The sequence below is a fragment of the Streptomyces sp. NPDC002490 genome, assembly GCF_040296045.1.
Lineage (GTDB): Bacteria > Actinomycetota > Actinomycetes > Streptomycetales > Streptomycetaceae > Streptomyces.
This window is the reverse complement of the sequence record NZ_JBEOWM010000017.1, coordinates 57,672-115,342: the sequence shown is the minus strand read 5'-3', so window position 1 is coordinate 115,342 and position 57,671 is coordinate 57,672. Positions and strand designations below refer to the sequence as shown.

At 72.1% G+C, this 57,671-nt stretch carries 47 protein-coding genes, 1 tRNA gene and 1 pseudogene (1 of these 49 only partly in view); 28 read left to right on the top strand and 21 right to left on the bottom strand.

Going from position 1 to position 57,671, the window contains the following annotated elements; all coding sequences use genetic code 11:
• Nucleotides 1–1,077: 1,077 nt before the first annotated feature.
• From ABT092_RS13735 to ABT092_RS13725, 3 genes are all read right to left on the bottom strand, one after another.
• Entirely contained in the window at nt 1,078–1,311 is a 234-nt protein-coding gene (locus tag ABT092_RS13735; RefSeq protein WP_351243272.1) for a heavy-metal-associated domain-containing protein, read from the bottom strand.
• A gap of 147 nt (nt 1,312–1,458) precedes the next feature.
• Nucleotides 1,459–1,680: a MarR family transcriptional regulator gene (locus ABT092_RS13730; RefSeq protein WP_351243270.1), complete on the bottom strand. Its 222-nt coding sequence runs from the start codon at nt 1,678–1,680 to the stop codon at nt 1,459–1,461.
• A gap of 188 nt (nt 1,681–1,868) precedes the next feature.
• Nucleotides 1,869–2,792: a sugar phosphate isomerase/epimerase family protein gene (locus tag ABT092_RS13725; protein ID WP_351243268.1), complete on the bottom strand. Its 924-nt coding sequence runs from the start codon at nt 2,790–2,792 to the stop codon at nt 1,869–1,871.
• A gap of 178 nt (nt 2,793–2,970) precedes the next feature.
• On the opposite strand from ABT092_RS13725, the gene iolC reads away from it, so the two are divergent.
• The 6 genes from iolC to ABT092_RS13695 all read left to right on the top strand — a co-directional run bounded on the left by iolC (nt 2,971) and on the right by ABT092_RS13695 (nt 12,153).
• On the top strand, nt 2,971–3,984 hold the full coding sequence (iolC, locus tag ABT092_RS13720; RefSeq protein ID WP_351243266.1) for a 5-dehydro-2-deoxygluconokinase: 1,014 nt from the start codon (nt 2,971–2,973) through the stop codon (nt 3,982–3,984).
• A gap of 109 nt (nt 3,985–4,093) precedes the next feature.
• Nucleotides 4,094–4,915: a 5-deoxy-glucuronate isomerase gene (gene iolB, locus ABT092_RS13715; protein ID WP_351243264.1), complete on the top strand. Its 822-nt coding sequence runs from the start codon at nt 4,094–4,096 to the stop codon at nt 4,913–4,915.
• A 32-nt stretch (nt 4,916–4,947) separates the two neighbouring features.
• Nucleotides 4,948–6,840: a 3D-(3,5/4)-trihydroxycyclohexane-1,2-dione acylhydrolase (decyclizing) gene (gene iolD / locus ABT092_RS13710; protein ID WP_351243262.1), complete on the top strand. Its 1,893-nt coding sequence runs from the start codon at nt 4,948–4,950 to the stop codon at nt 6,838–6,840.
• Nucleotides 6,841–6,945: 105 nt separating this feature from the next.
• Complete coding sequence (locus ABT092_RS13705; RefSeq protein WP_351243260.1) at nt 6,946–8,448, top strand: CoA-acylating methylmalonate-semialdehyde dehydrogenase; 1,503 nt, start codon at nt 6,946–6,948, stop codon at nt 8,446–8,448.
• A 127-nt stretch (nt 8,449–8,575) separates the two neighbouring features.
• Nucleotides 8,576–11,242, top strand: coding sequence for an alpha/beta fold hydrolase (locus tag ABT092_RS13700; RefSeq protein ID WP_351243258.1), 2,667 nt, complete (start codon nt 8,576–8,578; stop codon nt 11,240–11,242).
• Entirely contained in the window at nt 11,239–12,153 is a 915-nt protein-coding gene (locus tag ABT092_RS13695) for an ABC transporter permease (RefSeq protein ID WP_445401148.1), read from the top strand. The genes ABT092_RS13700 and ABT092_RS13695 overlap by 4 nt, the downstream gene beginning before the upstream one ends.
• Before the next feature lie 62 nt (nt 12,154–12,215).
• On the opposite strand, the gene aroQ is transcribed toward ABT092_RS13695, so the two are convergent.
• The 4 genes from aroQ to ABT092_RS13675 form a co-directional block, all read right to left on the bottom strand.
• Nucleotides 12,216–12,881, bottom strand: a complete 666-nt coding sequence (aroQ, locus tag ABT092_RS13690; protein ID WP_351243256.1) for a gamma subclass chorismate mutase AroQ — start codon at nt 12,879–12,881, stop codon at nt 12,216–12,218.
• Nucleotides 12,882–13,016: 135 nt separating this feature from the next.
• The gene (locus tag ABT092_RS13685; RefSeq protein ID WP_351243254.1) at nt 13,017–13,589 is read right to left on the bottom strand and encodes an HD domain-containing protein; all 573 of its coding nucleotides are present in this window, start codon (nt 13,587–13,589) and stop codon (nt 13,017–13,019) included.
• Between the two features lie 19 nt (nt 13,590–13,608).
• Nucleotides 13,609–14,742: a helix-turn-helix domain-containing protein gene (locus ABT092_RS13680; protein ID WP_351243252.1), complete on the bottom strand. Its 1,134-nt coding sequence runs from the start codon at nt 14,740–14,742 to the stop codon at nt 13,609–13,611.
• Nucleotides 14,743–15,503: 761 nt separating this feature from the next.
• On the bottom strand, nt 15,504–15,692 hold the full coding sequence (locus tag ABT092_RS13675; protein ID WP_351243250.1) for a hypothetical protein: 189 nt from the start codon (nt 15,690–15,692) through the stop codon (nt 15,504–15,506).
• Between the two features lie 506 nt (nt 15,693–16,198).
• On the opposite strand from ABT092_RS13675, the pseudogene ABT092_RS13670 reads away from it, so the two are divergent.
• The 4 genes and pseudogenes from ABT092_RS13670 to ABT092_RS13655 all read left to right on the top strand — a co-directional run.
• Nucleotides 16,199–16,306, top strand: a pseudogene (locus ABT092_RS13670) (DNA-binding response regulator); the annotation flags it as partial.
• A 102-nt stretch (nt 16,307–16,408) separates the two neighbouring features.
• Nucleotides 16,409–17,134, top strand: coding sequence for a nucleoside/nucleotide kinase family protein (locus ABT092_RS13665; protein ID WP_351243248.1), 726 nt, complete (start codon nt 16,409–16,411; stop codon nt 17,132–17,134).
• Nucleotides 17,135–17,255: 121 nt separating this feature from the next.
• Nucleotides 17,256–17,648 (top strand): BlaI/MecI/CopY family transcriptional regulator, encoded by a 393-nt coding sequence (locus tag ABT092_RS13660; RefSeq protein ID WP_351243246.1) that lies wholly within the window; start codon nt 17,256–17,258, stop codon nt 17,646–17,648.
• A 4-nt stretch (nt 17,649–17,652) separates the two neighbouring features.
• Nucleotides 17,653–18,624, top strand: a complete 972-nt coding sequence (locus tag ABT092_RS13655; protein WP_351243244.1) for a M56 family metallopeptidase — start codon at nt 17,653–17,655, stop codon at nt 18,622–18,624.
• 12 nt (nt 18,625–18,636) lie between these two features.
• On the opposite strand, the gene ABT092_RS13650 is transcribed toward ABT092_RS13655, so the two are convergent.
• Complete coding sequence (locus ABT092_RS13650) at nt 18,637–19,656, bottom strand: sporulation protein (RefSeq protein ID WP_351243242.1); 1,020 nt, start codon at nt 19,654–19,656, stop codon at nt 18,637–18,639.
• Nucleotides 19,657–20,080: 424 nt separating this feature from the next.
• On the opposite strand from ABT092_RS13650, the gene ABT092_RS13645 reads away from it, so the two are divergent.
• On the top strand, nt 20,081–20,302 hold the full coding sequence (locus ABT092_RS13645; protein ID WP_351243240.1) for a hypothetical protein: 222 nt from the start codon (nt 20,081–20,083) through the stop codon (nt 20,300–20,302).
• A gap of 68 nt (nt 20,303–20,370) precedes the next feature.
• Here the strand turns inward: ABT092_RS13645 and ABT092_RS13640 are convergent, their stop codons facing one another.
• Entirely contained in the window at nt 20,371–23,118 is a 2,748-nt protein-coding gene (locus tag ABT092_RS13640; RefSeq protein WP_351243238.1) for a SpoIIE family protein phosphatase, read from the bottom strand.
• A 66-nt stretch (nt 23,119–23,184) separates the two neighbouring features.
• The gene (locus ABT092_RS13635; RefSeq protein ID WP_351243236.1) at nt 23,185–26,403 is read right to left on the bottom strand and encodes a hypothetical protein; all 3,219 of its coding nucleotides are present in this window, start codon (nt 26,401–26,403) and stop codon (nt 23,185–23,187) included.
• 163 nt (nt 26,404–26,566) lie between these two features.
• Between ABT092_RS13635 and ABT092_RS13630 the strand changes: the two genes are divergently transcribed.
• Nucleotides 26,567–26,746, top strand: coding sequence for a hypothetical protein (locus ABT092_RS13630; protein ID WP_351243234.1), 180 nt, complete (start codon nt 26,567–26,569; stop codon nt 26,744–26,746).
• A gap of 36 nt (nt 26,747–26,782) precedes the next feature.
• On the opposite strand, the gene ABT092_RS13625 is transcribed toward ABT092_RS13630, so the two are convergent.
• Complete coding sequence (locus ABT092_RS13625) at nt 26,783–27,676, bottom strand: IS982 family transposase (protein WP_351243232.1); 894 nt, start codon at nt 27,674–27,676, stop codon at nt 26,783–26,785.
• An 864-nt stretch (nt 27,677–28,540) separates the two neighbouring features.
• Between ABT092_RS13625 and ABT092_RS13620 the strand changes: the two genes are divergently transcribed.
• The 6 genes from ABT092_RS13620 to ABT092_RS13595 all read left to right on the top strand — a co-directional run bounded on the left by ABT092_RS13620 (nt 28,541) and on the right by ABT092_RS13595 (nt 35,341).
• Nucleotides 28,541–30,061, top strand: coding sequence for a type I-E CRISPR-associated protein Cse1/CasA (locus ABT092_RS13620; RefSeq protein ID WP_351243230.1), 1,521 nt, complete (start codon nt 28,541–28,543; stop codon nt 30,059–30,061).
• On the top strand, nt 30,058–30,624 hold the full coding sequence (gene casB, locus ABT092_RS13615; RefSeq protein ID WP_351243228.1) for a type I-E CRISPR-associated protein Cse2/CasB: 567 nt from the start codon (nt 30,058–30,060) through the stop codon (nt 30,622–30,624). Before ABT092_RS13620 ends, casB begins: the two co-directional genes overlap by 4 nt.
• Nucleotides 30,621–31,955 carry a type I-E CRISPR-associated protein Cas7/Cse4/CasC gene (locus ABT092_RS13610; RefSeq protein ID WP_351243227.1) on the top strand — a complete coding sequence of 445 codons (1,335 nt, stop codon included), beginning with the start codon at nt 30,621–30,623 and terminating at the stop codon, nt 31,953–31,955. Before casB ends, ABT092_RS13610 begins: the two co-directional genes overlap by 4 nt.
• Complete coding sequence (gene cas5e / locus ABT092_RS13605; RefSeq protein ID WP_351243225.1) at nt 31,952–32,836, top strand: type I-E CRISPR-associated protein Cas5/CasD; 885 nt, start codon at nt 31,952–31,954, stop codon at nt 32,834–32,836. The genes ABT092_RS13610 and cas5e overlap by 4 nt, the downstream gene beginning before the upstream one ends.
• The gene (locus tag ABT092_RS13600; protein ID WP_351243223.1) at nt 32,833–33,555 is read left to right on the top strand and encodes a type I-E CRISPR-associated protein Cas6/Cse3/CasE; all 723 of its coding nucleotides are present in this window, start codon (nt 32,833–32,835) and stop codon (nt 33,553–33,555) included. The genes cas5e and ABT092_RS13600 overlap by 4 nt, the downstream gene beginning before the upstream one ends.
• Nucleotides 33,556–33,814: 259 nt before the next feature.
• Nucleotides 33,815–35,341: an RICIN domain-containing protein gene (locus tag ABT092_RS13595; RefSeq protein WP_351243221.1), complete on the top strand. Its 1,527-nt coding sequence runs from the start codon at nt 33,815–33,817 to the stop codon at nt 35,339–35,341.
• 52 nt (nt 35,342–35,393) lie between these two features.
• On the opposite strand, the gene ABT092_RS13590 is transcribed toward ABT092_RS13595, so the two are convergent.
• A complete protein-coding gene (locus ABT092_RS13590; protein ID WP_351243219.1) occupies nt 35,394–35,888 on the bottom strand; it encodes a hypothetical protein in 495 nt (164 codons plus the stop codon).
• Nucleotides 35,889–35,934: 46 nt separating this feature from the next.
• Nucleotides 35,935–37,032 (bottom strand): hypothetical protein, encoded by a 1,098-nt coding sequence (locus ABT092_RS13585; RefSeq protein ID WP_351243217.1) that lies wholly within the window; start codon nt 37,030–37,032, stop codon nt 35,935–35,937.
• Nucleotides 37,033–37,433: 401 nt separating this feature from the next.
• Between ABT092_RS13585 and ABT092_RS13580 the strand changes: the two genes are divergently transcribed.
• The 4 genes from ABT092_RS13580 to ABT092_RS13565 all read left to right on the top strand — a co-directional run bounded on the left by ABT092_RS13580 (nt 37,434) and on the right by ABT092_RS13565 (nt 43,080).
• Complete coding sequence (locus tag ABT092_RS13580; protein WP_351243215.1) at nt 37,434–38,153, top strand: hypothetical protein; 720 nt, start codon at nt 37,434–37,436, stop codon at nt 38,151–38,153.
• A 53-nt stretch (nt 38,154–38,206) separates the two neighbouring features.
• Complete coding sequence (locus ABT092_RS13575) at nt 38,207–40,063, top strand: FG-GAP-like repeat-containing protein (RefSeq protein ID WP_351243213.1); 1,857 nt, start codon at nt 38,207–38,209, stop codon at nt 40,061–40,063.
• A 474-nt stretch (nt 40,064–40,537) separates the two neighbouring features.
• The gene (locus tag ABT092_RS13570) at nt 40,538–42,595 is read left to right on the top strand and encodes a GNAT family N-acetyltransferase (protein WP_351243211.1); all 2,058 of its coding nucleotides are present in this window, start codon (nt 40,538–40,540) and stop codon (nt 42,593–42,595) included.
• Complete coding sequence (locus ABT092_RS13565) at nt 42,592–43,080, top strand: ASCH domain-containing protein (protein WP_351243209.1); 489 nt, start codon at nt 42,592–42,594, stop codon at nt 43,078–43,080. Before ABT092_RS13570 ends, ABT092_RS13565 begins: the two co-directional genes overlap by 4 nt.
• A gap of 10 nt (nt 43,081–43,090) precedes the next feature.
• Here ABT092_RS13565 and ABT092_RS13560 read toward each other — a convergent pair whose 3' ends face one another.
• The 7 genes from ABT092_RS13560 to ABT092_RS13530 all read right to left on the bottom strand — a co-directional run bounded on the left by ABT092_RS13560 (nt 43,091) and on the right by ABT092_RS13530 (nt 49,506).
• Nucleotides 43,091–44,134 (bottom strand): serine hydrolase domain-containing protein, encoded by a 1,044-nt coding sequence (locus ABT092_RS13560; RefSeq protein WP_351243207.1) that lies wholly within the window; start codon nt 44,132–44,134, stop codon nt 43,091–43,093.
• 120 nt (nt 44,135–44,254) lie between these two features.
• A complete protein-coding gene (locus ABT092_RS13555) occupies nt 44,255–45,379 on the bottom strand; it encodes a glycosyltransferase family 4 protein (protein ID WP_351243205.1) in 1,125 nt (374 codons plus the stop codon).
• A complete protein-coding gene (locus ABT092_RS13550; protein ID WP_351243203.1) occupies nt 45,376–45,912 on the bottom strand; it encodes a dCTP deaminase in 537 nt (178 codons plus the stop codon). The genes ABT092_RS13555 and ABT092_RS13550 overlap by 4 nt, the downstream gene beginning before the upstream one ends.
• Nucleotides 45,909–46,448 (bottom strand): dCTP deaminase, encoded by a 540-nt coding sequence (gene dcd, locus ABT092_RS13545; protein WP_351243201.1) that lies wholly within the window; start codon nt 46,446–46,448, stop codon nt 45,909–45,911. Before dcd ends, ABT092_RS13550 begins: the two co-directional genes overlap by 4 nt.
• A complete protein-coding gene (locus ABT092_RS13540; protein WP_351243199.1) occupies nt 46,445–47,668 on the bottom strand; it encodes a bifunctional UDP-sugar hydrolase/5'-nucleotidase in 1,224 nt (407 codons plus the stop codon). Before ABT092_RS13540 ends, dcd begins: the two co-directional genes overlap by 4 nt.
• Entirely contained in the window at nt 47,665–48,948 is a 1,284-nt protein-coding gene (locus ABT092_RS13535) for a carboxyvinyltransferase (protein ID WP_351243300.1), read from the bottom strand. The genes ABT092_RS13540 and ABT092_RS13535 overlap by 4 nt, the downstream gene beginning before the upstream one ends.
• Nucleotides 48,949–48,987: 39 nt before the next feature.
• On the bottom strand, nt 48,988–49,506 hold the full coding sequence (locus ABT092_RS13530; RefSeq protein ID WP_351243197.1) for an ATP-binding protein: 519 nt from the start codon (nt 49,504–49,506) through the stop codon (nt 48,988–48,990).
• A 94-nt stretch (nt 49,507–49,600) separates the two neighbouring features.
• On the opposite strand from ABT092_RS13530, the gene ABT092_RS13525 reads away from it, so the two are divergent.
• Both ABT092_RS13525 and ABT092_RS13520 read left to right on the top strand, forming a co-directional pair.
• Complete coding sequence (locus tag ABT092_RS13525; protein WP_351243195.1) at nt 49,601–50,875, top strand: helix-turn-helix domain-containing protein; 1,275 nt, start codon at nt 49,601–49,603, stop codon at nt 50,873–50,875.
• On the top strand, nt 50,872–51,429 hold the full coding sequence (locus ABT092_RS13520) for a flavoprotein (protein WP_351243193.1): 558 nt from the start codon (nt 50,872–50,874) through the stop codon (nt 51,427–51,429). The genes ABT092_RS13525 and ABT092_RS13520 overlap by 4 nt, the downstream gene beginning before the upstream one ends.
• Nucleotides 51,430–51,918: 489 nt before the next feature.
• Here the strand turns inward: ABT092_RS13520 and ABT092_RS13515 are convergent.
• A tRNA-Arg gene (locus ABT092_RS13515) sits at nt 51,919–51,991 on the bottom strand.
• Nucleotides 51,992–52,315: 324 nt separating this feature from the next.
• On the opposite strand from ABT092_RS13515, the gene ABT092_RS13510 reads away from it, so the two are divergent.
• From ABT092_RS13510 to ABT092_RS13495, 4 genes are all read left to right on the top strand, one after another.
• On the top strand, nt 52,316–54,004 hold the full coding sequence (locus ABT092_RS13510) for an ATP-binding protein (protein WP_351243191.1): 1,689 nt from the start codon (nt 52,316–52,318) through the stop codon (nt 54,002–54,004).
• Nucleotides 54,005–54,009: 5 nt separating this feature from the next.
• Nucleotides 54,010–56,199, top strand: coding sequence for a GTP-binding protein (locus ABT092_RS13505; protein WP_351243189.1), 2,190 nt, complete (start codon nt 54,010–54,012; stop codon nt 56,197–56,199).
• Between the two features lie 168 nt (nt 56,200–56,367).
• A complete protein-coding gene (locus ABT092_RS13500) occupies nt 56,368–56,886 on the top strand; it encodes a single-stranded DNA-binding protein (protein WP_351243187.1) in 519 nt (172 codons plus the stop codon).
• Between the two features lie 374 nt (nt 56,887–57,260).
• Nucleotides 57,261–57,671, top strand: partial view of a TQXA domain-containing protein gene (locus tag ABT092_RS13495; protein WP_351243185.1) — the start only. It continues 1,128 nt past the right edge of the window; the window shows 411 of its 1,539 coding nt (coding positions 1–411); the start codon lies at nt 57,261–57,263; the stop codon falls past the right edge of the window.

Sequence of the window (57,671 nt, the reverse complement as noted above, 5' to 3'; positions counted from 1 at the left end):
GGAATCGCACCGGAGGGTTCCGGCCGGTGCGCGACCGCGGGACGCACGGGACGCCGCCCGGTCCGGGGGGCGGTGTTCCCCGGCGTCCGTGAAGGGTGAGGCCGTGGCGCGCGGGGCGCGCCACGGGAACGGTCCATCGGGCATCGCAGGCGTGCGGTGCCCGATCGCGTTTCCCGGGCCCGTCGAGGGGCGCGCCGTCGAGGTCCACAGGCCCGGGAGCGCCTGTGCGGGCCACGGGCCTGTGCGGGGCGTACGGGGCCGGGACGGTCCGTCGGGGCGCATGGGGTGCACGAGGCGCGGGAATCGGCCACTGAGGGGCGTGCGGAGGCGTACGGGCGCGCGGATGGCCTACGGGGGGCGGGCACCGAGGTTCGCCGTGCCCTGGGCGAGCGTCCGGGGCCGAGAAAGGCGGAAGGCGTCCCACCGCCAGTCCCCCCACGGGCCGACGAACGGGACGCCTTCCTTTGTCCCGGTGCGGATTCCCCCCACGGGATCCGGCCGGGCGCTCAAGGGCAGCACCTGCTGCTGGGGGTCGGGCGGCACTGCGATCTGCCGGGACCCGTACGTACGGGAGGGCCGCTCAAAGCTCCCCGGTGCACGTGCCCCGGCAACGCACTTCGGAGACGTCCCCCAAGACATCCCCGATGTCAGAAACGCCCCCCAAGACGTTCCTGGCATCGCCTTCTTAGACTCAACAGCATCCACGATGGTTACGTCGGGAATACTGTGATCTATGTCTCCTGCATATGTCCATCTACCTGCGCAAGAGCCCGATATGGCGATCGGGGTTCAAGCGTAAGGATGTTGCGTGGGGTCTGTGAAGGGCCTCGGGGATAGTTACCGGAATGTCCTCGGCCACACTTCGTTCGTGGGCCGCGGGACAACGGTGGGCGCCTCTCCCTCGTGCCGCTGCGGCCTACGGTAGCGCCGAACGCCCGGAAACGGGTTCGCTTTGGCGAGGGAGGCCGGGATTCTCGCTCCGTGGGACGCCGGACGCCCGGTCCGGGGGGCGGAAACGGAACGAGCCGGACGTCGGCCCCGCCCGGCTCGGGCGGGGCCGACGTCCGGCTCGGGCGGTCAGGCGCGACCGGTGAGTTCGTAGCCCGCCTCGTCGACGGCGCCGCGCACGGCCTCGTCGTCCAGGTCGGCGGTGGAGACCACGGTGACCAGGCCGGTGGCGGCGACCGCCTTCACCGAGCTGACTCCGGGGAGTGCGGAGATCTCGGTGGAGACGGCGCCCTCGCAGTGGCCGCAGGTCATGCCCGTCACCTGGTAGACGGTGGTCACGGAGTCCTGGGTCTGGGCGCTCATGGCGTTCTCCTCGGGTGTCTCGGGCGTGCTCGGTGTGCGGGGCCGCGGCCGGACGGCGCGCGGGAAGTCGGGGGCGGGGTCCGTTTCCGACGCCCCGACACCACCGAAGATATACCCCTGGGGGGTATAAAGCAAAGGGTGGGGTGGTCATCCGCCCCGGCGGTTGCGCGGGCGCATCGCGGCCCAGGTCCGCACAGTGTCCGCGTACCAGTAGGGCGTGCTGTCCTGCACCACGTCGGGCGGGGGCATCAGCCCGTGCCTGCGGTACGAGCGGACGGTAGCGCGTTGGACGCGGATGTGGGCGGCGATGTGCTGGTACGACCAGAGGGTCGTGTCGGTGGTGCCGTTGGTGCCTGTGGCGTCGGTCACGGTCGGGCCTTCCGTCCGCGCCGCGGGGGTGGTGGGGGCCACCGTGGGGCCGGGCGCGCTGACGGTCACCCAGCCTGTGTCCGCGGGGCGACGGGGCGGGCGGCGATACGCGGGCTTGTGGGGAAGGTGTGACGCAAGTCGTGTGAATCCATGACATGCGCGGCCGGCGCGCCCCGCCCCGCGCCGGCTCACACCCCGCAGGACCGCAGGAACGACCGGGTGCGCCGGGCGATGGGCAGCGGGGCGTCCGGATCACAGGGGTACATGTCCTGCTCCACGACCGCGAACAGGTCCGCGTCCAGCGCGCGGGCCGCCGTCAGGACCGGCCCGAGGTCGGGCACCCCCGCGGGCGGCTCGCACATCACGCCCCGGGCCACGGCCGGCCCGAACGGCAAGCCCTCGGCCCGCACCCCGGCGAGGACCGCCGGGTCCACCTGCTTGAGGTGCAGATAGCCGATCCGCTCGCCGTGGGTCTCGATCAACCGCACGGCGTCGCCCCCGCAGTAGGCGTAGTGGCCGGTGTCCAGGCACAGCGAGACCAGTTCCGGATCGGTGCCGTCGAGCAGGCGGACGACGTTCTCCTCGGTGTCGACGTGGGTGTCGGCGTGCGGATGGACCACCAGGCGCAGCCCGAACCGCTCCCGCACCTCGCGCCCCAGCCACTCGCTCCGGGAGGTCAGCGCGCGCCACTGCGCCGCGGTGAGCGTCGGGTCCTCCAGCACCGCACCGGTCCGGTCGTCGCGCCAGAAGGAGGGGATGACCACCAGGTGCTCCGCGCCCGTCGCCCGGGCCAGTTCGGCGACCTCGGCGACCCGCTCCCGGGTGCGCTCCCAGGCGGCGTCCCCGTGGTGCAGCGGGGCGAAGACGGTGCCGGCGCTGATCCGCAGTCCCCGGCGCCCGGTCTCCTCGGCGAGCACCGCCGGGTCGGTGGGCAGGTAGCCGTACGGGCCCAACTCGATCCACTCGTAGCCGGCCGCGGCCACCTCGTCGAGGAAGCGGGGCCAGGGCACCTGCCGGGGGTCCTCGGCGAACCAGACGCCCCAGGAGTCGGGTGCCGAACCGATGCGGATGCGGGCGGGCGGGGCGGGCCGGGGCCCGGCCGGAGTCGTCATGCGGATCACCCTCCGGCCGGTCGAGAAGGGTGTCAAGGACTGGTCCGAATGTCCGGACAATGTGTTGACAGCGTTCCGCGGGGGCACTAGACGTGGACCCCACGACGCCGGAACGATCACCGGTGCACCGCCCGTGCACCGCACCACCGGCGCAGGCCCCCGGGGAAGGGACGCCCAGGTGACCGGCCCGCAGGACCGCACGCCGCAGGAGGACGCCCCCGCGCCCGGGGCCCGGTTCGAGGTCCTCACCATGGGGCGGATCGGCGTCGACCTCTACCCGCTCCAGACCGGAGTGCCCCTCGCCGAAGTGACGACCTTCGGCAAGTTCCTCGGCGGCTCGGCGACCAACGTCGCCGTCGCGGCGGCCCGGCTCGGCCGCACCAGCGCGGTCATCACCCGCACCGGGCCGGACGCCTTCGGCAGCTATCTGCACCGCGCCCTGCGCGCGTTCGGGGTGGACGACCGCTGGGTCACCCCCGTGGCGGGCGCCCAGACCCCCGTCACCTTCTGCGAGGTGTTCCCGCCGGACGACTTCCCGCTCCTCTTCTACCGCCGGCCCAAGGCCCCCGACCTGGTGATCCACCCGCACGAACTGGACCTCGACGCGGTCGCCGCCGCCCGGGTCTTCTGGATCACCGGGACCGGACTCAGCGAGGAGCCCAGCCGGACCGCGACCCTCGCCGCCCTCGCCCACCGCGCCCGGGCCGCCCAGCCGGACGCCGTCACCGTCTTCGACCTCGACTGGCGACCGACGTTCTGGACCGACCCGGCCCGCGCACGCCCGCACTACGCCCGCGCCCTCGCGCACGCCACCGTCGCGGTCGGCAACCTCGACGAGGTGGAGGTGGCCACCGGCGAACGCGACCCGTGGGCGGCGGCCGAGGCGCTGCTCGCGGCCGGGGTGCGGCTCGCCGTGGTGAAACGGGGACCCGCCGGGGTGCTGGCGCTCGCCGCGGACGGCGAACGCGTCGAGGTGCCGCCGCTGCCCGTCACCGTGCTCAACGGGCTGGGCGCGGGCGACGCCTTCGGCGGTGCGCTCTGCCACGGACTGCTGTCCGGCTGGGCACGGGAACGCACCCTGCGGTACGCCAACGCGGCCGGCGCGATCGTCGCCTCCCGGCTGGAGTGCTCCTCCGCGATGCCCGAACCGGGGGAGATCGAGGCGGCGCTCACCGCGGGCGAGGTGCGGTGACCCCGCCCCGGGCGTCCGCGGGCCGCCGAGGGGCCGGGCGTCCCCCGGCACCCGGCGGCTCCCGACCGCCCCGCGGGAGCGACGGCCGTCGGATGGGTAGGGGCACCCCATGAAGAACAGCCGCCACCACCTCCCCGACGGAATCGCCCGGCGCGACGCCTACGACCTCATGATCGAGCCGCGCCACGCCGGCTGGTCCTACGCCGGTCTGCGGGTGCTGAGCCTGGAACCGGACACCGCGCACACCCTGGTCACCGGGGACAGCGAATGGATCGTGCTCCCGCTGGAGGGCAGCTGCACGGTCCGGGTGGACCGCCGGGTGATGGAGCTCGTGGGCCGCCGGGACGTGTTCGAGGGGGTCAGCGACTTCGCGTACGTGCCCCGCGACGCCTACGTCGGCATCAGCTCCGGCACCGGCGGCCTCTTCGCCCTGGCGGGGGCGAAGTGCGAACGCCGGCTCCCCGCCCGCTACGGCCCCGCACCGGAGGTCCCCGTTGAAGCCCGCGGCAGCGGACTGACCGCCCGGGAGGTCCGGAACTTCGCCGCGGTCGACGCCTTCGACTGCGAACGGCTCATCGCGGTGGAGGTCGTCACCCCCGGCGGCAACTGGTCCTCGTACCCCCCGCACAAGCACGACGAACGGCTGCCGGGCCGGGAGAGCGAGCTGGAGGAGATCTACTACTTCCGCTGCCAGCCCTCCCGGGACGGGCTGCCCGGCTTCGGGTACCAGCGGGTCTCCCGCTCCCGGGACGACGGCACCGACCTGCTCGCCGAGGTCCGCAGCGGGGACGCGGTGCTGGTGCCCGACGGCTGGCACGGCCCGTCGGTCGCCGCCCCCGACCACCCGATGTACTACCTGAACGTGATGGCCGGCCCCCGGCGGGAGTGGCTGATCAGCTTCCACCCCGACCACCCGCAGGGCTACCGGTGAACTCCCGCCCCGCCGCCCCCCCCGAGGCACCGATGACCGGCACCACCACGCTCACCGTCGCCCAGGCGCTCGTCCGCTTCCTCACCGCCCAGCACACCGAACGCGACGGCGAACGCCACCGGCTCGTCGACGCCGTGTGGGGAATCTTCGGGCACGGCAACGTCGCCGGGATCGGCCAGGCGCTGCTGGAACAGGCCGAGGCCATGCCGTTCCACCAGGGCCGCAACGAACAGGCGATGGTGCACGCGGCGGTCGGCTACGCCCGCCAGTGCGGCCGGCTCCGCACCCACGCCGTCACCACCTCCATCGGCCCCGGCGCCACCAACCTGGTCACCGGTGCGGCCCTGGCCACCGTCAACCACCTGCCGGTGCTGCTGCTGCCCGGCGACACCTTCGCCACCCGCCCCGCCGACCCCGTCCTGCAACAGCTCGAAGTGCCCTGGGCGGGCGACGTGTCCGTCAACGACTGCCTGCGACCGGTCTCGCGCTACTTCGACCGGATCACCCGCCCGGAGGCCCTGGTCCCGGCGGCCCTCCAGGCCGTGCGGGTGCTCACCGACCCCGTCGCCACCGGGGCCGTCACCCTGGCGCTGCCGCAGGACGTGCAGGCCGAGGCGTACCCCTGGCCCGAGGAGTTCTTCCGCCCGCGGGTGTGGACGGTGCGCCGCCCGGCGCCCGACCCGGTCGAACTGGCCGCCGCCGTCGCCGCGGTCCGCGCCGCCCGCCGGCCCCTGGTCGTCGCCGGCGGCGGGGTGCGGCACAGCCGCGCCGAGGACGCGCTGCGCGCCTTCGCCGAGGCGACCGGCGCCCCCGTCGCCGCCACCCAGGCCGGCAAGGGAGCCCTGCCCTGGGACCACCCCGCCGACGTGGGCGGCATCGGACACACCGGCACGGCCACCGCCGACGCCCTGGCCCGCACCGCGGACCTGGTGATCGGCGTCGGCACCCGCTGGACCGACTTCACCACCGCCTCCGGCACCCTCTTCCCGCCCACCGCCCGCTTCCTCAACCTGAACATCGCCCCCTACGACGGCCACAAGATGGCCGGCCTGCCGCTGATCGCGGACGCCCGCGCCGGCTTGGAGGCCCTCACCCGGGCGCTCCACGCCCCGGGCCCCGGCCGCCGCCACGCCCCCGACCCGGCGTACGCGGCCGAGTACGCCGGCGCCAAGGCCGACTGGGAGGCGCGCGTGGACGCCGCCTACGCCGCCCCCGATCCCACCGCCCGCCCCACCCAGACCCAGGTCCTCGGCGCGCTCGACGCCCTGGTCACCGGCGAGGACGTCGTCATCAACGCCGCCGGCTCCCTCCCCGGCGACCTGCACAAGCTGTGGCGGACCCGCTCCCGCGACCAGTACCACCTGGAGTACGGCTACTCCTGCATGGGCTACGAGATCCCGGCCGCCCTCGGCGTCGCCCTGGCCGCCCCGGACCGGCCGGTGTGGGCGCTGGTCGGCGACGGCACCTATCTGATGCTGCCCACCGAACTCGTCACGGCGGTCCAGGAGGGCGTGCCCATCAAGGTGGTGATCCTCCAGAACCACGGCTACGCCTCCATCGGCGGACTTTCCGAGACCGTCGGCGGGGAGGGCTTCGGCACCGCCTACCGCCACCGCGCCGCCGACGGCACCTTCACCGGCGACCCGCTCCCCGTGGACCTCGCCGCCAACGCGGCCAGCCTCGGCATGCGGGTGCTGCGCGCCACCACCGTCGCCGAACTGCGCACCGCCCTCGCCACCGCCCGCGCCGCCGACGTCCCCACATGTGTCTACACGGAGACCCGAACACCCGACACTGTGTCGGGGGCGCCCCCCGCGCAGGCGTGGTGGGATGTGCCCGTGGCGGCCACCGCGACCCGGGCAGCCGCCCGCGCGGCCCGCATCGCGTACGAGCGGCGGGCCGCGACCCGGCACCGTCCGCTGTGATCCGGGCCGTCCGTCACCACGGCCGCCACGACGCGCGCACCGGACGGTGCCCACCCGCCCGGACCGGCCGCGAGAGCACACCAGAGCGAGGGAGAGCCACCCGACATGACCAAGACCGTCCACCACTGGATCGGCGGGAAGACCGTCGAAGGAACCTCGGACGCGCACGGGTCGGTCACCGACCCCGCCACCGGTGAGGTCACCGCCCGGGTCGCGTTCGCCACCGTCGACGAGGTGGACGCCGCGGTCGCCGCGGCCCGGGACGCCTTCGCCACCTGGGGCACGACCTCGCTCTCCCGGCGCACCGCGATCCTGTTCCGGTTCCGCGCCCTGCTCGACGCCCACCGCGACGAGATCGCCGAACTGATCACCGCCGAGCACGGCAAGGTCCACGCCGACGCCCTCGGCGAGGTCGCCCGGGGCATGGAGGTCGTCGAACTCGCCTGCGGGATCACCACCCAGCTCAAGGGCGAACTCTCCACCGAGGTCGCCGGCCGGGTGGACGTGGCCTCGATCCGGCAGCCGCTCGGCGTGGTCGTCGGCATCACCCCGTTCAACTTCCCCGGCATGGTGCCGCTGTGGATGTTCCCGCTCGCCGTGGCCTGCGGCAACACCTTCGTCCTCAAGCCCTCCGAGAAGGACCCCTCGGTCACGCTGCGGATCGCCGAACTCGCCGCCGAGGCCGGGCTGCCCGACGGCGTGTTCAACGTCGTCCAGGGTGACAAGGTGGCCGTGGACCGGCTGCTGGAGCACCCGGACGTGGCCGCCGTCTCCTTCGTCGGCTCCACCCCCATCGCCCGCTACGTCCACGCCACCGCCACCGCCCACGGCAAGCGGGTCCAGGCCCTCGGCGGCGCCAAGAACCACATGCTGGTGCTGCCGGACGCCGACCTCGACGCCGCCGCCGACGCGGCCGTCTCCGCCGCCTACGGCTCTGCCGGCGAACGCTGCATGGCCATCTCCGCGGTCGTCGCCGTGGGCGCGATCGGTGACGAACTCGTCGCCCGGATCAAGGAGCGCGCCGAGAAGATCACCATCGGCCCCGGCCACGACCCCGCCTCCGAGATGGGCCCGCTGATCACCGCCGCCCACCGCGACAAGGTCGCCTCCTACGTGAACGGGGCCGCCGCCCAGGGCGCCGAGGTCGTCCTCGACGGCACCGGCTTCACCGTCCCCGGCCACGAGGACGGCCACTGGATCGGCATCTCGCTGCTGGACCGGGTGTCCGTCACCTCGGACGCCTACCGCGAGGAGATCTTCGGCCCGGTGCTGTGCGTGCTGCGCGTCGACACCTACGAGGAGGGCATCGCCCTCATCAACGCCTCCCCCTACGGCAACGGCACCGCCGTCTTCACCCGCGACGGGGGCGCCGCCCGCCGCTTCCAACTGGAGGTCCAGGCCGGCATGGTCGGCGTCAACGTGCCGATCCCGGTCCCCGTGGGCTACCACTCCTTCGGCGGCTGGAAGGACTCCCTCTTCGGCGACCACCACATCTACGGCAACGACGGCGTCCACTTCTACACCCGCGGCAAGGTCGTCACCACCCGCTGGCCCGACCCCGCCGACGCCCCCGCCGGCGTCGACCTCGGCTTCCCCCGCAACCACTGAGCCGCCGGCGCCCCGGGCCGTACCGCACCCGCGGTACGGCCCGGGGCCCGCGTACTCCCCGGGGAGCGGCCCCGGTTCACCCCCCGGGCCGTCCGAACGGTGACGCCCTCCGCTTACGGTGGAGCGCATGGAATCCCGAACGCCCCGGCCACCCCGGCTGCGCCGCCCCCGGCGGACGCTCGCCGCCGTGGCCGGCGTCGCGCTGCTCGCCGCGGCCGGCACCTGGACGGCCGCCGCCGCAGACGACCCGCCCCCGGTGCACCGCACCGACCGCGTCCTCGACACCGGCGACGCCCGCATCGACACCGCGTACTTCACCGCCGGCGACGCCGGCCGCCGCCCCGCCGTCCTGCTCGGACACGGCTTCGGCGGCGACAAGGACGACGTCCGCGAACAGGCCGAGGACCTCGCCCGCGCCGGCTACGCGGTGCTGACCTGGTCCGCCCGGGGCTTCGGCGACTCCGACGGACGCATCGGGCTCAACGACCCGAAGGGCGAGGTCGCCGACGTCTCCCGGCTGATCGACTGGCTCGCCGAACGCCCCGAGGTCCGCCTCGACGGCGAGGGCGACCCGCGGGTCGGCATGTCCGGCGCCTCCTACGGCGGCGCGATCTCCCTGCTCACCGCCGGCCACGACGACCGGGTCGACGCCCTCGCGCCCCGGATCACCTACGGCAACCTCGCCGACGCCCTGTTCCCCGGCGGCGTGTTCAAGAAGACCTGGGCCGGACTGTTCGTCAACGCCGGCGGCGGCTGCCACCGCTTCGAACCCGAACTGTGCCGGATGTACGAGCGGATCGCCGAGCGCGGCGCCCCCGACGACGCGGCCCGCGCCCTGCTGGAGGCCCGCTCCCCGGCCGCCGTCGCCGACCGGATCACCGCGCCCGCCCTGCTCGTCCAGGGCCAGCACGACTCCCTGTTCACCCTCGACCAGACCGACGCCCTGGCCCGGCAGCTGCGCGCGGCCGGCGCCCCCGTCGCCGTCGACTGGACCCACGGCGGCCACGACGGCGGCGACCAGGAGGGCGACCGGGTCGAGGCCCGCATCACCCGCTGGTTCGACCGGCACCTCAAGGGCGACGAGGACGTCGACACCGGCCCCGCCTTCCGGGTCACCCGCACCGGCGGGCTCGACTCCACCAACGGCGCGGCCCAGCTCCGCGGCGCCGACGCGGACGCCTACCCCGGCCTGACCGGCAGCACCCGCGCCGTCGCCCTGACCGGCCGCCCGCAGACCTTCGCCAACCCGGCCGGCGCCAGCCCGCCCGCGGTCTCCGGACTCCCCGGCCTCGGCGCCGCCGGCGCGGGCGCGGGCCTCTCCCAGCTCTCCGCGCTCGGCCTCGGCATCTCCCTCGACTTCCCCGGCCAGTTCGCCCGCTTCGACTCGGCGCCGCTCACCGAGGACCTCCACGTCACCGGCACCCCCCGGGTCCGGGTCGAGGTCACCTCCACAGCCCCCGAAGCCGTGCTCTTCGCCAAGGTCTACGACGTCGGCCCGGACGGCACCCAGCAGGTGCTGCCCGCCCAACTCGTCGCCCCGCTGCGCGTCGACGGACTCGGCGAGGGCCGCAGCAAGGAGGTCACCCTCACCCTCCCCGCCATCGACCACGAGGTGCAGCGCGGCCACCGGCTCCGCCTCGCCGTGTCCTCCACCGACCTCGGCTACGCCTCCCCGACCGCCCCCGCCACGTACGGCGTCACCGTCCGCGGCGCCCTCGACGTGCCCACCGCCCCGAACGTCGACACCGCCGCCGCCCCGCTGCCGAGCTGGGTGTGGACGCTGCCGCTGGCCGCCGTGGTCGTCGCCGCCGGGCTGCTGCTGACCGGCCGCCGCCGGACCGGCCCCGTCGCCCCGGACCCCGACCTCGCGGAGGTCCCGCTCCAGATCACCGGCCTCAGCAAGCGGTACGCGGGCGCCACCGACCGGTACGCGGTCCGCGAGCTCTCCTTCCGGGTCGAGAAGGGCCAGGTCCTCGGACTCCTCGGCCCCAACGGTGCCGGCAAGACCACCACCCTGCGCATGCTCATGGGCCTCATCCGTCCCGACGCCGGCGAGATCCGGGTCTTCGGCCACCCCATCCGCCCCGGCGCACCCGTGCTGTCCCGGGTCGGCGCCTTCGTCGAGGGCGCCGGCTTCCTGCCGCACCTCACCGGCCGCGAGAACCTGGACCTCTACTGGCGGGCCACCGGCCGCCCCGCCGCCGACGCCCACCTCGACGAGGCCCTGGAGATCGCCGGCCTCGGCGACGCCCTCGCCCGCGCGGTGCGCACCTACTCCCAGGGCATGCGGCAACGACTCGCGCTCGCCCAGGCCATGCTCGGCCTGCCGGACCTGCTGATCCTCGACGAACCCACCAACGGACTCGACCCGCCACAGATCCGCGAGATGCGCGAGGTGATGATCCGCTACGCCGCCGCCGGCCGCACCGTGATCGTCTCCAGCCACCTCCTCTCCGAAGTCGAACAGTCCTGCACCCACCTGGTCGTCATGGACCGCGGTCAACTGGTCCAGGCCGGGCCCGTCGACGAGATCGTCGGCTCCGGCGACGCCCTGCACGTGGGCCTGGCCGGCGAGGTCCCCGACCCCCTGGTCGAGAAGATCGCCGCCCTCCCCGGCGTCGCCTCCGCCGTGCGCACCGACGACGGACTCCTGGTCCGACTCGCCGAAGCCGGCCCCGACACCTCCCGCACCCTCCTCGCCGACCTGGTGCGCCTGGAGGTCCCCGTCACCTCCCTGGGCCCGCACCGCCGACTGGAAGACGCCTTCCTCACCCTGATCGGAGGCCCGCAGTGACCGCCACCGAGAACCCCCCGGTGGAGCAGCCGCAGACCACGGCCCGGCCCGTCCCCGCCACCGAGTCGGCCCCCGGCTACCGGGCCGGCGCCACCCTGCCGCTCCGCGTCGAACTCGTCCGCCAACTGCGTCGCCGCCGCACCCTGGTCATGGGCGCCGTCCTCGGACTGCTCCCGTTCGTGCTCGCCGCGGCCTTCGCCATCGGCGGCGACCCCGCCGAACGGGAGGGCGCCGCCGAGCGGATCTCCCTCATGGACACCGCCACCGCGTCCGGCGCCAACTTCGCCGCCACCTGCCTGTTCGTGTCCGCGGGCTTCCTGCTGGTGATCCCCGTCGCCCTGTTCTGCGGCGACACCGTCGCCTCCGAGGCGAGCTGGTCGTCCCTGCGCTACCTGCTCGCCGCACCCGTGCCCCGGGCCCGGCTGCTGTGGTCCAAGCTCACCGTCGCCCTCGGCATGAGCCTCGCGGCGATCGTGCTGCTGCCCGTCGTCGGCCTCCTGGTCGGCACCGTCCTCTACGGCTGGGGCCCGCTGCACATCCCCACCGGCGGCACCCTCGACGCAGGCACCGCGGCCGGGCGCCTGGTCGTCGTCATCGGGTACGTCTTCGTCTCCCAACTGGTCACCGCCGGGCTGGCGTTCTGGCTCTCCACCCGTACCGACGCCCCGCTCGGCGCGGTCGGCGGCGCGGTCGGGCTCACCATCGTCGGCAACGTCCTCGACGCGGTCACCGCCCTCGGCGACTGGCGCGACTTCCTCCCCGCCCACTGGCAGTTCGCCTGGGCCGACGCCGTCCAACCCCGCCCCGAATGGGGCGGCATGATCCAGGGCGCGTCCGTCTCCCTCGCCTACGCGATCGTCCTGTTCGCCCTGGCCTTCCGCGGCTTTGGGCGCAAGGACATCGTGTCGTAGCCGCACCCCGGGTCCGTCGTCCGTGCCGCCTCCGGCGCGCACGACGGGCCCGGCACGGGCGCTCACCCCGTGCAGACGCTGCGCAGGCCGCGGAGCAGGCTCACGGTGTGCAGCCGGTCCAATTCCCGTGCGTACGCCTGCCCCGCCGCCGACACGGAGACGGAGAACGGGCAGGACGCCGCCGCCCGCTCCCGCTGCGACGCCTTCAACGCGTCCAGCAGCCGCGTGGTGATCCGGTCCAACACCGGCCGCACCTCCCGGGTCAGGTCCGGCCGCCCGCTCGGCCGCTCCTCGGGGTGGGCGTCCCACCGGGCGAACAACGCCCGCTGCACCTTCTTCCCCGCCTCCATCTGGTCCCGGAACACCGCGGCCGCGTGCACCGGGTCCAGCCCCATCGCCGCCGCCCGCCTCGTCACGTCCTCCAGGACCTGCCGCTCCCGCACCGGGTCCTCGATCGGCAGCACCGTCCCGTACTTGGCCGCGGCCACCACGTCGGCCACCAACAGCCGCTCCACCAACAGCGCGGTGACCGCGTCGACCGGCCGCACCACCCCGCCCCGCCCGGACACCGCGGCCGGAGTGGAAGCCGCCGCCTCCACCACGGACGCCTGCCCCTGCCGGGCGGCGACGGGCAACGGCGCGAGCGCGAGCAACGCCAGCGAACCGGCGACGGCGGTGAGGGCGACGGTACGGGGACGGGGAACGCACAAAGCGAGGGTTCTGTTCATATGACCTGTGTAGCAGGAGAGTTGACACGAGCGCAGGAGTACCGCACCACCGTGTTTACCGGGACGGAACGGGACGTTCGGTGAGATCCGGGTGTCCGAAGGTGGCGCCGGAGCCGGCGACGGGCAGTTCCGCCCCTACCGCAGGTACGTGCGCCGCCAGTCCGCCGAGGACATGGTCTGCGCCGCGTCGGCCAGGGCGATCGCGGAATCCGTCTTCAGCTTGGCGCGGGTGCTGTCGACCCATTCCCGGGCGTTGCCGTACCCCTGCTCCAGGTATTCGAGGCCCTGGATCATGCACTCCAAGCGGTCGGCATCGTGCGCGACCAGGACCTCCAGGGAGTCGCCGTTCTCGTACTCGTCCACCACCGCCTGGATGCCGGCCGCCACCGCCGGGAACGCGTCGGCCACCTGGTCCCGGGTGACGTCCTCGTTCCGCGTCGCCGTCAGATAGCGCCGCCCGATCCACGGGATGTCGCCCACCCGGGTCTCCTGGGTGTCGTGGAACGTGCACAGCAACGCCACTCTGGCCGGGTCCGCGCCCTCCATCATCGCCAGCACCGCGCCGATGACCGCCGCCCGGAACGAGTGCTCGGCGATCGTCTCCGGGTCCTTGACCCCCGCGATCCACCAACCCGTCCGCTTGCCCCGCTTCAACGCGCCCATCTCCATCAGATAGCCGACGGTGCCCTGGGCGTGGTCGACAGACATGGTGAACGTCCCTCCCGAGTCAGCTGTTCATCTTCAGTCCGTAGTGCAGGGCGTCGAGTTCGCGGCGGGACCGGGCGGAGACCGTCCCCCCGTCCAACAGCCGGGCGACCCGCCCGGCGAGGTCGCGCCGCAGGGCGGGGTCGACGGACAGCAGCCCGGGCCGGGCCGCCAACAGGGCCCACACCGAATGCACGTTGAGGTCGATGCACCCCAGGTCCGGAGCCAACCGGTCCACCAACCTCCGCAGCAGTGCACCCCCGTCCCACGCCATACAGGACCCCATGAACGAGTCGTCCCCCCGGGGCAGCCGGTCCAACCCGAACCAGTAGGCCCAGTAGTTCAGGTTCGCCTGCTCACCGGCGTCGTCGGCCAACTCCCGTTCCACGAAACGCTGCAAGGGCTCCCGGTCGCCGTACCGGGTCAGTGAGGTCGCCAGCGAGCGGGCGTCCGCACGGCTCCAGGAGGTGCGGTGCGCCACCCTCGCCTGGCGGGACCGCACGTCGGCGATCCACGCCCGGGTGTCCGGCGCGGTGTCGTAGCCGCACAGGTACAGCGCCTGGCGTCGGAGCAGCGCCCCGTTCTCACCGGCCCGGTGGGCGACCTCCGCGTAGCGGCGCAGCCGGTCGAAGAACGCGCTCCGCTCCGCCGCACCGAGCAGCGGGCCGTCCGGGGTGGGTCCCCGCCGCTGCGGGGTGTCCGCGGTGGGGGCGGGCAGCGCCGCCGGGGGAGTTCCGGTCAGCGCCCACGCGATCATGTGCGTGGAGGTGCGGCTGAACACCAGGGTCGCCAGCGGATGCGTCGCACAGTCGGTGGAGGCCCCGCCGTGCAGGGTGCGGCCGAGCACCGCGTCCGCGTCCATCGCCACGTCGAAGAGCGCCAGCAGGGCCGGGTCGGCCCCGTAGCGCAGCAGGGTCCGCTGCACGGAACGGAAGTTCGCGGTCGACACCGAGGCCAGCGGACGGCGCCCGGACTCCCACCCCTGGACGGTCGTGTGGTCGACCCCGAGGGCTTCGGCCAAGCCCTGCTGCGTCAGCCCCGCCCGCTCCCTCGTGATCTTGAAGAGGTGGCCCGTGACGCTCCCCTCCCGGGCTCTGCCCGGGGAACGCTGACCGCCGATCAGCGTTCCCGACGACTGCCATGTGTCCGGAGTCATGTGCTCGGCTCCTGCTCCTGCCGACGGCGCCCAACTCGTACTGGGTGTCAGTGTTCTCGGGTCGGGAACGGCCGTAGTTTCTTGTACCGGGCCGCTGAGCCATCCGGGGCTCAGGGAGTGTCGACCCTAGGCGCCGATTCCTTCCCGACGCAGACGGAGTGCGCACCCGGGCCGCTTACGAGTGACAGATACAAGGGAATCCTCATGAGCCACCGAGCAGGGCAGTACGTTGTCGACGGCAGAACCGGTGCCGCCGGCACGGGAGTGCACACCCGGGGACCTTGCGTGCCGCCCCGCCCTCCCGGGGGCGGCGCCGAGCGGGACTCCCCTCCCGGCGTCGCCCGCCCCGCCACGCCAGGGGCGCACTCCGCGGCGGGTCGCGCCGCGCCGAGTCGTCGCGGGGCAGGCGCCGCGCGGTCGTGACCCCGCTGCACCGGCGCATCCTGGCCCGCTGCGACCTCGCCGGCCCCGCGCTGCTGCTCGCGATCGGCTTCGGCTTCGGTTGGGTCGCCTGCGCCTGCGCGGCCGGCCTCCTGTGAACCCCCGGCCCTGTCGACGGCCCTGTCTTCCCCCATATGCAAGGCCCCGACAGAGCCGGGCGCTTCGTCTCCGGCGCCGGCGCACGAGGAGGGAGCGCGCGCCGGGGACGAAGCACACCAGCCGCTGTCCCCGCCCCGCCCCCGCTCCGTCGTTCCCCCGGCGGGGCGGGGGCGCCTCCCGCGTGCGGAGCGCCTCCGCGAGGTCGGGGGCGGCCGCCCGGACTACCACCGGTCCCCGGACCGGACGGGCGGTCCCCGCCGTCGCGTGGTGAACAGCGCCGCCCCGCTCGCGAGCACGAGCACGGCGGTGACCAGGCTGGTGACCAGCCGGGCGAGCCCGTCCATGGTGAAGCTGGTCGCCCCGTTGACGACGAGGGCGAGGGCGAACACGGACCAGGGGAACTGGCGCACGGCTGGGGTCCTTTCGGATCGAGCGAAGGAAGGACGGAGGGCGACCGGGCTGGACGGAGGCGCCCGGAGGAGACGGAAGGAGTGAGGAGACGGAAGGAGTGAGGAGACAACCGGACCGCGTCCCGCCCTGACCGCACCAGCATCTCCGCCGCACCGGGGCGACGACAGCGGGCGGGCCACCCGGCCGGGGGTGTAGCCAGCTCCACCACGCACCGGGTGGCAGGCGCCCCGGTGGCCGCCCGTGCCGGCTGGCCTTCACCGCGGTCAGCACGCTCGTCGTCTTCGGCGCGGTGGCCCTCCCCGAGACGGTGCTCTTGCTGCGCCGTCTCGCCGGCGTCAAGCGGCGCTGGGTGGGGGAGTGGACCGGGACGCCCGTGCCCGAGGCGTACGCCCCGCTGACCGGGGGCTTGGCCGAGCGGTTCGGGGCGGCGGTGCGGGTCGAGGCCGCCGCGTACTTCGTGGTGGCCGAGGCGTTGACCAACGCGGCCCGGCACGGTGGCGGCCGCAAGCACATCGGCAACGTCTTCCGGAAGCTGGGCCTGCCCGCCGGCGACAGCGGCCACCGCCGGGTGCTCGCCGTGCTGTCCTACCTCGGGAAGCGGGAGGCGCGCTGAGCGCGTGTGGTCCGCTGCCCCGCCCGCACGGCGGGCCCACGGGTTCCGCGTGCCGGCGGGTGTCCCTTCCCGGCCGTCGAACCAGCCGGTAGCGTCCCCTCCATGGGGATGCGGCGGGCGGACGTGCATCATTCGGCTTCGTCTTGGCGACAGCCCTGTCCCGAGCCGGCCTCCGCCGAACGCAGCAGGCTGGTCGGAGGGATCGCCGAGCACGTGCTGGCCCTCGGGCGGGGCCGTCTGCTGGTGGCGATCGACGGCTTCACCGCGGCCGGCAAGACGAGCTTCGGACACGAACTGGCCGAGCGGATCGGCGCGGCGGGGCGGCCCGTGCTCCGGGCGACCCTGGACGACTTCAAGAGGCCGTGGCGGGATCGGCACCTGTACGACCGGGAGTCCGGTGAGGGGTACTACCGCAACGCGTACGACTACGAGGCGGTCCGGCGTCTGCTGTTGGACCCGTCGCGGTCGCCGGGGGCGACGACCTGCGCGCTGTGCAGCATCGACCCGCTCACCCAGCGGGACCACTCTGCGCAGACGGCACCGCTCGGGACCGACACGGTACTGGTCGTGGACGGAGTCTTCGCCTTCCGCCCCGAGATCGACGGGTACTGGGACTTCCGGATCCTGTTGCAGGTGGACGCGGAACTGTCGGTTCGCCGGGGCGCCGAGCGCGACCGGGAGTGGGCCGGAGCCGAAGCGGAGTCGATCCACCGCGACCGGTACCTGGTGGCCGGTCGTGCCTACTTCCGGGAGGTCGACCCCCCGTCGCTGGCGGACGTCGTCATCGACAACTCGGTCTTCGCCCGTCCGCGGGTCGTGGCCCCGTGACGCCACCGGACCACCGTGCACCGCCCGCCTCAGGAGGCCCGCCCCGTAGGATGAAACGTTCCGCACCCCGCCGCCGCCACGGCGGGCCCGCGCGGACCGCCGTAGGGGAAGGAGCGCGCAGGTGCAGGACGAGCCAGGGGACGACGCCGGGCGTCGGTCCCGTCGCCGTGGTCAGGGAGAGCTGGAGGCACTGGTGCTGGCCGCGCTCCGGGCCGCGCCGGGACCGGTGAACACGGCGTGGGTGCAGGCCCGGTTGGGCGAGGACCTGGCGTACACCACGGTGATCACCATCCTCAGCCGGCTGTACGTCAAGGGGGCGGTGTCCCGGGAACGGACCGGGCGCTCCTTCGTCTGGACCTCCGCGGCCAACGAGGCCGACCTCGCGGCCCTGCGGATGCGTCGGGTGCTCGACGCCGAGCAGGACCGGGAAGCCGTGCTCGCGAGTTTCGTGACGTCCTTGCAGGAGGACGACGAGAAGACGCTGCGCGCGCTGCTGGCGCTGGAGGAAGACTGAGCCCGTGGGCGTCTTCGTCTTCCTCCCGCTGGTCCTCCCGCTCAGCGCGTGGCCGATCGCACGGCTCGCCGAGCAGCATCTGCACCCCCGGACGGCGACCCGGTTGCTGACCGCCGTCGCCGGGGTGTGCGCCCTGTGCAGCACCCTGTGCCTGGCACTGTTGGTGGTGGTCGGCACCGCCCAACTCCCCGGCAACCCGCTGCCGGACGGCTGGTCGGACCCCGAGGTGCGCGAGGCGGTGCCGTACGACGAGGTCGCCGGGAAGACCGCGATCCCCGCGCTCCTCGGGGTGCTGGTCGCCTGTCTGCGCGCCCTGTGGCGGGACCGGCGCACGCGCCGGCGGGCCGTCCGCGCGCTCGCCGGACTGCGTCCCACCTCCGTCGCCGTGCTGCCCGACCCCGTCCCGTATGCGTACGCCCTGCCCGTGGGCCCGACCGGCGGCCGGGGGTGCCGGCGGCTCGGAACCCGTTGCGGCGGCCGGATCGTGGTCACCACCGGGATGCTCAGCGGTCTCGCCCCGGCGGAACGCCGGGCGCTCTTCGCCCACGAGCGAGCACATCTGACGGGCCGTCACCACCGTTACCTGTTGGTGGTCCGGCTTGCCGAACTGGCCAACCCGGCGCTGCGCCCGCTGCGTTCGGCCGTGGGCTACACCTCCGAGCGGTGGGCGGACGAGGAGGCCGCCGTTGCGGTCGGCAGTCGCCGGGTGGTGGCGCGGGCCATCGGCAAGGCGGCCTTGACCTCCCGCGGGGTCCCGGTGCCCGTGCCCGGCCCGGCGGCGGCGGTGGGCCCGGTGCCGCGCCGGGTGGCGGCGCTGCTCGGGCCCACCCCGGCGGTGCGGAGTTGGCCCCCGCTGTCCACCACGGTGGGACTCGCGACGTGGTGCGCGGCCGCCGGGACCACGGCGTCGGCGCTCTCCTCGGCGAACTCCGCCGTGACGCTGTTCCTGATCCTCAAGGCGGCCACCCCGCTCTGAGCCCCCGGAGGGTCAGCCCTCCTCGTCCTCGCCCTCGAAGAAGTCGCCCACCTCGTCGACGACCTCCGCCGCCACCAGCCCGCCGGCGACGCCGACCGCGAGTCCGGCCGCGCCCGCCGCCACCGCGGTGCCGACCCCGGGCCCCGAGCGACGGCCGTGACCGTGCTCCTCGTGGTGTCCGTGGTGACCGTGGTCCTGATGGTGGCCGTAGTGGCCCTCGTGGTGAGCGTGGGCGCCGAAGAGGGCGGCTCCGCCGTCCGGGGCGTGGGCCTCCACGAGCCGCCGCACCCAACCGTCCACCATCGTGTTCCAGTCGGTGCGGCCCACGTCCTCGTGGGTCACCGAGAAGCGGGCCAGCGAGTCGCCGTGCACCCCGTGCCCGCCGTTGCGGTCGGCCTCCAGGACCACGTCCACCCCGTGCGGCCCGGCGAGGAAGGTCACCTCCACCTCGTTGAGCACGGAGGAGTAGCGGGGCGAAGGGCTGATCTCGATCTCCTGGTAGAACGGCAACTGCTGCCGGGTGCCGGCGATGCGCCCGTACTCCAGGTCGGCCGAGAGGAAGCCGAAGCCGAGCTGTCCGAACGCCTCCAGCACGGCCTCCTGCACCGCCAGCGGGCGAACGGTCAGCGGGTCGAGGTCGCCCTTGTCCCGGGCGCCGGCCACCCCCAGTTCGGTCCGCACGCCGAGGACGATGCCCAGCGACTGGCCGTACAACTCGGTGACGGGGGTCTCCCAGGGCACGACCACCGAGAAGGGGACGGTGGTGTCCTCGCCCTTGGCGAGTCGGAACCCGCCGCCCACGGTGAAGCGTTCGAAGGCGACGGTGCCGTGCTGTTCGCCCTCCTCCGTCTCGGCCTCCACGTGGGCGAGCAGTTCCAGGACGACGTGCTCGATCTCGACGTCGCGCTCCCCGCCCTTGAGGCGGACCTCGCCGGCGAGCGGGCCGCCGGGCAGGACCGCCCCGTGGCTCAGCACGGTGTCCACGGTGGGGCCGCCGAGGCCGAGCGATCCGAGCAACTTCTTGAACACCATGGTGGCGTTCACTCCTTCGTGTCTGCGTGCACTTCTGCGCGGATGGTGCGGGGAGGGCTCCGGACGGGTAGGTCCGTGTCGGGTCCGCCCCCTCTATGCTTCTACAAGCGTGTAGAAGCATAGAGGGGGCGGACCGGTGTGCGGGGCAACTCCCCGTCGTTCGGCGGTCCGACGCGGCGCCTCGGTGCGCGGAGAGGTGAGAGGGCGTCGGCTTTCGGCCAACCTGCCCCGGACGCCCGGATGTCGGGTCCGCCGGTGTCGGTCGGAGTTAAACTTCTACAGTCATGTAGAAGTTAGTGGGCCGCCCTCCCGCGCCGACGCGCGGGACATCCGGGGCGTCCCCGCGGGGCGCGCAGCGGACGACGCCGACACCCGGACCGCCGCACGCGCGCCCCGCACGCCGACCGCCTGGGAGGGCACGCACGTGGCTTCGATCGATCTGGACAAGGTGCTGGACAAGGCGTGGGCCGACAAGGCGCTGCCGGAGGTCCTCGACGCGCCCGTCTCCGCGCTCAAGGGCGTCTCGGACCGGGACGGCGAACTGCTGAAGGAGGCGTTCGGCATCACCACCGTCGCCGAACTCGCCGACCTCAAGTACGTCCGCTGGGCGCAGGCGCTGGCCGCCGTGCAGGCCGCGGTCAAGTAGCCGCCCCTTACGCGCGGTGCCGTGGCTGACGCTCTCCTCCCGCGGCACCGCGCCCCACGGCGCGGAGCTCACAGGTTCCAGTGGTCCAGCAGGGCGTCCGTGAGATCGGGGCCGCCGCCCGGCGCGGCCGGCCCGTGCGGGGACTGCTCGGTCCAGATCACCTTGCCGTCCGCGGTGTACCGCGTGCCCCAACGGTCGGCGAGCTGCGCCACCAGGAACAGCCCCCGGCCGCCCTCGTCGGTGAGGGAGGCCCGGCGCAGGTGCGGCGAGGTGCTGGAACCGTCGAAGACCTCGCAGATCAGTGAAGTGCTGTAGAGCAACCGCACCGTGATGGGTTGGCTGGCGTAGCGGACCGCGTTGGTGATCAGCTCGCTGAGGATCAGTTCCGTGGTGAAGACGATCTCCTCCAACCCCCACTCCCGCAGCCGACGCGCGCACTCGGCGCGCACCGGCGCCACCGCGGCGGTGTCGGAGGGCACCCGCCACTCGGCGATCCGCTCCGCGTCCAGCCGACTGGTGCGCGCCACCAACAGGGCGATGTCGTCCCTCTGTTGTCCACCCGGCAGCGCCGCGAGCACCGCCCGACAGGTCTCCTCGGGGTCGAGGTCGGGTTGGCCGGAAACGGCCCCCCTCAATCGGGCGAGACCGGCATCGATGTCACGGTCCCGGCTCTCCACCAGGCCATCGGTGTACAGGATCAGCCGGGAGCCGGCCGGCAGGTGCAGCACGGCCGTCTCGAACGGCAGCCCCCCGCCGGCGCCGAGCGGCGGCGACACCGGGATGCGCGGGAACTCCACCCGGCCGTCGGGGAGGACGACCGCCGGCGGGGGGTGGCCGGCCCGGGCCACCGCGCAGTTCCCGGTGACCGGGTCGTAGATGGCGTACAGGCAAGTGGCGCCGGTCACGTCCAGGCCGTCGTCCCCCGCTCCGCGCTCCTGGTCCATCCGGCTGACGAGCTCGTCCAGATGGCCCAGGATGTCGTCGGGCGGCAGGTCCAGGGCGGAGAAGTTGTGCACCGCCGTCCGCAGCCGCCCCATGGTCGCCGCGGCGTGCAGCCCGTGACCCACCACGTCGCCGACGACCAGCGCCACCCGCCCGCCCGGCAGCGGGATGACGTCGAACCAGTCGCCGCCCACCCCCGCCTCCGCCGGCAGGTAGCGGTAGGCGACCTCGACCGCCTCCTGCACGGGCAGGTAGCGGGGCATCAGACTCCGTTGCAGGGTGACCGCCATGGTGTGCTCGCGGGTGTAGCGGCGGGCGTTGTCCAAGGAGACGGCGGCCCGCGCCGCGACCTCCTCCGCCAGCGCCCGGTCGTCCGCGTCGAAGGGCTCGGGCCGCTCCGACCGCCAGAACCCCGCGATGCCCAACAGCACCCCACGGGCGGTGAGCGGGGCGGTGATCAGCGAGTGCACCCCCGCCGCCACGATCAGCCGGGCCCGCTCGGGGTCCTGCGTGTGCCACCCCGGCGCATCGGCCAGCCGCGGCTCCAGCACGGCCGCACCGGTGGCCAGCCCGCGCGCCTGCGGGGTGGAGGGCGCGATCCGGATCAGCTCGCCCTCCGGGTACAGCGGGGGAGGCTCGCGCACCCCGGCCACGCACACCCGGCGCAGCTCGTGCTCCGTCCCCTGCACCTCCTCCCCGCGCAGCACGGCCTCCACCAAGTCGACGGTGACGAAGTCGGCGAACCGGCCCACCGTCGTCTCGGCCAGCTCCCGCGCGGTGCGCGGCACCTCCAGCGTGGTGCCGATCCGCACCCCCGCGTCGTGCAGCACCTCCAGTCGGCGCCGGGCCTCCCGCGCCTGGTCGGAGGCGACGAGCAGGTCCGTGGTGTCCCGCACGGTGGCGACCCGGCCCGCCGGCCCGGTCGGCCGCTGACTGACCGCGAAGGTGCGGTCCCTGACCTGGTGCAACTCGTCGGTGGCCTCCCGGTCGGAGGTGAGCAGATCGGCGATCGGGCGGGGCAGGTCCAAGGCGTCCAGAAGGCGCCCCTCGGCGTCGTCGGGCAGGTGCAGCAACCGGCGGGCCTCGTCGTTGGCGAGCAGCAACCGACCCTCCGAGTCGGTGATCACCACGCCCTCGCGCACCGAGTGGAGCACCGCGTCGTGGTGCTCGTACATCCGGGTGATCTCGCTGGGGCCCAGGCCGTGCGTCTGGCGCATCAGCCGCCGACTGATCAGTGCGGCCCCGCCGCTGGTCAGCAGCACCGCGGCGCCGGCCGCGGTCAGGACCAGGGGGAGCCGTTCGGCAGCGGCCGAGTTGATCCGGGCGATGGTGACCCCCGCGCCCACCGCCCCCACCACCGTCCCCCCGGCGTCACGCACCGGGACGTACGCCCGCACCTGGGGTCCCAGGGACCCCACCCGCTCCTCCAGCACGGTGTCCCCCGCCAGGAGCAGCGCCAGCCGGGCGGAGCTGGGCTTGCCGATGCGGTCCCGCAGGGGGTGGGTGAGTCGGGTGCCCTGCCGGTTGAGCACCACGACGAAGTCCACCTTCGCCCCCTTGCGCGCCTTCTCCGCCCGCGGCTGGAGCACCGCGGTCGGGTCCCGGGAGGTGATGGCGGCGGCGGTGCCCGGTGCGTCGGCGAAGCCCTCGGCCAGGGCGAGGGAGCGGCTCTGCGCCTCCCGGGCGTTCTGCTGACGGGACATCAACAGCAGCAGGACGATCGCCCCCGCGGTGAGCAGCAGCACCACCACGATCTGGAGGACAAACATCTGTCCGACCACGCTCCGCGGCCCCCACAGCGAGCGCACCCGCGCCCGCCGGCCGGCCGGCCGACCGCTCGCGGACCCTCCGGCGGAACGCCTGATTCCTGCCATACGGCATTTCTACCGTCACCACCGGAGCCACGCCTTCCCGCGCGCACCGTGATCGTGGCCGTCCGGTCACCCGGTGCGGGTGCGCGTCCGCACCGATTCCACCAGGTCGGAGACGGCCTTCGGCGCCCAGTGTGGCAGCAACGGCAGGACGTACCACCAGTACCCGCTCGACACCACCTCCTGCACTAGGCGCCGGGCCTCCGCCTCGTCCCGGTGGCTCTCCCGGCCCACGGCGCCGGCCAGCGCCAGGAAATGGGACAGCGGACCGTCGAACGCACCCCACCCCTCGGCGGCCGCAACGGTCGGCACGACACCCGCCAGGTGGAGGGCCACCGCGGCGAGTGCCGCCGCCCGGTCCCGGGACGTGGCCGCACTGCCCGCGGTCTCCCGGGCGGCCCGCACATCGCCCCGGAACGCGTGCAGCACCGCCCACTGCGCGACGGGCAGCACCTTCCCGGGCAGCGGCGTCGCGGCGACGTAGCGCTCCCAGTCGTGCAGCTGGTTCCGCAGCACGGGTGTCGAGGGGCAGGACCCGCTCGCCTCCAACAGCGCCAGGATCAGCACCGCGTCCGGGCCCCAGGCCCGCAGGCCGCCCTCCACCGGGGCGCAGGCGTCCCGGAACAGTGCCCGGAACTCGTCACCCCACAGTCGTGGATCGGGGACCACGGGCAGGAGCTCCGCCACCCGTCGCAGGACCACCGCCCTACGGCCCGGCGACCGGGCAGGCAACGGGGCCTTTGCCAACCTCTCCTCCACCAGCTGGACGGCAGCGGTCGCATCCTGCCGGGCCAGCCCGGCCGCCACGGCCGCCCAGGTCCGCTCGACCTGCCCGGGCGCCGCGTCCCCCGGGCCCCCTTCCGCCCACTCGCGCGCCCGGTCGCGCTCTCCGGAATGCGCGTACGCCTGGGCGATCAGTCCCCGAGCCGCCGGATCGGCACGCCCCCCGCCCTTCACGGCCCGCTCCAGGAGCTCCCCGACGGCTCCGGTGTGCCCACCCACGGCGCACCCCGCGGCAACGGCGGCCGGGGCGCTCACGTACCTGCCGGATGCCGGGAAGCACCCGGCCAGGAGCAGCGCGTCCCCGTGGTGCCCGGTGACGGCGAACAGCCACAGCAACGGCCGCCCCCAGTCGTGGGGGTCCGGCGCCTCCCGTCGGGCCCGCCAGGTCGTGCAGAGCCTCGCGAGGTCCTCCCGCCCACGATCCGGCTGTTTCATCAACAGCGTCTCGACGTACTCCAGGCTGGCCCTCAGCTCCTCCACGTCCCGGTCGGCCGGGTCCTGCCGGTCGCCGACCGGGGCCGCGAACCGGTCCTCACCCAGCACGTCCTCGCGCAAGGTCTCGGGCAGGGCGTCCGGCAGGCTCGCCGCCGCGTCCTGCGCGCCCACGTCACTCAGGGCCCGGACCACGAGCGCGAGGGTGGTGGACAGTTCGTCACCCGAGTGAGCGCGGTCGGCGGGGGAGAGCGCACCGGCTTCGGCGAAGGCTGCGAGCAGGGCGGTCCGCGCCCGTAACGCGAGTTCGCGTGCGGAGGCCCTGAGGGACGCGCTCAGCGCACTGGCGCCCAGGGCGAGCAGGTCGACCTGGGCGAGGCCGCCGTCCGGAGCCTGCTCGGCGCAGCACGCCTCGACGTCCCGGAGATGGCGGGGGTCCTCCGTGGCCCGGGCCAACTCGGACCGGATCCCCAGGGCCTGCACCCGTTCCTCCGGTGTCCCCTCGCTGAGGTCCGCGGCGTGCTCGGCGATCCTGGCCAGGCGGTCGCCTCCCCGGAGGTCCAGCAACCGCGCCGAGTGGATCCGCTGTCGCCAGTCCAGGGCTCCGCAGGAGACGAGGTGGTGCAAGAGTTCGGCACTCGACTCGTACCGGCCCAGCGCGTGCAAGGCGAACACGGCGTTCGCCAGTTCCTCGAAGTGTGCCTCCGCTTCCCCCTGCCCGAACGGGGCGGACCGGGCGCGGGAAACCCGTCCGACCGCCTCGCGCACGCACTCGTCCCCCCGGGCCGGACCGGAGGTCGCCAGCACGGTGGCCACTTCGACCAGCCGGGTGGCCTTCAGCACGTCGGTGGGCGCTTCCAGGGCGAGCCTCCGAGCCCGCGACGGATCGCCCGCGAGCGCGAGAAGTCGGGGAAACCGTGCCAGCCCCAGCAGGAAGTACCGGGACGCCCCCCGCCACAGGCGGAGGGAGGCCAGGTCGCGGTGCGCGGCCGCGCGGACTGCCTCGCCCACCTCACCGACGTCTCCGACGGCCTCACCGGACCTGGTCGCCTCCGGGTCCGGCTCGCCGACCGATGCGCGCCAGCGCCCGTCCACGGAGTGCACCAGACGTACGCAACCCCGCCGCCGCAGCGGATGGTCCCGCGGTACGTCGGGAAGCGGCCTCGCGGCCGGCGTGCTGGAAACGATGACCCGGATCCCGTCCCGCCAGTCGGGGCGGCCGCCCACCGCCTTCCCGGGCTGCCGGGCCGGAACCAGGGGGAGTTGGGCCGCGATGCTGGCGGCTCCCTCCCCCTGGTCCTCGTCGATCCGCGCCGGGGCGACCTCGTCCAACCCGTGCACGACGAGCACCAGTCGACGACCCGCCCGGGCCGCCCGGCGGGCGACCTCCCGGAACTGCTTCTGGAGGTGCTGGCGCGGTGTGGTTCCTTCGGGCACGGGCTCCAGCCCGCCCGGCAACCTCCTCAGCTGCTGCGATACCTCTGCCACGAAGTGGTCGGGCGGGGCGTGGTGCCGGTTCTCCACGAGGTCGTAGGAGACGACGGCGATGTCCGGCCGTGTGCGCAACCGCTTCTCCAAGCGCGCCAGAAGTTCCTTCGCGTGGGCCTCCGGCGGCGCTTGCCACCAGAGGTAAGGGGAGGGCGCTCCATCGTCCGAAAGGGCGAAGGTGCACATCGCGTCCAACTCGACGTCCAAGAAACGGCGCAGGCTCCGTACCGCGTTCGCGGCGTCCGCGCGCGCCTCCTCCTCCGGCGAACGGCTCGGTCCGGCCACCGAGCGACTCTCCCGCTGTGCGTCCTCGACCCTCGTGCGCCAGGCGGAGTCGAAGCCGACGGTGAGTCCGGCCACCCGCTGGAGGTGCTCGACGAGTGCCCGCACGCCCGGCGTCTGCTTCCGCTGCGGTGCCGACGTGCCGCGGAACCACCGCCCGGCCGTCCTCGGATCCACCCCGGCCAGCTGCGCGCAGGCCGCAAGACTCACCCGGGGATGTGTGCGCTTCCGCAGCGAGTCGAGTGCGTCGCCCAGCTGCCGGCGTGCTTCCTGCGGGTTCGGCGGATGGTTGTCGATCTTCATTTCTTCTTCACGTCCAGTTCCTCTGCTGTTCACCGATCTCCTCGGCCTGGGGCTTCGTGGGCCCGCCCCGGTTCGTCCGTAGCGCCTTGACCTGGTGCTCCGTCAAGGTGACTGCACAGCCCCGGAGTTGCATGCTCCGGGCTCGAAAGCGAAGGAACGAACCGTGCCCACGCTCCCCGTCCTCCTGCAGGACGCCACTGCCCTGGCCGCCGCCGGCGCCGCTGCGTACACCGTGCTCCTCGGCACCGTGGCACTTGCCTCGGTGCTCGCTTCCACACCGGAGCGACGGAAGGACGCCCGGGCGACCCTGGCGATCCTGATGCGGCGTCGGACCGGTCGGTGACCCCATGCTTCTAGATGAATGAGTCCGAAGGGTTGTTCAGTGGTCGTAGGCGATGAGGGAGCGTTTGCTCTTGGCGCCGGTGGTCCAGTTGTGCCAGATGGCTGTGGCGAGGGCGAGGAGTCGTTGGGTGGTGCGGGCGAACACTCCGGCCGGGGTTCTGCCGCCGTGTTGTTCGAGGCCGAGCTGGCCTTTGAGGGTGTCGAAGACGGCCTCGATCCACTGGCGTGAGCGGGCGAGGCGGCCGTGCCGGACGGGTTCGTCCTTCCGGTCCGGCCGCACGAGGTGAACACCGAGACGGTCGGTGAGGAACGCCTCGAAGTCCTTTCCGGCGAAGCCCTTGTCCGCGAGGATCACCTGTCCCTTGCGGACAAGGCGGTGATCGCGCTCCAGTAGCGCGGTCATCACCTCCCGCTCGCCGAGCTTCGGGTTCGCCAGACACCAGGTGACGGGCATGCCCTCTGCCGTGGTGACCAGGTAGAGCCGCAGGCCCCAGAAGAAGCGGGAGTGGCTGCGGCAGTAGCCGTATCCCGCGTGCCCGGCGAGGCCGGAGCGTTTGACGGTCTCCCTCGACGCGGCGCAGGGCAGGGGTGTGGAGTCGATCAGACGCAGGTCGTCGTGCCAGGTGGGAACCTGCCGGGCCAGAGCCTCGATCACCCGGGAGATCAGCGGGCCGGCCGCGTTCAGCCGCTTGTTGTAGCCGGACTGCTGGGGCAGGTAGCGGAACAGGTGGGACAGCCGGGCGTGGGCGAAGCGGATCCAATGCCGGGCCGACGGAAAGCCGAGAAGGACCTGCGCGACCGCCAGACACAACAGTTCGGCGTCCGTCAGTTTCGGAGGTCGCCCGATCCGGCGGCCTCCCGCGCAAGGCACCACATGGTCGTCGATGAACACGTACAGTGCCGCCAGAAGGGCGTCCAGGTCGGTAGTCACACACAGGCCAACGGGCGCCCTTCCCCATGGTCGCGGCCAGCACAAACATCGGACTCACTCATCTAGCCCGTGAAGCGGGCTTGCATGAGTTCGGTCGATTAACTCATGGAAGCCCGCTAGCGGGCGTGATGTAACAGTAGGCGAGTCGATCCCGAATAATCAAACTTAGGTGGGTATCTTGGAGGGGAATCGGCCGTAGACGAATGGATAAAATATGTCTGGGAGAACGGATCGGCCTCCATGTTGCTGCTGCGCAGAGGGGAGGTCGATACATCGAAGAGTGGGTGTGGAGCAAGCGGTTCAGGTGCGCTGGTGCCTGATCTCGCTCTTGTTCTGGTGTGTGGCCCCCGCCCCAGATGACCTTCTGTATACGTTGGTGGTGGCCTCGGCGCAGTAACTGCGCCGAGGCCACGCAATGCCGGATGGTCGCTCGTTGAGTCCGTCTGACGCGGACAGGGAAGTGTGCGGCCAGAAATCTCACGTGTAGCCATCCCCGAGTGGGTGGCTGCACGTTCCGGTATCCCTAGAATTGTACATGACTGTATCCGGATTCGGATCTCGCCTATTTGGCCGGACTGGATTCGGCTAAATTGATCGTTTTATCGGCCTGCACTGCAGGAATGGCCCGTCATGTAAGTCCGCAGAACGGGCGTGATCTCCTCCCCGCGCAGGCGGGGATGCGCACACTGGGTCGGTCGCTTGCGTTGCGAAGTTCCAGCAAACTGCCCTGCTGCAACTGTCCACACTGCTAGCGTCCTTGTCGTCATCCTGTGTGCATTGATTGAGAGTGGTAGTCCCGTTTTGCCCATCGTGCGTAGCCCCGTGCAGAAGCGCCCCAGCTGGGATCCTCGCCATCAACCCTGCGTGCCCGTAGTCAGCCTTGACGGCGAGTTCGTCGAGCTTCCATTGGTCGACCTGCTGTCCCGGGCGGATCAACTGTCAGCCCTGTCCTGCGACACGCCGGGCGAGGGCGTGGCCCTACTGGACTACCTGCTGGCGATCTGCTTCGCTGCCGGGTTCTGCCCCCGGCCCGAGGAGGACTGGAAGGCATGGCTGGCCGAGGGACACGGCTTCGGCGAGGTCGCCGAGTGGTTGGCGCACGAGCCTGCCGACGACTGGGACCTCTTCCATCCGGAGCGACCACTGGGGCAGAACGCCCTGTTGGCGCCGTATCTGGACGAGCACGGAACGGGGCCCGCCCAACTCGTCGTCGAACGAGCGGGCGACTACAACCAGTTCCTCGACCACCACCACCTCGAACACCCCGCACCCCTACCGGCAAACGTGGCGTTCCGGGCGATGCTCTGCCAGCACGTCTACGGCCTGTCGGGTCGTGCACGGCTCCCGGGCTCCCTGCTCGGCCCGAAGCTCACCAACCTCTCCACCGGTCGGCTCCTGGGCCGAATCCGCGTGGTTGTCCAAGGGCGCACCCTCGGTGACACCCTGCGACTCAACCTCTACCCCGCCGCCACGGCCGGGCGGTTCAACCACTCGTGGACGACCGGGTCGGTCCAGCGGCGTGGGTTCACCACGAAGCCGCCGGGCCGCCGCACCTCCGGCCCTGCCGACCTGCACAGCTACCTCGGCCGTTCGGTGCTGCTGCGCCCGGTGCCCCCGGAGCAGGGGGGCGGGCCGGTGATGGTCGATCGGGTCCTCGTCGGTGCCGGCGAACTTCTCGAACTGGACCCGGCGCGCGACCTGGAGGACGCCGTCCCGTCCAAGAAGGTGCTCAACGGGCACGCCAAGCCGCTCTGGCCATCCCCGACCCGGGCCCTGTGGCGCGATGCGCACGCGCTCTACAGCGCGGCGAAGGACGGAACGACCGGACTGTTCGGGCGGCTGCGTCACCTGGAGTTCCCCGAGGAGGGCGGTGGACCGCCGTGCACCCTGTGGGCCGTGGGCCTCATCGCGAACAAGACCCTCGCCGTCGCCTGGACCGAGGGCTCCTTCCCCTACGCACCCAGCCAGGGCGAGGCCCTGTGCGAGGCCTCCCGCCGGGGCTCCGAGATCGTCGACCGCCTGGCCGGCGGGCTGGAGCGGGCGGCCTACGTGGCCTGGAAGATCACGTACCCGAATCCGAAGCCCACCGACCGACCCGCCCAACAGGCCCGCTTCGACGCCCGCCGGGAGTTCTGGCCGGAGGCCGAGGGACACTTCGACGTGTTGTTGGACGAGGTCGCCCGAGGATACGACGGACCACCCGCCCTGCTCCGGTACGCGACCCAACTGCGCTACCAAGCAGAGGAATTTCTCAATCACCGACTGGACTCGCTGCCGGACAACGGACCTGGCATGCGTGCCCGGGGACAGGCGAAAGTCTGCTTCCACAAGCACGTGACCTCCGCCGAAGCCCCCGCCGAACTCCGAGGAGAGACGCACAGATGATGGAGTGGCCGGAGTCCGTGCCCGACGAACCGGGCAGCGGGCAACTGGCGGCCTGGCTGGTGACCCTGGTGCGTAACCGCGAGTACGGCAAGCTGGCCGAACTACGGCGCACCGAAGCGACCGACTCCCACATCCAGGCGGGGTGGTACGGCCCGAAGGAGCACCGCGAGGTGTACGAGCGGGTCGCCTTCCTGTTCGGCGTGTACCACCGTGGAGTCCCCGTGCCTCGCTACGGCACGGGAAGCCTCGGCACCGCGGCCCGGCGGATCGGGGACGGTGCCGGACGGGGTCCCGACAACCCGGGTGCACAACGCCTGGTATCCCGGATCGTGGCGAGCCGTCGCATTCCATGGCGACACCTCCAGCACACGATCACCCGACTCCGGTCCTGTGAGCCGCAGCAGCAGCCGCCGTCCTGGCAGCGCCTCACCGACGACCTGGTCCGCTGGCACGACCGTAGGGAACGCATCGCCTACCAGTGGTCGGTGGACTTCCACAGTCCACTGTCGTCGGACCGGAGCGGAACGAACAAGCAGACGACGTGGAAGGACGCGAGTACGTGACCGAGGCACCCCGAAGCCAGTTCCTCTCCCTGCACGTCCTGGAGACCCTGGTAGCCGTGCTGCCCGTGCGGGACGAGAACGGCTCCCCCAAGAGCCTGGTCTACGGCGGCGTGGAACGTCACATGATCACCAGTCAGGCACGGCGCCGGGCGGAGCGCGTGCACGCCCGCAACCGGGCCAACGCCGGAGTCGGCGCCCTCGCGGGCCGGAGCACCGGCCTCCGCACCCGCGAGTGGGCCCTCATCGCCGCGAAGTCCCTGGAGTCGGAGCACGGCTGGGACCACGAGGAGGCTGTGCGCACCGCGCGGGCCGTCCTGGAAGCGGTCGGCCTGAAGTTCGGCGACCGGGCCAAGAAGACGGTGGCCAACCTCACCAAGGTGCTCCTCTTCGCCCCCGCTGACACCGGTGCTCGCATCGCCTCCTGGATCGACGGCCACGCCGAGGAACTGCGCACCTGGCGGGACGGCTACCTGAGGGCCCAGCAGGAGGCCGAGAAGAAGAACGCACGCAAGGGCAGGACGAAGACCGAGACGGAGCACACGGAGGACGGCGGGTCCGACAAGACGACGCTGCCTTCCCTGCCCAAGGAGCACCGCGATGCCGTCCTGCTCGCCATCGCGCCGCGCGACGCCATCGACATCGCGTTGTACGGACGCTTCCTGGCGGAGATCGCCGACTCGCCCAACGTGGACGGAGCGGTGCAGAGCAGCCACGCCTTCACCGTCCAGGAGGCGGAGCAGGTGGACGACTTCTACGCCGCCGCGGACGACGCCAAGCTCCAACGGAAGCAGAACGCACTGGACTTCCTCGACGCCGCGGCCGACGACGCCGGCGCTGGCATGACCGGGTACCAGTCACTGATCTCCGGCACCTTCTACCGGCACGCCGTCCTCGACCGCGCCCAACTGCACACCAACCTCCGGGCCGCCGGTATGACCGAGGCCGAGGCGACGGAGACCGCCGTCGCGGCGGAGAAGGAGTTCGTCAACGCCTTCGTGGAGGCGTTCCCCGAGGCCAAGAAGAACTCCACGGCTTCCACCGGGTCGCTGCCCGGCCTCGTCCTGGCCTTCGAGGGCGCCCGCCCCTACAACTACGCCGCCGCCTTCCAACTGCCCATCGACGAGACCCCCGTGGCCAAGAAGGGCGAAGGCCCCGCAGGGCCGGCGGCCGTGCGCAGGCTGCTGGCGCACCACACGTTCGTCAGTCAGCGCCGCCCCGACTTGACCTCCGCCCGCGCCTTGGCCTTCGACCCGCAGATCGACGCCGTGCTCCGTCAGGAGAAGGCGGAGGGCGTGGCGAACGTGATGTCGATCGAGGAGTTGACGCAGTGAGCCACGTGCTGCTGCTCCGGCTCGCCGCGCCGCTCCAGTCTTGGGGGGCGGCGAGCCGGTTCGGCCGTCGTGACTCCCATCGCAGGCCCACCAAGTCCGGGGTGATCGGCCTGTGCGCCGCGGCCCTCGGTATCCCTCGCGAGCTCCCGCCCGAAGCGGACGGGTCCAGGAAGGACCCGCTCGCCGACCTGGCCCCGCTGCTCTTCGGAGTCCGGGCCGACCATCCGGGCAAGCCGGTCCGCGACTACCACACCGTCGGCGCGGGCCGCTTCCCGCTGCGCCCCCGTGACCTGGTCACCGACCACCGCCGTGCCGCCGCGGCGGCACCGTTGCTGGAGGCGGGGGACTCCGGCGACACCTTCGGCCACCACGAACTCGCGGATTGGTACGGGTCGCCGAAGCGCATCGCCGCGGACCCGCTCACCGGCACCCTGGTCTCCTCGGAGACCCGTCGGAACGCGTTGATCACCGAACGCTGGTACCTCTCCGACGCAACCTTCCTGGTGGGCCTGCAGTCACCGGACACGGGACTCCTGGAACGGATCGCCCATGCGGTGGAGCATCCGAAGCGCCTGTTGTGGCTCGGACGGAAGTCCTGCCCGCCCTCCGGACAGCTCAGCCTGGGCGTGGTCCCCGGCCCCCTGGTCGAGGCCTTCTCCAGCGTGGCCCTCCTGCCGTGCGAATCCGGCCCGCCCGAGCGTCTCCGGGACAACCACCCGTGGGCATGGATCGAAAGCCCGCGACCGGTGTCCGGAGCCCGTCCGGTGATGGACCAGCCACTGAGCTTCCACGCCATGGGCCCCCAGCACGGCGCGCGTTGGGAGACCCGCACACGCGTCACGATCGATCCGCGAGCAGCCGAATGGAACCTCATCCCATGACAGCGCCCCGTACCGCGGCGGCCAGGTTCGTCGCCACCCAGACCCTGCTCACCCTGCACGCCCGCCACCCCTACGCGGCCAAGTCGCTGATCGACGCTCAGGACATGCACCGGACCGTGATGAGCGGCTTCCGGGGTTGGGTCGACGACGGCAGCCGGGACCCCCGTGCCCAGATGGGCATCCTGTCCACCTGGTCCCTCAACCTGAGGGAGGCCAGGCTCTCGCTGGTGGTCCAGTCCCAGGTGCCCGGCGACTGGAGCGGCATTCCGAGGGCTGCGCTCGCGGGCGAGCCCGTGACCCTCACCGTCGACCGCACCCTGGGAGTGGGCGACGTGGTCGAATTCCGGACCGTCGTCAACCCGGTGCGCAGCCTCGCCCCCGCTTCGGGGTCCCCGACGAAGACCCGCGGCGCGCGGGTCGCCCACACCCGACCGGACCATGTGAAGTCCTGGTTCGTCCGCCGTCTCCAACCGCTCGATGAACCAGCAGTTGCCCCGGACGGACGGGTTCGCCTCGGTGCCGACGCCCGGGACGACCACCTCGCCGTGCGGATGCTCCCCCGCATCTCCAGCCCGGCCCCCCACAAGGGGCTCCGCCTCGCCCGTGCCGAGATCCGGGGCAAACTGACGGTCACGGACCCGCAGACGTTCGTGGGAGTGCTGACGGCCGGACTCGGACACGGGCGGGCCTACAGTTGCGGACTGGTGCTGCTGCGCTGAGGCCACGGCCGCTCCGTCACCGTCCGCCCGGCACCCTCGACTTCGCACGCTCGTCTCGTCGGTGCAGCCCCTCACCGCGGCCCCGGGGCGTCCCGGTCGGCTCACCCGTCACCACGGCCCCACGATTTCGTCTCCCGTCAAATGCGTTCCATGGCGATCACTCGTTAGTGATCTTGTCAATCCTCACACGCGTATGACTATCTGGAATCATCCGACAACCGTCCGTAGTGACGGGTTCTGGAACGGTGAAGGGACGACGATGAGCAGTGTCGACGCGGCGGCCACGGGTGGCGCGGACGAAGCCCCTCCGATCAGTACGGTCGCGGGGACGGGGACGGCGGGGTTCGCGGGGGACGGCGAGCCGGCCGCTGCGGCCCAGTTGAACCGCCCGTACGGCGTCGTGGTGGACGGCAGCGGCACCCTCTACCTCTCGGACCACAGCAACCACCGGGTCCGCAGGATCACCACGGACGGCAGGATCAGCACGGTCGCGGGTACCGGGGCCGCGGGCTACCGGGGTGACGACGGCCCGGCCGTCGCGGCGCAACTGAACGGTCCCCGCGAGCTGGCCGTGGATGCCGCGGGCGCCGTCTACATCGCCGACTCCAGCAACCACCGGGTGCGGAGGGTGGCGCCGGACGGGACGATCAGCACGGTCGCCGGCACGGGCACGGCGGGGTTCGGCGGTGACGGCGGCCCCGCCACCGCGGCGCGGCTGAACCTCCCCCTGGGGGTGGCGGTGGACGGGGCCGGGGTCCTCTACATCGCCGAGTACCACAACCACCGGGTGCGGCGGGTCGGGGCGGACGGGACGATCAGCACAGTCGCGGGGACCGGGGTCGCCGGGTTCGGGGGAGACGGCGGGCCGGCGGGCACCGCCCAGCTGAGGAACCCGTACGCGGTGGTGGTGGACGGCGAGGGCGTCCTCCACATCGCCGACGCCGGCAACCACCGGGTGCGGCGGGTCGGGGCGGACGGGACGATCGGGACGGTCGCGGGGACGGGTGCGGCGGGGTTCGGCGGTGACGGCGGGCCGGCCGCGTCCGCCCAGCTGAACCTCCCGCTGGGGGTGGTGGTGGACGGTGCGGGCGTCCTCTACATCGCCGACCACAGGAACCACCGGGTGCGGCGGGTCGGGGTGGACGGGACGATCGGGACGGTTGCGGGGACGGGTGCGGCGGGGTTCGGCGGTGACGGCGGGCCGGCCGCGTCCGCCCAGCTGAACCTCCCGCTGGGCCTCGCGGTGGACTGCGTCGACACCCTCTACATCGCCGACTACCTCAACCACCGGGTCCGGAAGGTCGCGTCGACGAGGCTGGTCGGACTGCCCGATTCCGGCACGGTGGTCTTCTGGGCCAACGTCCGCAGCAAGCTGCGGATGGGCGTCCTGCGGGAGTCCACCAGGGACGGGGCGGAGGTCCACCAGTCCCTCGCGGCCCCCCGGGACCACCAGCGGTGGCGGTTGGTCGCGGTGGGGCGGGACGACGGCGACGTGCTGTACCGGATCGAGAACGTGCGCAGCGGCAAGGTCCTGGAGGTCCTCGGGGCGCAGGGCGCGGCCGGTGCGCCGACCGCGCAGCGCACCTACGAGGGCGGCGCAGCGCACCACCAGCAGTGGCGGTTGATCCCGGTGGGCTCTGCGGGCGGCGGCCCGCGGGTGTACGAGATCGCGAACCGCAACAGCGGCCTGCTGCTCAGGGTCGACACCAACGCCCGCACGGTGGTCCGGCAGCACGGGTCGGAGGGCGACCAGCGCGAGCGGCAGTGGCAGTTGCTCCCCGTGTGACGCGGGAGGGGCCGGGGCGGCGAAGCCGCCCCGGCCCCTCGAACCTCCCGGCCTACTGTTTCTGGGAGTTGGGCGGCTTTTCGGCGGTCGGCTTCTCCGCGGTGGGGGCCGGGGGCGTCTTGGGGGGCTGGCTGAAGTCGCTCTTCTTCGGCTTGCTCTCCAGGTCCGGATCCTTCTGGAGGCCGCTGTGCTCCGTCACCGTCGTACTCGACTCCTGCATGCCGGCGGCTGCCGCCGTGGCCGCCGAGCCGGGGTCCCGGGCGTACTGCGCCTGCGCACCGGCGGACTCCTGGGTGGTCTGGATGAAGGCGCCGAGGAAGCCCAGGACGGCGCGCGCCTCGGGCGACTCCTCCCGCACGACCTTCGCACGGGAGCAGGCCCCGTGGATCGCGTTGTTGAACAGGCTCGTGCTCGTGTCGTCGTACGTGTCGTCCTCGGAATCCTCGAAGTCCACTCCCGCGCCCGGTTGCGGTTTGGTCGCGTCGGTGGTCACCGAGAAGAGGCCCGAGCCCTTGCGCGCGGAGCCGAAGACGTTGTCGAACACCATGGTCGTCACCCCTGGTCGTGGTGGTGGAGCGGTGCGGTCCGCCCGGTCACGGCTGCTTGTGCAGCGTCTGTTGGTTGCTGGTCAGGCCCTCGGCGTCGAACACCGTGTGGTGGACCTCCAGCGCGGAGACCACCTCGGCCAGCCCCTTCATGCGGAAGCCTCCGGGCGTCAGGTCGATGTCGTCGATGTCGCGGGCCACCAGATGGTCGAGCCCCGGGTAGTCCCCCGACTGAGGGGGTGCCAGGACCGTGACCGGGACGGCGTACCGCACCGCGATCAGACCGGAGAAGGTCACCGGGATCTCGTAGGCGTACTCCTTGCGGGTGCGTCGCTGCGAGACGAGGGCCCGGGTGCGGGAACCCGGCGGGACCTCTCCCGAGACCTGCGACCGGGAACTCCAACTGGTGGTCAGGGAGCCCCCGACGGTGGCCGCGATGCCCAGGGCCAACTGGGCGTTGAGCGAGGCGGTGCCGGTGGCGCTGCCGGTGGTCGTGAATCCCACCGAGTTCGTCACCGTGTTGGTGGCCGAGTTCGTCGCGGCGTTCCGGGTGGCCACCTCGGTGGCGGTGGCGGCGTCCGTCCCGATGTTGTCCTTGCTGTTCTTCTTGGTGATGGTCTCCGAGTTCCTGTTCGACATCTCGTTCTGGCACTGCGCCTGGAGTTGAGCCTGGAGGTCCATCCGGAGCTGGTTCTGCAACTGGAGCTGGAGCGAGGTGCTGACGCTGCCGCCGAAGGTGAGTTTGGCGTCCCCGTGGAGCGACCAGGTGACCCCGTTCGACACCGTGAAGTCGACCGAGTCGGTGAAGGTCATCGGAGACGTCGAACTGCGGTTGACGTAGGTCCGTGCGGAGAACGTGTCGGGCGGGGGCTGGGTGATGTTGCCCCGTTCCTCGATCAGCGGCTCCCCGAGGTTCATGTAGGCGAGCCAGCCCAATTGGTACGCGGACCCGGGAAAGGTGCCGAAACTCGACTTGTTCAAGGAGAACCCGATGGGCCTGTGCCGTGCACCGTAGTCGTCGACGTAGACCAGGTTGGGGTGGTCCAGGATGGACTTCCAGGTCTGCTCGATGTTGAGTTCCCGCAGGTTCTTCTTCGTCAGCGGCTGACGCGTGGACCGTTCCAGGTTGTACGCGTGGGAAGGCATTTCCGTCCTCGACTGATCTGGTGGAACCGCGCTCGGCGAAGTGGATGTGGAGGGATATGTGTGCGCGTTCCGCAAATCGAAGCTAGCACGGGCGGAAATTTCCGAGGAAGGCGTCTCTGGGTGGTACGCCCGATCGGGTGAACGCTGATCTTCGATTCGGATGCGGGGTTCGAGGCGTCACTACTCGCTGCATGATCGAAGATATTCCTCGATATTCCTTCCCATGGGTGGTGTGGCCTCGACCGTTGCCGTTTTTGAGGGGATTTATTTCGGTCGCGCATTCGCTTTCGGGGGTGTTTCGGTCGAAGGTGGCTGGGGTTTCGGCAATGCCGTGTGATAGACCACTGAAACTGATCCCGGAGCATTGTTCTCCCCATTCAGAAACAGGTGAGGTTTCCGCGATGTACACCCAAGAGCGCACGGCGATGGCGAATCTGGTGGTCGGCGGTCCGGTGGCGGTGAACAGTTATGACAACGCCATCGTGGCGGCCTTGGTCGAGAATCGGCCGGTCATGCTCGTCCACGCCTTCAACGGCGGCTATCTGCGGCCCGCGGAGTTGAAGGAGGAGAGCCACGACAAGGGGGTCAAGCTGGCCACCGCGCTCGACCCGGCCACCAAGGAGGCGCAGGGCCACCTCTGGTACCTCACGCCCGGCGGCTTCTTCGGACAGCGCCCGCTGTACTTCATCGAGAGCGCAGCGGGCCAGGTGACGCCCCCGCCCGCCGGCGCGGCCGAAGCCGACGCCGGCCGCGGCGACGACGGTGCCCCGAAGCCGCAGCGCCGGCGCGTCACCGTCCACCAGGAGGCGCCCAAGAGCACGGCCGACACCCTCCAGGTGGGCCTTCCCGGCAAGGTCGGCGAGAAGTGGCGCGGGAAGAACGGGGCGTCCGAGGACACCCAGCTCTGGGTCGTCACGGTGACGCCCTGGGGCGGGATCACCTTCGTGCCGATCACCCACCCCGACGCCATCCTCGGCCTCAAGGACCACGCCGTCACGGCCGACGGCGAGGCGCGCCTCACCTACAACTGGGGCGGGGACTTCACCGGCACGGTCATCAACACGTTCTACCCGCGGCTGCCCAGTGAGTGGAACGTCCCCTACCACCACGTCTTCACCTGAGCCGCCACCCCGCCCCGGACCCCACGCCCGAACCGCCTGGAAGAGGCACCACGATGCCCGTGCCCACGGAAGAACTGAAGCTGGAGCTGGTCAACGCCGCCACCGGGAAGCCCCTCGGCGCCGGGGCAGCGCCCGGCCCGGACGGGACGCTCGTCGTCCGCGCGGCCCCCGACGACGGCCCGAGCCCGGAACGGTGGCAGCTCGCCCCCGTGCCGACCCCGCACGGCGGGCCGTCGTCGGACGACCGTACGTACGTGATCCGCAACGCCTCCAGCGGCAAGGTCCTGGAGGGCTCCGCCACCGCGGACCGCGGGGTCCGCCAGGCGGACCCCGTCGCGGGCAGGAAGAGCCAACAGTGGCGCGTCGTGCCCGTCGAGGGCTCGGCCGGCCTGCACTTCATCGAGGAGGTCACCGCCGGCGACGTCCTCGACCTCGCCGACCCCGGACCCGGCAAGGGCGAGGACGCGATCCGGGTCGTGCTGCGCGAGCACGACGAGAACGCGGAGAGCCAGCGGTGGCGCCTCGTGCCCGTCGAGCCCGAACGCACCAGCGATCCCGTGCTGAGCTGGGCGCCGCTGAGCCACTGGAACGGCCGCCGGTCCTGGCGGCTGACCCGCTCGACGGCGCTGCGGCCGGCCCCCGGGGCGACCCCCTCCTTCAGCGACGTGCTGTTGGTCCTCGACCGGTTCGGGAGCGACCGGGACGCCGGCGGGTGGACCACGGCCGGGGCCGCCCACCTGCCCGGTGGGCAGCCGGGCGGGTGGGCCGGGGTCGGTGCGCGTTTCCTCGCCGACACCACGGGGACGGGGCAGGCGGACGTCGTCGGACTCGACTCCGCGAAGGGTGCCGTGACATCGCCCGGCAGGGGCGACGGCACCTTCGACGACGAGCGCGTCCTGCACCGACCCGTGCCCTCCCCGAGCCCCGAGGACCTGTGGACCCTCGCGGACACCACCGGCAACGGCCGGCCCGACGTGGTCGTGCTCGCCGTCGACGGGGTGCGGGTGTCCCTCCGGGGCGAGGACGGGACGTTCGCTCCCGCGGGGGGCGAGCCGGCCCTCAAGGCGTTCGGCCACGGAGCGGCGGCCGGCGGCTGGCGCGTCGGCGAGCATCCGCGTTTCCTGGTGGACACGACCGGTGACGGCCGGCTCGACGTGGTCGGTTGTCATGACGACGGGCTCTGGGTGTCCCTCCAGGACGAGGACGGAACCTTCGCCCCGCTTCCCGAGGAACCGACCCTCCGAGCCTTCGGTCACGGCGGGAAGGCGGGTGATTGGCGCGTCGGCGAGCATCCGCGTTTCCTGGTGGACACGACCGGTGACGGTCGGCTCGACGTGGTCGGTTGTCATGACGACGGCGTCTGGGTGTCCCTCCAGGACGAGGACGGAACCTTCACCGACCCCCTGTACGTCCTCGACGACTTCGGGGTCGACCAGGGCTGGAGCACGGTGGGGGAGCACCCCCGGTTCCTGGCCAGGACCACCGCGGGCGGCACGGTGGACGTCGTCGGGTTCGGTCCGCAGGGCGTCGTCGTCTCACGCGGGCGCGGCGACGGCACCTTCGAACCCGCGGAGCTGGTCCTGAACGACTTCGGGTCGGCTCAGGGGTGGAGCGGCGACAAGCACCCGCGGTTCCTCGCCGACGTCACCGGCGACGGCAACCCCGACGTCGTCGGCTTCGGCGACGAAGGCGTCTGGGTGTCCCACAACCGCGGCGACGGCCGGTTCGAACGGGCCCAGCTGGTGTGCCGCGGGTTCGGATACCACGAGGCCGCGGGCGGCTGGCGCGTCGACCGCCACCCCCGCTTCCTCGCCGACGTCACCGGCGACGGCCGCGTCGACATCGTCGGCCTCGGCGGCCCGGGCGTGTACCTGGCCCGGAACCTCCACCGCCGTTTCCGGACCCGGTAACCGCTCGCGGAACGGCCGGAGCGCCGCCGAGGCGGACCCGCCCCGGTGAGACGTGCGGCCCCGCGGACGACCCGTCCGCGGGGCGGCACGTCCAGGGGGAACGCGGCGACGGCGTCGGGGAGTTCGGGTGCCACGGGCCTCCCGACGGGGAGGACGGCACGGACGGAAGGGAAGAGCGCCCCCGGCAGGACTCGAACCTGCGGCCAAGCGCTTAGAAGGCGCCTGGCCGCAGGTGGGTTGGTACGCCCTAACCAGTCACTTCGTGTATGGCAGCTGGCTATAGGCCGAGACTTCTGGTGATTTCGGGGCGGAGAGGTTCGTAGCCTTGCCGCCCTCAGACATGCCGTCGTGCTGTGGGTGGTGATTCGAGCCGACCTTGCCGGATTTGGTCAATCGGTGGCCTCACGTCGTTCTGGTTCGGCAGTATGCGCGGGAGGGGTGTGATTTGTCGGGCGCAGAGAAGTGGAGGGGAACATGACGATCAATGTGCTGCCGGCGACGGGGGAGCAGGCAGAGCTACTGGCCGCTGCGATCACCTTGGGCGACCGGTACACGAAGCGACTGGGATTGCTCACACCACCCGCATACCGCAAGTACGCAGATGACGGGGGGCTGTTGGTCGCGCTGGATGGCGGAGAGCTGGTCGGCTACGCCCTCTTTGGGCTGCCCAAGCGCAGTCAGCACGTGCGTCTCGTGCATCTGTGCGTGGCAGAGGAACATCGGGGGAACGGGATCGCCGGGCTCTTGATCGCGGAGCTTCGTCGTCGCCAGCGCCACCGGCTCGGCATCCGAGCCCGGTGCCGACGAGACTACGGACTCAGCTCCATGTGGAGCGCCCTCGGGTTTGTGCCCAAGGGTGAAGGTCTTGGCCGAGGTGGTGACAAGGAAACCCTCGACACCTGGTGGCTCGATCTTGGTCATGACGATCTGTTCGCCGAGGCGGAGAGCAGCGCTCTCTTGGTCGTGGCCATCGACCACACAGTCTTCTCCGGGCTTCGCGGTACGGGCACCGAGCGGGCCGTCGAGGAATCCCGGGCGCTTGAGGCCGGATGGCTCGCGGACCTGATCGAGTTCACGTACACGCCTCAACTCCTTCGTGACGTGCGGGAGATCGAGAACAGGGAAGAGCGCAATCACCAGCAAGCCGGTCTGCCCAGGCTCCGGGAAGCGTCGCCTGATGCTGCTTCGGTGGCGTCCCGCCAACAGGAGTTGATCATGGCAGTGGCGGAAGAGCTGCCCGAGATCCAGATCGACGGGGAGACTCGTCGTCGACTGCGCTATGTTGCCGAGACGTCGTGTGCGGGCCTGCAAGTACTGGTGACGCGTGACCCCGAGCTGGAGCGGGTGGCCGACATCGCCTGGGGCACGGCGGGTGTCAGGGTGGTGTCTCCAGCCATGGTGACCCTTCACGTGGATGAGCTCCGTCAAGCCCAGGTCTACCGCCCGGCGGATCTCATGGGTACGGCGTTCTCCGCTGAGGAGGTACGGGTCGGAAGTGAAGGAGAGCTAGTCGCCTTCTTCGATCAGGCTGATGGCGGCGGCGGATCCGACTTCGCGAGCCGGTTGAAGGCCCTTGGGGCCGACGGTGTGTTGTGGCGCCGGGAACTGCTGAGGGATGGCGAGGGGCACCCGGTGGCCTTGTTCGTGTGGGCCATGGACGGTCGAACCCTGAACGTTGCTTTCCTGCGCACCGCAGGACACCGGTTGGAGCAGACGCTGGCCCGGCAGGTGCTCTTCATGCTGAAGCGGCTGGGGCGAGAACGAGGAGCTCAGGTCGTACGGATCACCGATCCACACCTTTCCACTGTGGCCATGTCGGCGGCGGGCGCCGACGGCTTCACCGAGGATGAGGGCAGCTTCACCGCTCTCATCGTCAATGTGTCCGGAACGGCCGAGGCAGTCTCCACGGCGGCGGGGGAGATCGCAGCACGTGTTGGACGCACGGCACCCCGTCTTGACGCGCATGCGTCGCCCGAGGTCGTCAGTGTGGCCGAGCGAGTATGGTGGCCGGCCAAGCTCGTCGACACGGCGCTTCCCTCTTTCGTCGCACCGGTCAAGCCCCGATGGTCCACGGAGCTGTTCAACGTGCCAGCCATGTTGATGCCGCGCGAGGACGTACTCGGCATCAGCCGTGAACACGTCTACTACCGGTCTTCCAGCCCTCGTGGGGAGAGCGTTCCTGGCCGGATCCTTTGGCATGTCAGTGGGGGTACCGCAGGGCAGCAGGGCTCGATGGTGATCGGCTGCTCCCGACTGGACGAGGTGGTCGTTGGCGACCCGGACACCCTCTTCTCGCGATTCGAACACCTGGGCGTATATGGTCGTGTCGAAGTGCGAGAGACAGCCAAATCAGTAGGCAAGGTCATGGCGTTGAGGTTCTCGGACACGGAGATCTTTCCCACACCGGTGACGCATTCGAGAATGACCGCGCTGGCTGACGGGCTGGGACTAAGGTTCACGGTGATCTCACTTTCGAGGATCGACAACGCGCTGTTCCAGGCCGTGTACGAAGAGGGGCACCGAAAGACGTGAACGATCCGGAGCGCGCGATGCTGCTGTCCGTCCACCCTCGGTTCGCCACGGCGATCCTGGCCGGGACAAAGACGGTCGAGGTCCGCCGTCAGCGCGTCGCCGCTCCCCCCGGAACCCCGGTACTTCTCTACGCGACCGCGCCCACGATGGCCATCGTGGGTATGGCCCGGATCGCCTCTGTGCAGGTCGCCTCCCCTCGCGAGGTCTGGTCGGCCAGTCGCACCAGCGCCGGGATTAGCCGACGCGAGTACGACGAGTACATGAGTGGTGCGACCCGGGCCAGCGGCCTTTCGCTGGAGGGGCCGGTTGCCTTCGAAGCGCCGGTGCCGTTGGCCGCGCTCCGTGCGTCGGGCGCCTTCCATCCGCCCCAGAGCTATCGATACCTGACAGACGAAGACCTACGGAAGGTAGCTGCTGCTGTGCCTGAGTCCGGCGCGACACTGCACGGTGTGTTGAGCGACGTTGTGTCCACCCAGCCTGTCTGACGTCGGCAGGTCAGGTGAAAGCGAGTCCGCAGAAGGCGTTGCGGACGTCGGCCAGCGGCTGGCGATCGCGGGTGTAGTAGAGCTTGTTGGTCAGAAGCACCGCCCAGCGGCCCTGCTGGGGTGAAATCCACATGCCGGTGCCGGTGAAGCCGTAGTGGACCCAGACGTCGTCGGCGAGGGCGGTGCCAGGGGCGGGGTGCCAGAACAGGCCGCGTGCGGGTTCGAGACGGCCGGTCTGCACACTCAGCGACTCCGAGGTCCAAGCGGGACCGAATCCTGGTTGCCCTGCCGAAGAAGAGGCGACCAGCATGTGCCGCAGGAAGGCGGCGAGGTCGTCGAGGGTGGTGAAGGCGCCGGCGATGCCGCACACTCCGCCCAGGAGCCGAGCGGAGAAATCGTGCGCAGTGCCTTTGAGGTGGGTACCGTCGGCCTGATCCAACTCGGTCGGCGCGCACAGTGCGGCGATCTCGGCTGGTAGCGGCCCGAAGCGGGTGGAGCCCATGCCCAGGGGCTGCCAGGCGCGCTCTGCGGTGAGCTGGTCGAGACGCTGTCCGGAGAGGTGCTCGGCAAGGTAGCCGAGGATGAGGGCGGCTCGATCGGTGTACTCGACCGCTTCGCCGGGCGGGCGGTGCAGGGCTTCGTGAAGGACGCCGTCTCGAACGTCCTGGGGGTCGGTGCCGTAGAGGCTCTTGAGCTGGGCGCGGAGCGGGAGACCCGCGGTGTGGGTCAGGAGGTGGCGGGCGGTCGCGGCCCCGAGCGGATGGCCGCCGACTTCGGACCAGAAGCTGTCGAGCCGGGCGTCGAGATCGAGTTTGCCTTCTTCCCAGAGGGCACCGATGGAGGCCCACACCGAGATGATCTTCGTGAGGCTGGCGGCGTCGAAGACGGTGTCCCGCCGCATCGGTACGTCCGGCTCGTCCGGATCGAGGACTCCAGTGGCGCCGTGGGCGCGAAGGCCAGTGGCGTCGCCGACGGCCCACACGGCACCTGGGTAGACCTTGTCCCGCACGCCCTCGTCCAGCAGGTGCTCGATGCGGTCGGTGCGATACGTCATGGTCTCCCTGTTCGCCTCGGATGGCGTTCCGCCGGTTCAGCCTAGCGACGTGGCTCACGGGGTCCCCGCAGATCCGCGCAGTGCCTACGGGAGAGTCCCCGTCGTGCCTGACCGCGTGACCTAGGCGAGCTGACCGCCGAGATCCTTCAGGGCCCGGGCAGTCCTCGAAAGGGGGTAGCGGGCGGCGTTGGCATACCCCGACTGGCGCAGGGCCAGCAGAAGACCAGGGGAGCTCCGCAGACGGTTGAGGTCACGGGCGAGCACGACGGAGTCGGTGAAGTCCGTTGCTATGCCGGAGGCCGCGAGGACCTCGTTGAGGCCGGGTACGGGTTGGTAGAGGACGGGCAGGCCGCAGGCTTGGGCCTCCAGGGCCACCAGCCCCATGGCTTCCAGCGTGGTCGAGGGCATGACCAGCAGATCGTGCTGGGCGAAGGCTCTCCACAGCTGCGGGCGACGGAGCCAACCGAGGTACCGGGCCCGTATGCCGGTCCGCTGGAGCAATGGGGCCAGGGCGTGGAACTGGGCTCTGGGGGCGGCGATGCTCAGTTCGATGCCCGGGACGCGCGCCAGACTCCTGGTCAGGGTGCCGAAGCCCTTCTCGACTGACAGGCGTCCTGCGTACAGGAGCCGCAGATGGCTGGTGGAGCCACGGTCGGGACGAGGCGGCGGATTGGTGAGAAGACGGTCGGGCAGGCCCCAGGGGATGTGGGCGATCCTGCGGCGGTCCGTCCGTGGGGCGAGCCTGAGCAGGCGGTCGATCATCGCGGAGGTGGGGACCACCAGGGAGTCAGCGGCTCTCACCGTCTCGCGCAGGACGTGGAGCTGGTCGCGGTGGTTCTCGGCGAAGAGCAGGTCGGTGCCGTGGACCAAGGCGATCCTGGGGTGCGCGGGGAGCGCTCGGAGCAGGGCGGGGGTCCCCCCGAAGGCCAGGTGTTGCAGGTGCAGCACATCGATCCGGCTTGGGTCGATCATTTCGGCGAGTGCCCGGCACAGGGCCGCGACATAGCGGCCGAAGCCTGGGCCTGCCAAGCACTTCCCGGACACGCTCAGCAGGTCGAGCCCGGTCGGGAGGTGAGGGTGGTGCGAACCAGGTGGTGCCAGCATGAAGGCCCTTGCGGGAATCAGGGGTTCGTTCCCGGTGTAGAGGTCGAGGAAGAGTTCGACGCTGCCGCCGGGGCTTCCGGCGGGAAGGTCCAAGAACGTGGCGACCATCGGTCCCGCGTTCGGGTGCACGAGGGGACTCATGACCCTCCCTGGGGGAACTCCCGGTACAGGCGGGAGATGTCGATGCCGCTCGTGGCCGCGTACTTGGCGTGCTGACGTTGGTAGCTGGCCGGGGTCCCGAAGGCGGTCAGGAAGACGAGCTTGCCGAAGGTCATGCCCGGATAGACCCTGACGGGCTTCGCGGCACGGATCTCCAGCGTCCAGCGGATGGCGTGCCCTTGGTGACCGAGCGGGGCGGACACATGGACCCAGAGGCCGAGGGCTCCGGTGGCGCGGTCTCCGTTGAGGAGTTGTGCGTACTTCTCCGAGCCCGTCTTCTCCAGGGTGACGCCCAGGTAGAGCGCTTCGGGCTCCAGGACCAGGCCGGTACTGGGGATGATCCGTTCGGTGAACGCGGTGGCCACGGCGGCGTCCAGGTCTCCGTCACAGACGCGGATCGTGTCGCCCAACCTCCAGTCGTACGCGTTGGGGGAGAGGCGGGCAGGGTCGTACGGGGCGATGGTGATCTCGCCCGCGCGGACTGCGGCAGCTATCGCGGGGCCGGTGAGGATCACGAGGGCACCGCCTCCCCACGGGGCGTGTCGCGCCAGTACTGGGAGGGCTGGGGACCGGCGGCGCCCTGGTACTTGCCGCGGTACGGGGTGACGGCGCCGGTGGTGGCGAAGAACATGACCTGCCCGATCTTCATGCCCGCGTACACCCGCAGGGGACGGACGGACGAGAGCATGAGCGTCCACTGGCCGTGGAAGCCGATGTCCCCGATCGGTGCCGTGATCTCGACGAACAAGCCGAGGCGCCCGACCGAGGAGCGGCCGAAGAGGAGGGGGACGAAGAGGTCCGAGCCGACCTCCTCGACGGTGTGACCGAGGTACAGCTCGCCCGGCTGGAGGACGTATCCGTCCCCGCCGATCGGAACGGAGCGCGTCGGGTTGGCGCGATGGGCGTCGATGACCTCGGACGTGTAGGTCAGCAGGGTCGGGCCGAGGCGGATGTTGTAGCTGTTGGGGTTCGTCTGGTCCGGTGCGAAGGGAACGATGCGCACGCGGCCGTCGGCCACGGCCGAGTCGATCTCAGGACCGGTAAGGATCATCGTTGACCTCCCTCGGGGCGGTCAGCGCGCTGGGAGGTTCGGTCGGTCAGGAGGCGGCGGACCGTGTGCCCCAGCCGTAGACCGGTCTCGTTGGCGCGTCCGCCGAAGTGGCTGTCAGCGAGGTAGCCGGTTGTCAGGACGCTCTGTGAGTTCGGTGGCAGCGGATTCGGGAGGACGGCCAGCGGACCGACGCGCTTGGTAAGCGCGTCGAGCGCCTGCTCGTGCTCCTCGGGGAGGACGGCGTGGACGAGCACGTTGTCGAAGGGCTCGACGGCTAGGATGTCGCCGAGGGCGAGGGTGCTGCCGAGCGGCACGGAGCGCAGGGCGGTCTCGTTGAGAACGACCGCGTCCGCTGTGGAACCGGTGCGCAGATGTTCGGTGAGTTCTTCGAGGAGCCGACGGCGATCCAGCGGAGCGTCGCGGTACGGCTCCCTCACCATGCCGAGTGGGCGGGCAAGCGCCTGTTCGACGGTGGAGATCCTCCCGCGTAATCCGGTGAGGGCATCGGGGAGCACGGAGAGGCTGGGGAAGAGGCCGGTGCGGGCTGTCCAGCCGTCCCCGGTCGGCGAGGTCGTGGCGTACCCGAGACCGAGCTCTCGTCCCTTGACCACGAGAGTGCCACCGACGCGCACGGGACCGTGGACATCGCTGTGGCAGTGCCCGGAGAAGACGACGTCGATGGAAGGGCAGGAACCGGCGAGCTTCACGTCTTCTTCGAAGCCCGAGTGGGACAGGACCACCCAGGCATCGGCGTGGTGATGGTGCTCGGCCATCACTTCGCGCAGCGCGCGGACAGGGTCGGTGACGCGGTGACCGGTGCGCTGGCCGATGGGGATCGCCTCGAACGCCTGCTGACCGATGACGGCGGTGACGGCGACTCGACGGCCCCCGACACGTTCGATGCGCACCCGATCGAAGATCGGAGCCCCCTCCTGGTCGGTCGTGTTCGCGCACACGGTGATCCGCCGCAGCTCCGGCTCGAAGTAGTGCGGCCAGCCGTGGTTCCCGGGGGCTACCACGTCGTAGAGGGCTGTGAGGATGTCGCGTTCGATGGCTCCCGTGCCGAGACGGTAGATACCGGTGCCTTCGAAGAAGTCGCCGCTGTCCACGATCAGGCTGTCGGTCCTGGCCGTGTGCAGGAAGGCGAGCATCGGGGCGGCGGAACCGATGGCGGAGTGGACGTCGGTCGTGGCGACGATCTGCTGGAGCCGCCGGTTCACGGGATCACCTCGCAGATGTCGGCGCCCAGGGTGTGCAGTTTCACGGGCAGGTCGGCGTGGCCTCGGCGGAGCTGTTCGAGCCCGCCGAGGGTGGTCACCCCGTGGGCGGCGAGTCCGGCGACGGCCAGGGCCGAGCCGGTGCGGATGTCGGTGGCTTCCACACCGGCGCCGGTCAGCCGCTGCGGGCCCGTGACGCGGCATTCGGTGGGGGACAGCTCGTGGACCTCGGCGCCAAGTCGGGCGAACTGGGGCAGTAGGTTGCCGTGGCGGCCGGGATTGATGGAGTCGGCGAACAGGTGCGTGCCCGGCAACGAGAGCGTCAGGGCCATCAGCGGGGGCTCGAAATCGGCGTCCAAGGCGCCGGGGTCCAGGGAAGCGACAGCATGTAGCGATCTCCCCGTGGGCCGGACACCCCGCGCCTGTATGGTCAGGGTGCCGTCATCGGCATCGGTGGGGAACCCGAGCAGACGCAGGGCATCCACCAGAGGCGCCAGGTCTCGACCGTGTACACCGAGAATCCGTGCTTCTCCCCCGGTGACGGCGACCGCGCACGCCAGAGTGCCCGCTTCGATCTTGTCTCCCGGCACCCGCCATGAGGCCGGCTCCTCCGGGACGGTCACCGGTGGGTGGAGAGAGAGGACGCTCTCGTCGAATCGGCTCTCCCAACCGGCCGTCCCCAACGCTCGTATGACGCTGAGCACTTCGGGAGAGAGGTTCGGCTGCCCCAGACGCAGCGGCCGTCCCGCGACGACAGCACGGAGGATGGCGGCGACTGTCGCACCGCGGGACCGGAACGGCAGCATGACCGACACCGCCCCCCTGTCGCGCGCGGTCGCCTCCACGAGGTAGCCGCGGTCGTCGATGGTGGTGCGGTCACCGAACCGTTCGTAGACCTTGAAGTGCTGCTCCATTCCCCGTGCTCCGATGGCACAGCCGCCCGGCCAGGGCAGACGGGCCCGGCCGCAGGCACTCAGCAGCGCGGGGACCAGGTAGTACGAGGCACGGATGCGGGCGGCGACCTCGGGAGCGAGATCCGGCTGGGACTGGTCGCTCGGCAGGATCACCACCGTGTGCGGACCGCTGACGGGGCGAGCCGCGTGCCAGCCACCCTGCTGCAACAGGGTGAGCATCGTCTCGACGTCCGTGCTCGTCGGCACGTTACTGATGCGCACCGGTCGGCGCAGGGCTGCGGCGGCAGCGAGCATGGGCAGCGCCGCGTTCTTGGAACCGTCGACGGTCACAGACCCGGTGAGGGGAGCACCCGGTCGGATGGCGACCACTTCGGCGGCGACGGGAGGAATCCGTACAGGAGACAACGCTCAACTCCTCTGAATGGGAGGGATTCGCTCGGACGGGAGGGTGGTGCCGATGACCTCGAACTCGGCCCAGCACCGTTTTCCGGACGGCAATGGATCGAACCCGTGGCGGTCCGCGAGCGCGGCGACGAGGAGCAGCCCGCGTCCGGCTTCCGCCATCGTGCCGGGCAGGCCGCTCTCCGGGATCTCGGTGTTCGTGTCGACGACCTCGATGCGCAGACCGTCGGTGCCCAGACGGGCGCTGGCTGAGATCGGCCCGTCGTCGCCAGCGTGACGCACCGCGTTCGTGATCAGCTCCAAGGCCACCGGCTCCGCCGTGTCCAGAAGCTCCGGAGGGAGAAGGGCGTCCCAAGCCCGTATGGCGGCTACGAGGTCGCGCCTCGCGAATGTGGCGGCAGCGTGTGTGCCGGGTACGGGAAACCGGATCTGGTGCACCTTCACATGGCCTCCTGGATCGGGGCGGCGGTCCTCACGTAACCGCCTTGGCGAGGGCCGTTTCCAGGCTGTGTGCCGGGCCTGCATCGCTCATGCGGAAGCTGCATCGCAGGTGAATCCGGCTCGGCTAGGCTCGATCGGGCAGGCAGGATCGGCGACGGCGGAGGGAGCCGTGGCACGGATGGCCGAAGTGCGGAGCGAGGCGCGGCGGATCGGTGAAGTGATCCGCCAGGCGAGGGTGTTACGGCGACGCTCACAGAAGGACGTCGCTGCGGACCTCGGGTACCACCAGTCGAAGATGAGCCGACTGGAGAACGGCAGAGGCACTCAGGACATCACCATGCTGCGCGAGGTCGCACGGGTGCTGGACATCCCACCCGACCACCTGGGCCTCGCCCCTGATCCCCTCGCCGGTCCTTCCACCCCAGAGACAGAAGACATGCGCCGCCGTCGACTCCTCGCCGCAGGCGCGGCCGTGCTCGCGGTCCCCGCCACGCCCCTCGCCCCCGCCCACCCGGAACTGATCCAGTCGTTGCTCCCCGGCCCGAGCTCCGCGTTCACCGAGGCGGTGGGCGATCTGCCGCACTTGTGGAAACAGACAGCGAACGCCCGCCGACTCTTCTGCACCTGTGACTACGCGGCACTGGAACGCACTCTGCCCGGACTGATCGGCCAACTTCGACGGGCAGTTGCCGACGACCCCGGATCGTCCGACCTGTCCGGCCTCCTCGCCACGGCCTACCAGACCTCGGCCAGCCTGCTGCTGAAGCAGAGCGACCTCGGCAACGCCTGGCTCGCCGTCGGACGCGCCATGGCCGAGGCCGAGCGGTCCGGCGACCCGGTGGTGCTCGCTTCCAGCGTCCGCGTCCAGGCGCACCTGCTCGCCAGGGACGGCCACTCCGCCCAGGCTGTGACCCTGGTCCGTCATTCCGCCGATCAACTCACCGGCTCCTACGACCGACGCTCCCCGGAGTACCTCGCGGCCCTTGGACTGCTCCTCCTGCGCGGTGTGACGGCCGCGAGCACCGGAGGCGACCGCTCCGCCACGGAGGACTTCCTCGCAGAGGCACGGGACGTGGCCCACTACGTCTCACTCGACCGTCCCGACGCCTGGGCCAACTTCAGCCCCACCAACGTGACCCTGCACGGCATCAGCGCGATGGTCGTCTTCGGGGACGCGGGCGTGGCCCTCGACGCCGCCCGCCCGCTCATGCGTCGCCACATCCCCGTACCCGAACGCCGGGCCGCCCTGTGGGTCGAAACCGCCCGCGCCTACAACCAGCAGGGCCGCCTCGCCGACGGCTACCAGGCGCTGCGCATCGCCGAGAGTTGCGCGGCACAGGACATCCGTCGCCCCGCCGTCCGGGAGCTGGTGGCCGACATGGCGGCCCGTGACCGCCGTCGTACCCTGCCAGAGCTGCACCACTTCAGCCGTCGACTGGGAGTCCCCGCGTGAGCGATCAGCCCGATCAGGAGACCAAGAAGCCGTTCCTGTACGTCGTGGTGTGCGCGGCAGGGATCGCCGGAGACGTCGGCAGGCTGATCACCGCTGCTCAGGTCGCGGGTTGGGACGTCGGTGTCGTCGCCACCCCCCAGGGGCTCGGTTTCCTGGAGGCGAAGGCGGTCGAGGAGCAGACGGGTTACCCCATCCGCTCCGCCTGGCGCCTCCCGGGCGATCCGCGCCCGCTGCCGCCCCCGGAGGCCATCGCGGTCGCTCCGGCCACTTTCAACACGATCAACAAGTGGGCCGCCGGGATCTCCGACACCCTGGCGCTCGGCATCCTGTGCGAGGCGTACGGCTCTGGCATCCCCGTCGCCGTCCTGCCGTACCTGAACGCCGCCCAGGCCGCCCACCCCGCGTACGCCCGGAGCGTGGAGCAGTTGCGCGAGATGGGCGTCCTGGTCGGTTCGTACGCGCCCCACCGACCGAAAGCAGGCGGCGGCGCGGACCGATTCCGCTGGGAAGAAGCCTTGGAGTTGCTCACGCCTGGGGTGTCTCCGGTGGGGTGAACAGTGATTTGCGCGAGAGTCTCTTTGCCGCGCTGGCAGCGCGGCAGGCCATGGATCGCTTGGGTTGTTCTCCGTTTCACTGGCTGGGTGAGCCGACGACCCCGGTGATGGATCACAACCAGCGGTTCGACGGCCGCGATCAGGTAGGCCGTGCGGAAGGTGCTCCCCGGTCGACGACCGCAGCCTGCTGGAGGTGGTCACGGGTGCCGTACCAGTGCTGGGCGGCGATGACAGCCAAAAGGAGGTGTCAAGGGTGGTCGCGAAGGGTTCCCCTCTCTCGCAGCGGATGGCCCCGTCTCGAAACTTGGGGAAGTTTTCGGGAAGAGCAGCCACCGGAAGCCGTCTCCAGCCGTCCACAACCGGACTCCCGCTTGCCCCGCCGGAGAGTTCCTCGGGGCCGCCGTCAAGCCCTCGCCGTCCCCGCTGAGATGCCCCTGATCAGCAAAAACACCCTCCTGAGTAGGCGGGTGTCGCAGGTGAAGGGAAGAGCGCCCCCGGCAGGACTCGAACCTGCGGCCAAGCGCTTAGAAGGCGCCTGCTCTATCCACTGAGCTACGGGGGCCGGGTGGTGGCCGGGTGGCCTGGCGGCCGGACGGGTGGCCCGGGCCGTGCTGGGACAAGGATAGGGCTCCCGGTTCCTCGTACCCGGCGCTTCGCCTCCGTGCCTCGATGTGGAGGTTCGGTGAAGCGGTCCTGATAATCGCAGGCAGGTGCGAATCGTGCATCGCTTTTGGCGCTCTGCGTCCCGGGTGTTGTGCACTCGTTATGCCCCCGCCCCGCCCGTGCGCCCCGTCCGTGTGTCCGATCGGCCGTTTCCCGGGTGGTGATCGGCGCGCAGGGTGCTCATATGCTTCAGAATATTGTCAAAGTTGGGCATTCTTCCCGTGTGGTGACCCTGGAGGTACGGCCCCAACTGCTCGACGCCCTCTCCGCCCTGCGCGAGCGCGTCGCCGCCGCACGCTTTCCGCTGCCCCTCCCGGGTGCGCCCCGTGCGCGCGCCAACCGGGACGAGCTGCTGGCCCAACTCGACGACTACCTGGTACCCCGCCTCAGGGACCCGGACGCCCCGCTCCTCGCGGTGATCGGAGGTTCCACCGGGGCCGGGAAGTCCACCCTGGTCAACTCCCTCGTGGGCCGCCAGATCAGTGAGGCCGGCGTACTGCGGCCCACCACCCGGGTGCCCGTCCTGGCCTGCCACCCGGACGACCACCACTGGTTCAGCGGGCTGCGCGTCCTGCCCGGGCTGACCCGGGTCTGGCTGCCCCCGCAGGACCACCTGGGCGCCCCCGGCTACGGGGACCTCCAGGTGTCCGGCGGGCGCCGGGCCGGCGAAGGGCAGCTGAGGGTGGAGACCGCCAGCGCCCTGCCCCGGGGGCTGGCGCTGTTGGACGCACCCGACATCGACTCCCTGGTGGCGGAGAACCGGAGGTTGGCCGCCCGGCTGATCTGCGCCGCCGACATCTGGATCATGGTGACGACCCCGGCCAGGTACGCCGACGCGGTCCCCTGGCACCTGCTGCGCACCGCCAAGCAGTACGACGCGACGCTGGTGAGCGTGCTCGACCGGGTGCCCCACCAGCTGGTGACCGAGGTGTCCCGGCAGTACGCCGCCCTGCTGACCAAGGCCGGGCTCGGTGACGTACCCCGGTTCACCGTCCCCGAGTTGCCGGAATCGACGGGCGGCGGAGGGCTCCTGCCCCACACCGCGGTGGCCCCCCTGCGCGCCTGGCTGACCCAGCGGGCCCAGGAGCCGGGGGCCCGCGCGCACACCGTCATCCGTACGGCGGGCGGCGCCCTCGCGGCGCTGCGCTCCCGGATGCCGGAGCTCGCGGGCGCGGTCGCCGCCCAGCACGCCGCCGCGGTCCGGCTCACCTCCGTCGTCGAGGAGGTGTACGAGAGCGAGCAGGCGCGGGTGCGGGGGCGGCTGCGGAACGGGGCCGTCCTGGCCGGGGACGCCCTCAAGCGCTGGCGCAGCTACCCCCTGGACTGCGGCCCGGGTGAACTCCTCGACGCCCTGGTCGAGAGCACGAGCGCCTTGCTGCTGTGCTGCGTCACCGCCGCGGACGAGCGCATCGCCGAACGCTGGCGCAGGGAACCGGCGGCGGGCGCACCGGTGCTGACGGCACGTGATCCCGCCCAGGAGAGCGCCGAGCACCGGGTGGGCATGGCGGTGCGCCGGTGGCGCCGGGAGCTGGAGGAGTACTGCGAGGATGAGGTGCGGGACCTGGACAAGGCGCTGGCGCCCGACCCCGAGGCCGTCGCCGCGATGCTCGCGGTCCACCTGCTGGGCGGCCGGCGGGGACGGGCCGCGGGGGAGAGCCTGGCCGAGCGCATCGGGGCGCAGAGCGCGCTGCGCCTGCGGGACCGGGGCGGTCGGCTCGTCAGCGACTACGTGGAGAAGGTGTTCCACGGGGAGCGGGAGCGCCGGTTGGCCCCCCTGGACGCCCTGGAGGTCCACGCGGAGCCGCAGGCGGAGTTGATCGCCGCGCTGTCGGTGCTCCAACGGGAGCAGGGCCGTCCGGCCCGCGACGGGCGGGCTGGACGGGCAGAGCAACAGGGGCGGAGGGAGAGGTGACCGAGGTGACCGCGGTGACTGACCACACCAACCACGACAGTCGCACCGATCAGCCGGGCCACGGGGGCCGCGCGGAGCACGAGGTGCGCGCCGACTCCGTGTCCGGCGAGCCCCCCACGCACGCGGGGAGCGAGCGCCGGCTCCCTTCCGGCCACGCCGGCCAGCCCGGCGGCGCCACCGGAAGGGCGTCCGACCGCGGCCCCACTCCGCCGGGCGCCACCCGTTCGGGCGATGCCTCCGGAGCCCACGACGGTGACGGCGGTGCGTACGGCACGCACGGGGGCCACCGCCCGAGCGGTGCGGGCGGCCCCGAGCCGGAGGCGTCCGACCCGGGCCGTACCGGTGCGGCGGACGGACCGGACCGGGGCCGGGGCGGGCCGCGGCACGGCAGCGGTGCCCCGGCGGAGGGCACCGGCTGCGTCGCCGAACCGGTGTGGGACGACGGTCTGATCGCCCGTCGGACCACCGGGGCCGACGAACTCGCCGCAGCCGTCGGCACCCGCCACGAGGACGTCCCGGACCGTCCCGCGCCCCCGGGCTCCGCCCCCGTCGTCCTCGGGCCGCAGCTCCGGGGCCGCCTCGACGCGCTCCGGGAGCTGGTCGGCCTGTCCCGCGCCCGGCTCGAACGCTCCGCCCTGGCCGAAGCGGGGCGGGTGCTGGACGAGGCCGCGGCCCGCCGCAGGCTCTCCGACCGGCACACCGTGGTGGCCCTCGCGGGCGCCACCGGCAGCGGCAAGTCGACGCTGTTCAACACGCTCGCCGGGGTGACCATCTCCGACACCGGGGTGCGGCGGCCCACCACCTCGTCCCCCATCGCCTGCACCTGGACGGACGGTGCCGCCGGGCTCCTGGACCGGCTCGGCATCCAGGGCCGGCTGCGCCGCCGCCCCCTGGCCCACGCGCACACCGAGACGCCGCTGGACGGGCTCGTCCTGATCGATCTCCCCGACCACGACTCGGCCTCCGTCGCCCACCGCGAACAGGTGGACCGGGTGCTCGCCCTGGTGGACGCCGTCATCTGGGTGGTGGACCCGGAGAAGTACGCGGACGCCGTTCTCCACGAGCGCTACCTGCGGCCGATGGCCGGGCACGCCGAGGTGATGTTCGTGGTCCTCAACCAGGTGGACCGGCTGCCCGTGGACGCCGCCGACCAGGTGCTGGACGACCTGCGGCGGCTCCTGGACGAGGACGGCATCGCCCTCGGCGAGCACGACGAGCCGGGGGCCACGGTGCTCGCCCTCTCCGCACTCACCGGCGAGGGCATGGACCAACTGCGGGAGACCCTCGACCAGTTCCTGCGCACGCGCAGCGCCGCGGGCCGACGGATCGCGGCCGACGTGGACGCGGCGGCGTCCCGGCTGCGCCCGGTCTACGCCGCCGCCGGTCGTCCCGGGCTCACCGAACGCGCCCGGGACGAGTTCGCCGACCGGCTCTCCGAGGCCGTGGGGGCGAGCGCGGCGGGCCAGACCGCCGAACGGGCCTGGCGCCGGCACGCCCGCACCGCCTGCGGGACGCCGTGGCTGCGGTTGTGGCGCTGGTACGAGTCCCGCCGCGACCCCGTGTCGATGTTCGCCGGGACGCCGCTGCCCGTCGACGAGGAGGCCACCGCACGGCAACGGGTGGAGCAGGCGGTGCGGACGGTGGCCGAGCAGGCCGCGTCGGGACTGCCCGGGCCCTGGGCGTCGGCGGTGCGGGAGACGGCGGTGCGCGGTGCGGTCGGCCTGCCGGAGGCGCTCGACGGGCTCACCGAGGAGGCGGGGGCGCCGCCCCGCCCGCCGCGGCCCGGCTGGTGGCCGGTCGCCGTGTTCGCCCAGGCGTGCATGACGCTGCTGCAACTCGTCGGAGCGCTCTGGCTGGTGGCGCAGATCGCCGGGGTCATGGCGCCGAACCTGGGGGTTCCGGTCCTGCTGATGGTCATCGGCATCGTGGGTGGGCCCTGCGTGGAGTGGCTGTGCAGACTCGCGGCCCGGGGGCCGGCCCGGCGGTACGGGGCGGAGGCCGAGCGGCGGTTGCGCGAGGCCGCGGCGGCGTGCGGGCGGGCCCGGGTGCTCGATCCGGTGGCGGCGGAACTCCTGCGCTACCGCGAGGTGCGCGAACAGTACGCGCGGGTCACGGGAGCCGTTCCGGCGCCGGGCGGGCTGGCGGGAGCCGTGGACGGGGACGGCACGGCGCTGAGGTCTCACCCGTTCGGGTGAGCGAGTTATCCACAGGGCCGGGGGAGCCCACAGGGCTCAGCGGGAGGCACGGAAACCGGGGACTCTGGGGCGTGCGGTCGGACGACGGCGGGTCGGTCCCGTCCCGGCCGCACCGTGACCCGTACGGCCGGACCGTACGGGCACGGACGTGACCCGAGGGGGTACGCGATGAACGAGACGCTGGTCACGGTGGTCGGGAACGTGGCGACCGCGCCGGTCTTCAGGGAGTTCGGGACGGGCCGGGTCATCAGGTTCCGACTCGCGGTGACCTCCCGGTACTGGGACCGGACGGGCGGGGCCTGGGCGGACGGGCACACCAACTTCTTCACGGTGTGCGCGTGGCGCGGTCTCGCGGAGAACGCCATGGCCTCGCTCTCGGTGGGCGAACCGGTTTTGGTGCAGGGCCGGCTGAAGGTGCGCCAGGACGATCGGGGCGACGGCAAGCAGTGGTTCGCGGCGGAGATCGACGCCAGCGCCATCGGCCACGACCTCTCCCGGGGGACGAGCACCTTCCACCGCACGAGGACGGCGGTGCAGCGCGGGGGACCCGCGGACGGGGCGGGGGAGCCGGCCGCGGTCCGGTCCCGGACGGCGGACCCGTGGGACGGCGGGACCGTGGCCGGAGGCGTTCCGGCGGCGGTGGACGGGGTGCCGGCGGGCGGAGGGCTGGACCCGCTCGCGGTCTGACCTGGCCTCGGCGCGTGCGTGCGGCGCGGAGGCCGGGGGGCTCCGCACCGCACCCGCCCGCGGGACGTCGTGGGCCGGTTGTCGGCGCACGGTCAGGGGCCGTACGGCAGGGTTGATTTGTCGATACGCCCAGGTCGGAGGTGAGGAGGCGATAACGATTCCGAGTCGGAACGGTTATCCGACCGTATGTGTGGGGCGGTCGGTGCATGGCGTTTCTTAGGATGCCGGAACAGCTCAAGGAGCGTCTGATTCTGCTGGTGAGGACCTCTCCCCACGCCAACGGACCTCACCCGAAAGGGAATTCCGTGTTTGCAGCCAGCTCCCCTCTCAAGAGGGGTGCCGTTCGCCTCGCCGTCTCGGCCACTGCCTCCGGCATGCTCACCGCGGGCATGGTGGCCGGCGCCGCGATGGCCCGCGCGGAGGGCGAACCGCAGGGCCGGGGCGGTGCCGCGGCGACGCTCAGCGGGCTCAAGCTGTCGGGCGAGGCGGTCGTCCGGCGGGGGGACGAGGAACGCCGGGTCCAGGCCGGCCTGTTCGAGATGGCGGTGGACGGCGGCGGCACCCTGCGGACGTACGGCGTGGACCTCGACATGGCCACCCAGTGGGACGCCGAGTACCGGGAAGCCTCCTGGTCGAGCACCTCGCTGGGCGCCAACAGCGCGACCGGAAAGATCCGTTGGATCCTCCAGAACTCCTATCCGCAGGTGAACGACCTCGCCGACCTCGCCCGCCGGGCGGGGGCCGAGGGCCTCACCGAACAGGACGCCGCGGCCGGCACCCAGGTG

Excerpts from the sequence above, each read along its gene's own strand:
- ABT092_RS13735 (WP_351243272.1), bottom strand. The coding sequence starts at position 1,311 with ATGAGCGCCCAGACCCAGGACTCCGTGACCACCGTCTACCAGGTGACG.
- ABT092_RS13725 (WP_351243268.1), bottom strand. The coding sequence starts at position 2,792 with ATGACGACTCCGGCCGGGCCCCGGCCCGCCCCGCCCGCCCGCATCCGC.
- iolB (WP_351243264.1), top strand. The coding sequence starts at position 4,094 with ATGAAGAACAGCCGCCACCACCTCCCCGACGGAATCGCCCGGCGCGAC.
- iolD (WP_351243262.1), top strand. The coding sequence starts at position 4,948 with ATGACCGGCACCACCACGCTCACCGTCGCCCAGGCGCTCGTCCGCTTC.
- ABT092_RS13705 (WP_351243260.1), top strand. The coding sequence starts at position 6,946 with ATGACCAAGACCGTCCACCACTGGATCGGCGGGAAGACCGTCGAAGGA.
- ABT092_RS13700 (WP_351243258.1), top strand. The coding sequence starts at position 8,576 with ATGGAATCCCGAACGCCCCGGCCACCCCGGCTGCGCCGCCCCCGGCGG.
- aroQ (WP_351243256.1), bottom strand. The coding sequence starts at position 12,881 with ATGAACAGAACCCTCGCTTTGTGCGTTCCCCGTCCCCGTACCGTCGCC.
- ABT092_RS13685 (WP_351243254.1), bottom strand. The coding sequence starts at position 13,589 with ATGTCTGTCGACCACGCCCAGGGCACCGTCGGCTATCTGATGGAGATG.
- ABT092_RS13680 (WP_351243252.1), bottom strand. The coding sequence starts at position 14,742 with ATGACTCCGGACACATGGCAGTCGTCGGGAACGCTGATCGGCGGTCAG.
- ABT092_RS13665 (WP_351243248.1), top strand. The coding sequence starts at position 16,409 with ATGGGGATGCGGCGGGCGGACGTGCATCATTCGGCTTCGTCTTGGCGA.
- ABT092_RS13650 (WP_351243242.1), bottom strand. The coding sequence starts at position 19,656 with ATGGTGTTCAAGAAGTTGCTCGGATCGCTCGGCCTCGGCGGCCCCACC.
- ABT092_RS13640 (WP_351243238.1), bottom strand. The coding sequence starts at position 23,118 with ATGGCAGGAATCAGGCGTTCCGCCGGAGGGTCCGCGAGCGGTCGGCCG.
- ABT092_RS13635 (WP_351243236.1), bottom strand. The coding sequence starts at position 26,403 with ATGAAGATCGACAACCATCCGCCGAACCCGCAGGAAGCACGCCGGCAG.
- casB (WP_351243228.1), top strand. The coding sequence starts at position 30,058 with ATGATGGAGTGGCCGGAGTCCGTGCCCGACGAACCGGGCAGCGGGCAA.
- ABT092_RS13600 (WP_351243223.1), top strand. The coding sequence starts at position 32,833 with ATGACAGCGCCCCGTACCGCGGCGGCCAGGTTCGTCGCCACCCAGACC.
- ABT092_RS13595 (WP_351243221.1), top strand. The coding sequence starts at position 33,815 with ATGAGCAGTGTCGACGCGGCGGCCACGGGTGGCGCGGACGAAGCCCCT.
- ABT092_RS13590 (WP_351243219.1), bottom strand. The coding sequence starts at position 35,888 with ATGGTGTTCGACAACGTCTTCGGCTCCGCGCGCAAGGGCTCGGGCCTC.
- ABT092_RS13585 (WP_351243217.1), bottom strand. The coding sequence starts at position 37,032 with ATGCCTTCCCACGCGTACAACCTGGAACGGTCCACGCGTCAGCCGCTG.
- ABT092_RS13580 (WP_351243215.1), top strand. The coding sequence starts at position 37,434 with ATGTACACCCAAGAGCGCACGGCGATGGCGAATCTGGTGGTCGGCGGT.
- ABT092_RS13575 (WP_351243213.1), top strand. The coding sequence starts at position 38,207 with ATGCCCGTGCCCACGGAAGAACTGAAGCTGGAGCTGGTCAACGCCGCC.
- ABT092_RS13570 (WP_351243211.1), top strand. The coding sequence starts at position 40,538 with ATGACGATCAATGTGCTGCCGGCGACGGGGGAGCAGGCAGAGCTACTG.
- ABT092_RS13560 (WP_351243207.1), bottom strand. The coding sequence starts at position 44,134 with ATGACGTATCGCACCGACCGCATCGAGCACCTGCTGGACGAGGGCGTG.
- ABT092_RS13555 (WP_351243205.1), bottom strand. The coding sequence starts at position 45,379 with ATGAGTCCCCTCGTGCACCCGAACGCGGGACCGATGGTCGCCACGTTC.
- dcd (WP_351243201.1), bottom strand. The coding sequence starts at position 46,448 with ATGATCCTTACCGGTCCTGAGATCGACTCGGCCGTGGCCGACGGCCGC.
- ABT092_RS13530 (WP_351243197.1), bottom strand. The coding sequence starts at position 49,506 with ATGCAGGCCCGGCACACAGCCTGGAAACGGCCCTCGCCAAGGCGGTTA.
- ABT092_RS13525 (WP_351243195.1), top strand. The coding sequence starts at position 49,601 with ATGGCCGAAGTGCGGAGCGAGGCGCGGCGGATCGGTGAAGTGATCCGC.
- ABT092_RS13500 (WP_351243187.1), top strand. The coding sequence starts at position 56,368 with ATGAACGAGACGCTGGTCACGGTGGTCGGGAACGTGGCGACCGCGCCG.